General features: G+C 63.3%; 52 protein-coding genes and 1 tRNA gene (1 of these 53 running past the window's edge). 37 read left to right on the top strand and 16 right to left on the bottom strand.

The genetic code is table 11. The features are described 5' to 3' along the window. Together WH303_RS10105 and pbpC are read left to right on the top strand one after the other, a co-directional pair. Positions 1–2548, top strand: the 3' portion of a protein-coding gene (locus WH303_RS10105; protein WP_339518287.1) for an alpha-2-macroglobulin family protein. Its footprint begins 3422 nt before the window's first position; the window shows 2548 of its 5970 coding nt (coding positions 3423–5970); its start codon lies off the left edge, out of view; the stop codon is at positions 2546–2548. Continuing rightward, positions 2545–4812: a penicillin-binding protein 1C gene (gene pbpC / locus WH303_RS10100; protein ID WP_339518285.1), complete on the top strand. Its 2268-nt coding sequence runs from the start codon at positions 2545–2547 to the stop codon at positions 4810–4812. The genes WH303_RS10105 and pbpC overlap by 4 nt, the downstream gene beginning before the upstream one ends. A gap of 50 nt (positions 4813–4862) precedes the next feature. Here the strand turns inward: pbpC and WH303_RS10095 are convergent, their stop codons facing one another. Then, positions 4863–5183, bottom strand: coding sequence for a heavy metal-binding domain-containing protein (locus WH303_RS10095; protein ID WP_182343220.1), 321 nt, complete (start codon positions 5181–5183; stop codon positions 4863–4865). Between the two features lie 18 nt (positions 5184–5201). Continuing rightward, positions 5202–6476, bottom strand: coding sequence for a lytic murein transglycosylase (locus WH303_RS10090; protein WP_339518282.1), 1275 nt, complete (start codon positions 6474–6476; stop codon positions 5202–5204). 197 nt (positions 6477–6673) lie between these two features. Here WH303_RS10090 and xdhA point away from each other — a divergent pair, with 197 nt between their 5' ends. The 4 genes from xdhA (at position 6674) to WH303_RS10070 (ending at position 13028) form a co-directional block, all read left to right on the top strand. Then, positions 6674–8275, top strand: a complete 1602-nt coding sequence (gene xdhA, locus WH303_RS10085; protein ID WP_339518281.1) for a xanthine dehydrogenase small subunit — start codon at positions 6674–6676, stop codon at positions 8273–8275. Position 8276: 1 nt separating this feature from the next. Then, positions 8277–10700 carry a xanthine dehydrogenase molybdopterin binding subunit gene (gene xdhB / locus WH303_RS10080; RefSeq protein WP_339518280.1) on the top strand — a complete coding sequence of 808 codons (2424 nt, stop codon included), beginning with the start codon at positions 8277–8279 and terminating at the stop codon, positions 10698–10700. Between the two features lie 97 nt (positions 10701–10797). Next, positions 10798–12099: an NCS2 family permease gene (locus tag WH303_RS10075; protein ID WP_021027580.1), complete on the top strand. Its 1302-nt coding sequence runs from the start codon at positions 10798–10800 to the stop codon at positions 12097–12099. A 293-nt stretch (positions 12100–12392) separates the two neighbouring features. Next, positions 12393–13028: a YbhB/YbcL family Raf kinase inhibitor-like protein gene (locus tag WH303_RS10070; RefSeq protein WP_339518279.1), complete on the top strand. Its 636-nt coding sequence runs from the start codon at positions 12393–12395 to the stop codon at positions 13026–13028. A gap of 46 nt (positions 13029–13074) precedes the next feature. On the opposite strand, the gene WH303_RS10065 is transcribed toward WH303_RS10070, so the two are convergent. Beyond that, positions 13075–14736, bottom strand: coding sequence for an L-lactate permease (locus WH303_RS10065; RefSeq protein WP_339518278.1), 1662 nt, complete (start codon positions 14734–14736; stop codon positions 13075–13077). 262 nt (positions 14737–14998) lie between these two features. On the opposite strand from WH303_RS10065, the gene WH303_RS10060 reads away from it, so the two are divergent. From WH303_RS10060 to WH303_RS10045, 4 genes are all read left to right on the top strand, one after another. Beyond that, positions 14999–16168, top strand: coding sequence for an alpha-hydroxy acid oxidase (locus tag WH303_RS10060; protein WP_339518276.1), 1170 nt, complete (start codon positions 14999–15001; stop codon positions 16166–16168). Between the two features lie 143 nt (positions 16169–16311). Further along, positions 16312–17223, top strand: coding sequence for a DMT family transporter (locus WH303_RS10055; RefSeq protein WP_339518275.1), 912 nt, complete (start codon positions 16312–16314; stop codon positions 17221–17223). A 103-nt stretch (positions 17224–17326) separates the two neighbouring features. Beyond that, complete coding sequence (locus WH303_RS10050; RefSeq protein WP_339518274.1) at positions 17327–18670, top strand: MFS family transporter; 1344 nt, start codon at positions 17327–17329, stop codon at positions 18668–18670. A 156-nt stretch (positions 18671–18826) separates the two neighbouring features. Further along, on the top strand, positions 18827–20056 hold the full coding sequence (locus WH303_RS10045; RefSeq protein WP_339518471.1) for a Y-family DNA polymerase: 1230 nt from the start codon (positions 18827–18829) through the stop codon (positions 20054–20056). On the opposite strand, the gene queF is transcribed toward WH303_RS10045, so the two are convergent. The 4 genes from queF to WH303_RS10025 all read right to left on the bottom strand — a co-directional run bounded on the left by queF (position 20057) and on the right by WH303_RS10025 (position 25789). Beyond that, positions 20057–20914: an NADPH-dependent 7-cyano-7-deazaguanine reductase QueF gene (gene queF, locus WH303_RS10040; protein ID WP_339518273.1), complete on the bottom strand. Its 858-nt coding sequence runs from the start codon at positions 20912–20914 to the stop codon at positions 20057–20059. It abuts the gene before it with no gap. Between the two features lie 54 nt (positions 20915–20968). Next, complete coding sequence (locus WH303_RS10035; RefSeq protein ID WP_021027588.1) at positions 20969–21847, bottom strand: 2-oxoglutarate-dependent dioxygenase; 879 nt, start codon at positions 21845–21847, stop codon at positions 20969–20971. A gap of 38 nt (positions 21848–21885) precedes the next feature. Further along, entirely contained in the window at positions 21886–22662 is a 777-nt protein-coding gene (gene yaaA / locus WH303_RS10030; protein ID WP_339518272.1) for a peroxide stress protein YaaA, read from the bottom strand. 64 nt (positions 22663–22726) lie between these two features. Beyond that, positions 22727–25789, bottom strand: coding sequence for an Rne/Rng family ribonuclease (locus tag WH303_RS10025; RefSeq protein ID WP_339518270.1), 3063 nt, complete (start codon positions 25787–25789; stop codon positions 22727–22729). Between the two features lie 588 nt (positions 25790–26377). On the opposite strand from WH303_RS10025, the gene WH303_RS10020 reads away from it, so the two are divergent. The 4 genes from WH303_RS10020 to WH303_RS10005 are packed head-to-tail and all read left to right on the top strand — an operon-like array spanning position 26378 to position 29561. Continuing rightward, the gene (locus WH303_RS10020) at positions 26378–27397 is read left to right on the top strand and encodes an RluA family pseudouridine synthase (protein WP_339518268.1); all 1020 of its coding nucleotides are present in this window, start codon (positions 26378–26380) and stop codon (positions 27395–27397) included. A gap of 33 nt (positions 27398–27430) precedes the next feature. Further along, positions 27431–28087: an HAD-IA family hydrolase gene (locus WH303_RS10015; protein WP_339518266.1), complete on the top strand. Its 657-nt coding sequence runs from the start codon at positions 27431–27433 to the stop codon at positions 28085–28087. Between the two features lie 60 nt (positions 28088–28147). Further along, the gene (locus WH303_RS10010; RefSeq protein WP_021027944.1) at positions 28148–28525 is read left to right on the top strand and encodes a Rieske (2Fe-2S) protein; all 378 of its coding nucleotides are present in this window, start codon (positions 28148–28150) and stop codon (positions 28523–28525) included. Between the two features lies 1 nt (position 28526). After that, positions 28527–29561: a S49 family peptidase gene (locus WH303_RS10005; RefSeq protein ID WP_339518265.1), complete on the top strand. Its 1035-nt coding sequence runs from the start codon at positions 28527–28529 to the stop codon at positions 29559–29561. An 87-nt stretch (positions 29562–29648) separates the two neighbouring features. Here WH303_RS10005 and WH303_RS10000 read toward each other — a convergent pair whose 3' ends face one another. After that, positions 29649–30431, bottom strand: coding sequence for an SAM-dependent methyltransferase (locus tag WH303_RS10000; protein ID WP_339518263.1), 783 nt, complete (start codon positions 30429–30431; stop codon positions 29649–29651). Continuing rightward, a complete protein-coding gene (locus WH303_RS09995) occupies positions 30428–31024 on the bottom strand; it encodes a Maf family nucleotide pyrophosphatase (RefSeq protein ID WP_339518261.1) in 597 nt (198 codons plus the stop codon). The genes WH303_RS10000 and WH303_RS09995 overlap by 4 nt, the downstream gene beginning before the upstream one ends. Positions 31025–31050: 26 nt before the next feature. Between WH303_RS09995 and WH303_RS09990 the strand changes: the two genes are divergently transcribed. From WH303_RS09990 to WH303_RS09935, 12 genes are all read left to right on the top strand, one after another. Next, the gene (locus WH303_RS09990; protein ID WP_339518259.1) at positions 31051–31608 is read left to right on the top strand and encodes a YceD family protein; all 558 of its coding nucleotides are present in this window, start codon (positions 31051–31053) and stop codon (positions 31606–31608) included. 155 nt (positions 31609–31763) lie between these two features. Next, entirely contained in the window at positions 31764–31946 is a 183-nt protein-coding gene (gene rpmF, locus WH303_RS09985; RefSeq protein ID WP_021027949.1) for a 50S ribosomal protein L32, read from the top strand. A gap of 129 nt (positions 31947–32075) precedes the next feature. Beyond that, positions 32076–33128, top strand: coding sequence for a phosphate acyltransferase PlsX (plsX, locus tag WH303_RS09980; RefSeq protein ID WP_021027950.1), 1053 nt, complete (start codon positions 32076–32078; stop codon positions 33126–33128). A gap of 5 nt (positions 33129–33133) precedes the next feature. Then, the gene (locus tag WH303_RS09975) at positions 33134–34114 is read left to right on the top strand and encodes a beta-ketoacyl-ACP synthase III (protein WP_312988766.1); all 981 of its coding nucleotides are present in this window, start codon (positions 33134–33136) and stop codon (positions 34112–34114) included. Between the two features lie 65 nt (positions 34115–34179). After that, positions 34180–35124 (top strand): ACP S-malonyltransferase, encoded by a 945-nt coding sequence (fabD, locus tag WH303_RS09970; protein WP_339518257.1) that lies wholly within the window; start codon positions 34180–34182, stop codon positions 35122–35124. After that, complete coding sequence (gene fabG / locus WH303_RS09965; protein WP_021027953.1) at positions 35121–35867, top strand: 3-oxoacyl-ACP reductase FabG; 747 nt, start codon at positions 35121–35123, stop codon at positions 35865–35867. Before fabD ends, fabG begins: the two co-directional genes overlap by 4 nt. Before the next feature lie 105 nt (positions 35868–35972). Beyond that, positions 35973–36212: an acyl carrier protein gene (gene acpP / locus WH303_RS09960; RefSeq protein ID WP_021027954.1), complete on the top strand. Its 240-nt coding sequence runs from the start codon at positions 35973–35975 to the stop codon at positions 36210–36212. A gap of 84 nt (positions 36213–36296) precedes the next feature. Continuing rightward, complete coding sequence (fabF, locus tag WH303_RS09955) at positions 36297–37541, top strand: beta-ketoacyl-ACP synthase II (protein WP_021027955.1); 1245 nt, start codon at positions 36297–36299, stop codon at positions 37539–37541. A 188-nt stretch (positions 37542–37729) separates the two neighbouring features. Then, positions 37730–38215, top strand: coding sequence for a hypothetical protein (locus WH303_RS09950; RefSeq protein WP_339518253.1), 486 nt, complete (start codon positions 37730–37732; stop codon positions 38213–38215). A 61-nt stretch (positions 38216–38276) separates the two neighbouring features. Beyond that, positions 38277–38912, top strand: coding sequence for an RNA polymerase sigma factor RpoE (rpoE, locus tag WH303_RS09945; protein WP_182343191.1), 636 nt, complete (start codon positions 38277–38279; stop codon positions 38910–38912). 56 nt (positions 38913–38968) lie between these two features. Continuing rightward, positions 38969–39742: a sigma-E factor negative regulatory protein gene (locus tag WH303_RS09940; protein ID WP_339518251.1), complete on the top strand. Its 774-nt coding sequence runs from the start codon at positions 38969–38971 to the stop codon at positions 39740–39742. A gap of 219 nt (positions 39743–39961) precedes the next feature. Further along, entirely contained in the window at positions 39962–41434 is a 1473-nt protein-coding gene (locus WH303_RS09935) for a DegQ family serine endoprotease (RefSeq protein WP_043341130.1), read from the top strand. Positions 41435–41598: 164 nt separating this feature from the next. Here WH303_RS09935 and WH303_RS09930 read toward each other — a convergent pair. Continuing rightward, positions 41599–41675 (bottom strand) — tRNA-Arg (locus WH303_RS09930). A 325-nt stretch (positions 41676–42000) separates the two neighbouring features. On the opposite strand from WH303_RS09930, the gene WH303_RS09925 reads away from it, so the two are divergent. Both WH303_RS09925 and WH303_RS09920 read left to right on the top strand, forming a co-directional pair. Beyond that, on the top strand, positions 42001–42351 hold the full coding sequence (locus WH303_RS09925; protein WP_339518250.1) for a hypothetical protein: 351 nt from the start codon (positions 42001–42003) through the stop codon (positions 42349–42351). A gap of 140 nt (positions 42352–42491) precedes the next feature. Continuing rightward, complete coding sequence (locus tag WH303_RS09920) at positions 42492–43679, top strand: hypothetical protein (RefSeq protein ID WP_339518248.1); 1188 nt, start codon at positions 42492–42494, stop codon at positions 43677–43679. On the opposite strand, the gene WH303_RS09915 is transcribed toward WH303_RS09920, so the two are convergent. Together WH303_RS09915 and WH303_RS09910 are read right to left on the bottom strand one after the other, a co-directional pair. After that, the gene (locus WH303_RS09915) at positions 43617–44093 is read right to left on the bottom strand and encodes a hypothetical protein (RefSeq protein ID WP_339518247.1); all 477 of its coding nucleotides are present in this window, start codon (positions 44091–44093) and stop codon (positions 43617–43619) included. The genes WH303_RS09920 and WH303_RS09915 overlap by 63 nt on opposite strands. Before the next feature lie 192 nt (positions 44094–44285). After that, a complete protein-coding gene (locus tag WH303_RS09910) occupies positions 44286–44627 on the bottom strand; it encodes a hypothetical protein (RefSeq protein WP_339518246.1) in 342 nt (113 codons plus the stop codon). Positions 44628–45067: 440 nt separating this feature from the next. On the opposite strand from WH303_RS09910, the gene WH303_RS09905 reads away from it, so the two are divergent. The 4 genes from WH303_RS09905 to WH303_RS09890 are packed head-to-tail and all read left to right on the top strand — an operon-like array spanning position 45068 to position 47405. Beyond that, the gene (locus tag WH303_RS09905) at positions 45068–45970 is read left to right on the top strand and encodes a CsgG/HfaB family protein (protein ID WP_339518468.1); all 903 of its coding nucleotides are present in this window, start codon (positions 45068–45070) and stop codon (positions 45968–45970) included. A 2-nt stretch (positions 45971–45972) separates the two neighbouring features. Continuing rightward, positions 45973–46311, top strand: coding sequence for a hypothetical protein (locus WH303_RS09900; protein WP_339518245.1), 339 nt, complete (start codon positions 45973–45975; stop codon positions 46309–46311). A 12-nt stretch (positions 46312–46323) separates the two neighbouring features. Further along, a complete protein-coding gene (locus WH303_RS09895) occupies positions 46324–46758 on the top strand; it encodes a DUF4810 domain-containing protein (protein ID WP_339518243.1) in 435 nt (144 codons plus the stop codon). Further along, the gene (locus WH303_RS09890) at positions 46755–47405 is read left to right on the top strand and encodes a DUF799 domain-containing protein (protein ID WP_339518241.1); all 651 of its coding nucleotides are present in this window, start codon (positions 46755–46757) and stop codon (positions 47403–47405) included. Before WH303_RS09895 ends, WH303_RS09890 begins: the two co-directional genes overlap by 4 nt. A gap of 273 nt (positions 47406–47678) precedes the next feature. On the opposite strand, the gene WH303_RS09885 is transcribed toward WH303_RS09890, so the two are convergent. Further along, the gene (locus tag WH303_RS09885) at positions 47679–48605 is read right to left on the bottom strand and encodes a hypothetical protein (protein ID WP_339518240.1); all 927 of its coding nucleotides are present in this window, start codon (positions 48603–48605) and stop codon (positions 47679–47681) included. Positions 48606–48869: 264 nt separating this feature from the next. Further along, positions 48870–49388 (bottom strand): MarR family winged helix-turn-helix transcriptional regulator, encoded by a 519-nt coding sequence (locus WH303_RS09880; protein ID WP_312988412.1) that lies wholly within the window; start codon positions 49386–49388, stop codon positions 48870–48872. A gap of 81 nt (positions 49389–49469) precedes the next feature. Between WH303_RS09880 and WH303_RS09875 the strand changes: the two genes are divergently transcribed. From WH303_RS09875 to aliA, 4 genes are all read left to right on the top strand, one after another. Further along, positions 49470–50234: an SDR family oxidoreductase gene (locus tag WH303_RS09875; RefSeq protein WP_339518237.1), complete on the top strand. Its 765-nt coding sequence runs from the start codon at positions 49470–49472 to the stop codon at positions 50232–50234. 29 nt (positions 50235–50263) lie between these two features. Further along, complete coding sequence (badI, locus tag WH303_RS09870; protein WP_339518235.1) at positions 50264–51046, top strand: 2-ketocyclohexanecarboxyl-CoA hydrolase; 783 nt, start codon at positions 50264–50266, stop codon at positions 51044–51046. Between the two features lie 24 nt (positions 51047–51070). Beyond that, positions 51071–52222, top strand: a complete 1152-nt coding sequence (gene aliB / locus WH303_RS09865; protein ID WP_339518233.1) for a cyclohexanecarboxyl-CoA dehydrogenase — start codon at positions 51071–51073, stop codon at positions 52220–52222. A 62-nt stretch (positions 52223–52284) separates the two neighbouring features. Next, complete coding sequence (aliA, locus tag WH303_RS09860; protein ID WP_339518232.1) at positions 52285–53919, top strand: cyclohexanecarboxylate-CoA ligase; 1635 nt, start codon at positions 52285–52287, stop codon at positions 53917–53919. Here the strand turns inward: aliA and WH303_RS09855 are convergent. Beyond that, complete coding sequence (locus tag WH303_RS09855; RefSeq protein ID WP_021027972.1) at positions 53916–54413, bottom strand: DUF421 domain-containing protein; 498 nt, start codon at positions 54411–54413, stop codon at positions 53916–53918. The two genes, aliA and WH303_RS09855, sit on opposite strands and share 4 nt — an antisense overlap. Before the next feature lie 252 nt (positions 54414–54665). Continuing rightward, a complete protein-coding gene (locus tag WH303_RS09850) occupies positions 54666–55925 on the bottom strand; it encodes a glutamate carboxypeptidase (RefSeq protein ID WP_339518231.1) in 1260 nt (419 codons plus the stop codon). Positions 55926–56169: 244 nt separating this feature from the next. On the opposite strand from WH303_RS09850, the gene WH303_RS09845 reads away from it, so the two are divergent. Then, on the top strand, positions 56170–56843 hold a 674-nt coding region (locus WH303_RS09845; RefSeq protein WP_339518230.1), incomplete at its 3' end, for a hypothetical protein.

Below are 56843 nucleotides of genomic sequence, written 5' to 3'. Positions count from 1 at the left end.
GGAGTATGTGGCGCCCACCGCGCTGGTGGACCTGTCCAAGCCCGCCTATCGCCTGGGCGCGGCCGAGATTCGCGTCGGCATTGCCGACCGCCAGCTGGCCGTGACCGTCAAGAGCGACAAGGAAAGCTACCGCATCCGCAACACCGCCAAGGTCACGATCGAAGCCAAGCTGCCCAATGGCAAGCCGGCTGCGGGCGCGGCTGTGTCGTTGGCGGCCGTGGACCAGGCCTTGCTGGAGCTCAAGAGCAATGACACCTGGGCGCTGCTCGAAGCCATGTACCAAAAGCGTTCCTGGGGCGTGGAGACCTCCACCGCCCAGATGGAAATCATTGGCCGGCGCCACTACGGCCGCAAGGCCGTGGCAGCGGGCGGCGGCGGTGGCAATGGCCAGACCCGCGAGCTGCTCGACACCCTGCTGCTGTGGCAGCCCAATGTGGTGCTGGATGCGAATGGCCGTGCCGAGGTCGATGTGCCGCTCAACGATGCGCTGACCAGCTTCAAGATCGTGGCCGTGGCCGAGAGCGGGCTGGAGCTGTTTGGCACCGGCACCACCCAGATCCGCACCACGCAGGAGCTGCAGATCATCAGCGGCCTGCCGCCTTTGGTGCGCGATGGCGACCGCTATGACGCCCAGGTCACCCTGCGCAACACCACCAGCAAGCCCATGCAGGTGCTGGTGACCCCCAAGGCGACCTTGCTGCAGCTCGAGCCGCAGACAGTGGAAGTGGCGGCCAACGAGGCCCGCACCGTGAGCTGGAGCGTGACGGCGCCGCCCGATATGTCGCAAAGCCGCCAGGGCGAGCTGCTCTGGGAGATCAGCGCCAAGGACAAGCAGGGCGATGCGGCCGATGCACTCAAGGTCAGCCAGCGTGTGGTGCCCGCCGTGGCGGTGGAGACCCTGCAGGCCACCCTGGTGCAGCTCGATGGCAGCCTGGATATGCCGGTGAGCGCACCGGCCGATGCCTTGCCCGGCCGTGGTGGCCTGAAGCTGTCGCTGGTGCCGCGCCTGGCAGAAGGCCTGCCCGGTGTGCGTGACTGGTGGCGTGCCTACCCTTACGCCTGCCTGGAGCAGACCACGAGCAAATCCATCGGCATGCAGGATGCAGCGCTGTGGAAGAGCACGATGGAACGCCTGCCCACCTACCTCGATGGCGACGGCCTGGCCAACTACTTCCCGCCGCAAGCGGGAAGCAGCAACACCGGCAGCGATGCGCTGACCGCCCACCTGCTGCAGGCCGCTTTCGAGATGAAGCGCATCGACCCCGCCTTTGCTATTCCCCCTGCGCCGCTGGGCCGCATGCAGGACGCGCTGGCCCGCTTCATCGATGGCCGCATCGAGCGCAAGTTCTGGAGCCCACGCTCCGACCTGGAAGTGCGCAAGCTCGCCGCCATCAATGCGTTGGCGCTGTATGGCAAGGCCCAGCCGCGCATGCTGACCAGCATCCAGATTGCGCCCAATGACTGGCCCACCCAGACCGTGGTGGACTGGCTGTCGATTCTGGGCCATATGAAGGATGTGCCCAACCGCAGCAAGCTGCTCGAAGAGGCCAACCAGATCCTGCGTGCGCGCCTGAGCTACCAGGGCACCAAGGTGTTGTTTGCCAACGAGAACAACGACTACTGGTGGTGGCTGATGCAAAACGGCGATACCACCCTGGCGCGCTTCCTGCTGGTGGTGATGGATGACCCGGCCTGGAAGGACGACATGCCGCGCCTGGCCAGCAGCTTCATCAGCCGCCAAAAGAGCGGTGCCTGGACGACGACCACGGCCAACCTCTGGGGCGCGCTGGCGCTGGAGCGCTTCTCGCGCACCTATGAGTCCACACCCGTGACCGGCACCACCGAGGCCAGCATGGCCGGCAAGTCCGGCACCGTGGACTGGAGCCGCGTGACCAAGGCGCAGGATGCGATTGAGCTGCTGGCCCAAGGCGGCAAGCGCACGCCCGGCCCGACCGAGCAGGTCGCGCAGTGGCTGAACAACACCATTGACCTGCCTTGGGCCGCTGGCAACCAGAGCCTCAAGGTGCAGCAAAAGGGCAGCGGCAAGCCCTGGCTGACGGTGCAGTCGCAGGCGGCCGTGCCGCTCAAGCAGCCGCTGTCGGCCGGCTACACCATCAGCAAGACCGTGGTGGCGGTGGAGCAGGCCAACAAGAACCTGCCCGCCGGCCAGTACACCCGGGGCGATGTGCTGCGCGTGACCCTGGAGGTCAACGCCAGCGCCAACATGACCTGGGTGGCGATCACCGATCCGATCCCGGGCGGCGCCACCATCCTGGGCAGCGGCCTGGGCCGGGACTCGGCACTGTCCACCGCTGGCGAGAAATCGACCGGCTGGGGCTGGAAGGCCTTTGAGGAACGGTCGTTCGAGAGCTACCGCGCCTACTATGGCTACCTGCCACAGGGCAAGCTCAGCCTGCAGTACAGCTACCGCGTCAACAACACCGGTGAGTTTGCGCTGCCATCGACCCGCGTCGAGGCGCTGTATGCGCCCGAGATGTTTGGCATGGCGCCCAACCCCAAGGTGACGGTTGTGCCCGTGGCGCCATGAGGCTGCGCGCTTTAACCCGCTGGCGGCTGCTGGCGCTGGCCTGCCTGGTGCATGCACCACTGGCCCAGGCCGTGCCCAGCTTTGGCGAGGTGCGCCAGGACTTCAGCTCGTCGGAGACGCGGGTGCTGTCGCGCGAAGGCGAGCTGCTGCAGCGCGTGCGCACCGACAGCACGGTGCGCCGGGGCGACTGGGTGGCGCTGGGCGATGTGTCGGCTGCGCTGCGCACCGCCATGCTGCTGAGCGAGGACAAGCGCTTTTACGAGCACAGTGGTGTGGACTGGGCGGCCGTCACATCGGCTGCCTGGGGCAACCTCTGGAACCAGCGCACACGCGGGGCCAGCACCATCAGCATGCAGCTGGCCGGCTTGCTTGACGGCGACTGGCGGCGCAGCAGCGGTGGCCGCTCGGTGGTGCAAAAGGTGGGCCAGACGGTGGCCGCCCAGGTGCTGGATAGGCGCTGGCAGAAGACCCAGATCCTGGAGGCCTACCTGAACCTGGTGCCATTCCGGGGCGAGCTGGTGGGCATTGATGCGCTGTCGCGCACCCTGTTTGACAAGGCCCCCCATGGCCTCGATGACCGCGAGGCGGCGGTGGCCGCTGCGCTGGTGCGCGCGCCCAATGCGCGGCCCGGCCAGGTGGGCCAGCGCGCCTGCGGTGTGCTCAAGGAGATGCGGCGCGATCCCAAGCTGGACTGCGAAGCGATTGTGTTCTTCACCGAGATCGCGCTGAAAAAGCGCGCCTTTGATGCCAGCGAAGGCATTGCGCCGCACTTCAGCCGCATTGCGCTGCGCGAGGCACGGCAAGGCGCGGATGGCAAAACCCAGCAGGCGGCCATGGCCAGCCTGCGCACCACCTTGAGCGCGCCGCTGCAGCGCTATGCGGTCGATATGCTGGGCCAGCACCTGCAGGCCTTGCAGGACAGCAATGTGCAGGACGGCGCGGTGCTGGTGCTGGACAACGCCAGCGGCGAGGTGCTGGCCTGGGTGGGGTCCTCCGGCGCACTGAGCCAGGCCCATGCGGTCGATGCGGTGCTGGCGCCGCGCCAGCCGGGCTCTACCCTCAAGCCCTTTCTCTATGGCCAGGCCATTGCCGAGCACAAGCTGACGGCTGCGTCCTTGATCGAGGATTCGCCCGCGCGCATTCCGACGGCCAGCGGCCTCTATATTCCGCAGAACTACGACCGCAGCTTCAAGGGCTGGGTGTCGGTGCGCACGGCGCTGGGCGCATCGCTCAATGTGCCGGCGGTGCGCACCCTGGTGATGGTGGGTGTGGACGATTTCTTTGACCAGCTGGTGCGCCTGGGCATGCCGATGCGCGAGAGCGGCAGCTATTTTGGCTACAGCCTGGCGCTGGGCAGCCCTGATATTCCGCTGGTGCAGCTGACCAATGCCTATCGCGCACTGGCCAATGGCGGGCGCTACAGCCCGGTGGCCTATGCGCGCGGCGGCAAGCCGCAGTTCCGCCAGGCCATGGATGCGGGTGCCGCTTATGTGGTGGGCGATATGCTGGCCGATGGCAATGCCCGCGTGCGCACCTTTGGGATGGACAGCGTGCTGGGCACGCGCAGCTGGGCGGCGGTGAAAACCGGCACCAGCAAGGACATGCGCGACAACTGGGCGGTCGGCTGGTCTGACCGCTACACGGTGGGCGTCTGGGTCGGCAATGCCAGCGGCGAGGCCATGCATTCGGTCAGCGGCACCAGCGGTGCGGCGCCGGTCTGGGCCAGCATCATGGCCTTTTTGCACCAGGGCCAGCCCAGCCGCGCACCCAAGCCGCCACCGGGCTTGCGCGAGCAATGGGTGGACTATGGCCCCGCGCCTGCGGGCCAATCAGGCGCCGGATTCGCGCTGGAGGCGCGGCGTGAGGAGTGGTTCCTGGCCGGCACCGAGCAGCCCCGCTTTGCGCTGGATGGCCAGGCGACTGGGGTCGATGAGATGGTGGGCGGCCGCAGCTTTGCCGGGCGATCGGCCGACGGCACTGGCTCGGCAGCACCGCCTGCGGTGCGCATTCTCGCCCCCGCCAATGGCACGATTGTCGCGGTGGACCCGGACATTCCACCCGAGCGCCAGCGCCTGCAGTTTGTCGCCGATTCGGCCGCTGCGCGCTGGCGCATCGATGGCAAGGATGTTGCGCGCGGCGCGCGCTGGGCCTGGCAGCCCTGGCCGGGCCGCCACCAGGTGGAGCTGGTCAATGCGCAGGGCGAGGTGCTGGACAGCATCCGCCTGGAAGTGCGCGGCGCAGGCGTCAAACAGGCCAAGCGCTAAAAGATGCGGCAGCCCCCGCAAGGGGACTGCCGCAACACGGACAGAGGCGCTTAGTCGACGACGACGGCCGTGCCGCTGGCCGACACCATCAGCATGCCGTTGTCCTTGCCCAGCACTTCGTAGTCCAGATCGATGCCGACGACGGCATTGGCGCCCAGCGCCTTGGCGCGCTCCTGCAGCTCATTGAGTGCAATGTCTCTGGCCTTTTGCAGCTCTTTCTCGTAGGTGCCCGAGCGGCCGCCGACGATATCGCGGATGCCGGCAAACCAGTCCTTGAAAAAGTTGGCGCCCAAAATGGCCTCGCCGTTGACGATGCCGCAGTAGCGGCTGATGCGCTTGCCTTCAATGCTGGGGGTGGTGGTAACAATCATGGTGTGGCTCCAGCGGTATCAGTTGGCGAGCGCGCGCAGCAGCTTTTGGCCCGCGCGGCCATCGGTCTTCATGCCCAGGCGGTTTTGCTCGGCTTTGATGGCCTCGCGCGTCTTGGCGCCAATCATTCCATCGGGCTCGCCAATCGCATAACCCCGGGTCAGCAGCGCCTGCTGCAGCTCCTTGTTCTGCGCGCGCGACAGGCCCAGGTCGTCGGTGGGCCAGGGGGTGACAAAGCTGATCTGGCTCTGCTGGCTGTCGGCCACCAAGTTGGACAGCTGCGCAATGGCCAGGCCATAGTTTTCCGAGGCGTTGTAGCTGTAGAGCGCATCAAAATTGCGTCCTACCAGAAAGGCGGGGCCGCCGGCGGCGGGAATCATCAGGCCGGCCGATGGCAGCGAATCGGGCAGCGGATCGCCATTGGCCAGGGTGACGCCGGCCGAGCGCCAGAAATCCAGCGGCTTCTTGTTCTTGCGGCCGGCATCGGCGGTGCTGAAACCGCTGGGCAGCTTGACCTCAAAGCCCCAGGGTTGGCCCGGGCGGTAGCCGGCGTTCTTCAGGAACATGGCGGTGGAGGCCAGGGCATCGGGCACGCTGTCGACGATGTCGCGGCGGCCATCGCCGTCAAAGTCCACGGCGCTGCGGAAAAAGGTCGAGGGCATGAACTGGGTCTGGCCAAAGGCGCCCGCCCAGGAGCCTACCAGCTTGGACTCGGCAATATGGCCTTCTTGCAGAATGCGCAGCGCGCTGGCGAACTCGCCCCGGAAATAGGCCTGGCGGCGGCCAAAGCAGGACAGGGTGCCCAGCGACTGCACCAGCGAGCGCCCGCCCAGGTTCTGGCCGAAGTTGCTCTCCACGCCCCAGACGCCGATGACGATCTGCGGGGCAACGCCCGTGCTCTGCTCGATCTTGTCCAGCGTGTCCTTCCACTTGGCATAGGCGGCGCGGCCTTCGGCCACGCGCTGCTCGTCGACCAGCACGGCGATGTAGTCCCAGACGGGCATCGTGAACTCGGGCTGGCGGTTGAGGAGCGGCAGCACCGTGGCATCGGGCTGGAGCTGGGCGGTGTACTGGTGGAAGGTGGCCGGCGTGATCGCGGCAAAGGCCTTGCTGCTGCGCAGCTCGCTCAAGCAGGACTGGAACTCGGCCTGGCTCAGATTCGGCGGCTCTTGCGGTGCGCTGGTCTGGGCAAATACGGCGCAGGCGGCAAGGCCCAGGCTGACGGCGGTGGCGAGCTGGCGCATCGCAGGGTGGGGGCGGCGGAACATCATCCAGGCAATATACCTGCTTGCCATGGCCGCAGCCCTGGTAAACCCGCAAGGCGCGACCATTGCTTACGTTTTTGCGGGCCAGAAAGATGCGGGTTAACCCAAAAATATATGCGCTGCACCATAGCGCCTATCGCTGGCTTGTTATGGCTGGCGCCGCGCGGCACACTACGCTTGTACACAGTTTTGCAGACCGGCGCGGCAATGCGCGACCGAGCCCCACCATGAGCCCCATGACCGCCCCACAAGCCATCCGTTTCTACCACCAAGGCCGTATCACCGAAGTTGAAGGCCTGGCCCCCACGCGCAGTGTGCTGGACTGGCTGCGCGAGGACGCGCGCTGCACCGGCACCAAGGAGGGCTGCAACGAAGGCGATTGCGGCGCCTGCACGGTGATGCTCGCTGAGCTGGCCGAGCCGGGTGATCCGCAGGCCGTGCAAGGCCTCAAGCTGCAGACCGTCAATGCCTGCATCCAGCTGCTGCCCAGCCTGCATGGCAAGGCGCTGTTCACGGTTGAAGACATGAAGACCAGCTGCCGCCCCAAGGAGGCTGGCGAGGCTTGCAGCGGACTGCACCCGGTGCAGCAGGCCATGGTGGACTGCCATGGCTCGCAATGCGGCTTTTGCACGCCCGGTTTTGTCATGTCGCTGTGGTCCGTGTATGAGCGGCAGCAAGCCAGCCAGGGCGCGGCGCCCACGCGCCAGCAGCTGGCCGATGCGCTCTCTGGCAACCTCTGCCGCTGCACCGGCTACCGGCCCATTCTGGATGCCGGCCAGCAGATGCTGGACCTGCCCGCCCGCCAGCTGGATGCGGCGCCCGTGGTGACGGCCCTGCAGGCGCTGCGCAGCGATGCCGACTGGAGCTATGCCTACCGCCCCAGTGGCGGCCAGCCCCAGCATTTCCACGCGCCGGCCAGCGTTGAGAGCCTGGCCCAGCTGCGCGCCGCGCTGCCCGATGCCCGCATGATCGGCGGCACCACCGATGTGGCCTTGTGGATCAACAAGCAGTTCCGGCCGCTGGGCGATTTGATTGCCGTGGGGCGCGTGGCGGAGCTGCGCCGCATCGAAGAGCGCGATGGCATGCTTTGCATTGGTGCCGGCGCTTCGCTCGAATCTGCCTGGGCCGCGCTGGCCCAGCGCTTTCCGACGCTCACCGAGGTCTGGCTGCGCTTTGCATCGCCGCCCGTGCGCCATGCCGGCACCATGGGCGGCAATGTGGCCAATGGCTCGCCGATTGGCGATGCCCCGCCGGTGCTGATGGCGCTGGATGCCGAGATCGAGCTGCGCCTGGGCGAGCGCCTGCGGCGCATGCCGCTGACCGATTTTTATGTGGACTACATGAAGAACCAGCTGGAACCCGGCGAGTGGGTGCAGGGCCTGCGCCTGCCGCTGGCGGTGCAGGCACGCCAGGTGCGGGCCTACAAGATCAGCAAGCGCTTTGACTGCGACATCTCGGCACTGTGCGCGGGCTTTTCGCTGCAGCTCGATGCCCAGGGCCAGGTGGAGACCGTGCGCCTGGCCTTTGGCGGCATGGCGGCCACGGTGCGGCGCGCCGCCAAGGCAGAAGCTGCGCTGCTGGGCCAGGCCTGGACGGCCCAGGCCGTGCAGCGCGCCCAGGCCGCGCTGACCGAGGATTTTCAACCAATGACCGATATGCGGGCGAGCGCCGCCTACCGCCTCAAGGTGGCGCAGAACCTGCTGCAGCGCCTGTGGCTGGAGACCCGGGCCGATGCCCCCTTGCCAGCCGATGCCACCACTGTCTGGGCCACGATGCCGCACATGGTCCGCAGCGCCCAGGCCCCGCAGGCCGCAGCCACCGGAGCCTGATATGAACACCTCGATCCCCAAGCATGTGCTGGCCGGCGCCGAAGCCTTTGCCGATTACCGCGACAACCAAAAGGCGCGCATCGATGTGGCGCAGGAAGCGCGGGCCCGCCAGCAGGGCCACCAGGTTGGCATCAGCCGCAGCCACGAGTCTGCCGCCTGGCATGTGGCCGGTGAGGCCGCCTATATCGACGATATGCCCGAGCTGGCTGGCAGCCTGCATTGCGCGCTGGGCCTGTCTCCGGTGGCCCATGGCCGCCTGCTGTCCATGGATCTGGACGCGCTGCGCGCCCAGCCCGGTGTGGTGGCGGTGCTGACGGCGGCCGATATTCCCGGCGTCAATGACTGCGGCTCCATCATCCATGACGACCCCATCCTCTGCGATGGCGAGATCCGTTACCTGGGCCAGCCGATGTTTGCGGTGCTGGCCCGCGACCGGCAAACCGCGCGGCGCGTGGCCGCGATGGCGCGCAAGCTGGTCACGGTAGAGGAGGCCGAACCGGTGCTGACGCCGCAGCAGGCCCATGCGCTGGGCCAGTATGTGATGCCGCCGATGCAACTGGTGCGCGAGACCGATGCCGGCGGCGCCCCCCAGGCCATTGCCCAGGCCCCGCACCGCCTGCAGGGCAGCTGGGAGGTGGGCGGCCAGGAGCAGTTCTACCTCGAAGGCCAGATCAGCTACGCCATCCCCAAGGAGGGCGGCGCGATGCATGTGTTCTGCTCCACCCAGCACCCCAGCGAGATGCAGCACCTGGTGGCGCATGCGCTGGGCGTGCAGTCGCATGCGGTGCATGTGGAATGCCGGCGCATGGGTGGCGGCTTTGGTGGCAAGGAATCGCAATCGGCGCTGTTTGCCTGCGTGGCAGCGGTGGCGGCGCGCAAGCTGGGCCGGCCCGTCAAGCTGCGGCTGGACCGCGACGATGACTTCATGATCACCGGCCGGCGCCATTGCTTCTGGTACGAGTACGACATTGGCTATGACGATGCCGGCCGCATTCTGGGCGCCGAGGTGACCATGGTCTCGCGGGCCGGGCATTCGGCCGATCTGTCGGCGCCGGTGATGACCCGTGCGCTCTGCCATTTCGACAATGCCTACTGGCTGCCCAATGTGCGCATGCGCGGCTTCATGGGCAAGACCAATACCCAGAGCAATACCGCGTTTCGCGGCTTTGGCGGGCCGCAGGGCGCGATCGTGATGGAGAACATCATGGACTCGATCGCGCGGCAGCTGGGCAAGGATGCGCTCGATGTGCGGCGCGCGAACTTCTATGCCAAGGACAGCGGCCAGTGCACGCCCTATGGCCAGGAGGTGGACGACAACATCATCGACGAGCTGGTGGCGCAGCTGGAGGCGCGCAGCGACTACCGGGCGCGGCGCGCGCAGGTCGAGGCCTTCAATGCCATGAGCCCCGTGCTCAAGCGCGGCCTGGCGCTGACGCCGGTCAAGTTCGGCATCTCCTTCAACGTCAAGCACTTCAACCAAGCCGGCGCCCTGGTCCATGTCTACAACGATGGCTCCATCCTCGTCAACCACGGTGGCACCGAGATGGGCCAGGGTCTGAACACCAAGGTGGCCCAGGTGGTGGCGCATGAGCTGGGCGTGGCCTTTGAGCGCGTGCGGGTGACGGCCACTGACACGACCAAGGTGGCCAACACCTCGGCGACAGCGGCATCGACCGGCACCGACCTGAACGGCAAGGCCGCGCAGGATGCGGCGCGCCAGATCCGCGAGCGCCTGGCCGCCTGCCTGGCAGCCCAGCATGGGGCCGATCCGGCCGCGGTGCGCTTTGTCAATGACGAGGTGCACTGCGCGGGCCAGAGCCTGCGTTTTGAGGCCCTGGTCAAACAGGCCTATCTGGAGCGGGTGCAGCTGTGGTCCGATGGCTTTTATGCGACGCCTGGCCTGTCTTGGGATGCGGCAGCGATGCGCGGCCGGCCCTTCTTCTACTTTGCCTACGGCGCGGCCGTCAGCGAGGTGGTGGTGGACACCTTGACCGGCGAGAGCAAGCTGCTGCGCGCCGATGTGATCCATGATGTGGGCCAGTCGCTGAACCCGGCCGTGGACATTGGCCAGGTCGAGGGCGCGTTTATCCAGGGCATGGGCTGGCTCACGATGGAGCAGCTGGTCTGGCACCCCAAGACCGGCGCCTTGATGACCCATGCCCCCAGCACCTACAAGATCCCGACCGCCAACGACTGCCCGCCCGTGCTGAATGTGCAGCTGTTTGACGGCGCCAACCCGCACGAGACCATCCACCGCAGCAAGGCGGTGGGCGAGCCGCCGCTGCTGCTGCCGTTCTCGGTGCTGTTTGCGATACGCGATGCGGTGGCCGCCACCGGCGCGCCCGGTTGCTGCCCGCCGCTGCGGGCACCGGCCACGGCCGAGGCGGTGCTCGACGCCATCGCGGCCGTGCAGACAGGGCTTTGACGCTGCGAGCCGGCAGCCTGCGCGGGCAGCTGCGATACTCGCCGCCTTCGATAGAAATCAGCTTCCCATTAACGATGCATAACCACGAGGAGCAGCCATGAGCGCGCTGGACAAATATTTCAAGCTGGGAGAGCACGGCACAACGGTGCGGACCGAGGTGCTGGCGGGGATCACCACCTTTTTGACGATGGCCTACATCATGTTCGTCAACCCCTCCATTCTGGGGGATGCGGGCATGCCCAAGGGCTCGGTGTTTGTCGCCACCTGCCTGATTGCGGCGCTGGGCTCGGTGCTGATGGGCCTGTATGCGAACTACCCGATTGCGATTGCGCCGGGCATGGGGCTGAACGCCTACTTTGCCTATGTGGTGGTGCTGGGCATGGGCTACACCTGGCAGGCGGCGCTGGGGGCGGTCTTTGTCTCGGGGTGCCTGTTCTTGCTGGTGACCATCTTTCGCATACGCGACCAGATCATTAATGGCATACCGGCTTCGATCCGCGTGGCCATCACCGTCGGTATCGGGCTCTTTCTGGCGCTGATTGCGCTCAAGAGTGCCGGCGTGGTGGTCGAATCCAAGGCCACCTTGGTAACCTTGGGTGATCTGCATTCGCCATCGGTGATCCTGTTCACGCTGGGCTTTTTCCTGATCGTGGTGCTCGACCGCCTGCGTGTGCCCGGCGCCATCCTGATCGGCATTCTGGCCGTCACCGTGGCCTCCTTCATCTTTGGCGGCAACCAATTCCAGGGTGTGTTCTCGGCGCCGCCGTCGATTGCGCCGACCTTCCTGCAGCTCGATATCAAGACCGCGCTGTCCAGTGGTTTTCTGAATGTGGTGCTGGTGTTCTTTCTGGTCGAGCTGTTTGATGCCACCGGCACCCTGATGGGTGTGGCCAAGCGCGCCGGCCTCCTGGTGCCCGGCAAGATGGAGCGCTTCCACCGCTCGCTGCTGGCCGACAGCGGCGCGATCTTTGCCGGCTCGCTGCTGGGTACGTCCAGCGCCACCGCCTATGTCGAGAGCGCCTCGGGCGTGCAGGCCGGTGGCCGCACGGGCCTGACGGCCGTCACGGTGGCGGTGCTTTTCCTGGCCTGCCTGTTCATTGCGCCTTTGGCCGGCTCGGTGCCCGCTTACGCCACCGCACCCGCGCTGCTGTTTGTAGCCTGTCTGATGCTCAAGGAGCTGACCGAGGTGGACTGGGCCGATACCACCGAGGCCATTCCTGCCGCCATCACCGCCGTGATGATGCCCTTTACCTACTCGATCGCCAACGGCCTGGCCTTTGGCTTTATCTCCTACGCGGCCATCAAGCTGTTCACCGGCCGCGCCCGTGAGGTGCACTGGATGGTCTGGATCATTGCGGGGCTGTTCCTGTTCAAGTTCGCCTATATCGGCGGGCATTGAGGCCTGGCCCTACCGTTTTGCGGGTGGGGGATGACTGACAGCTGCGCAGCAGCCCGCGGGGATCCTCTGCAAAACTCCCTGCCGTGGTCTGAACGCGGTCTCGGGCGATCCGCTGCGTTGTCTTCCTTGTCAATAGCTACGGCTATTGACTGCAAAAGACGCCTTGCGTCTCATCCCGATCCGCATCCATCCCGCTTGGCGAGGGTTTTACAGAAGATCCCTAGAATTTGCCAAAGTGCCCCGACCCCGGTCGAGGCCCTTTGGCTTTTTCATACCCGCAAAGGATTTATCAGATGCAGCTCAGCAGCCACAGCTTTCAAGACGGCCAGGCCATTCCTGGCGAGTTCGCTTTTGCCGTGCCCGATGCGACAGCCCATGTCTTGCTGTCGTCCAACCGCAATCCGCACCTGGCCTGGCGCGATGTGCCCGCCGGCACCCAGTCCTTTGTCATCGTCTGCCATGACCCCGATGTGCCCAGTCGGGGCGACGATGTGAACCAGGAAGGCCGCACGGTGCCAGCCGATCTGCCGCGCGTCGATTTCTACCACTGGCTGCTGCTGGACATTCCAGTGGGCACCACCGAGATCGCCGCCGGTGCACAGTCGGACGGCATCACCGCCCATGGCAAGCCCGGCCCGGCTGCGCCCCAGGGCCTGCGCCATGGCATCAACGACTACACCGGCTGGTTTGCCGCCGATGCGCAGATGCAAGGCGAGTACTACGGCTACGACGGCCCCTGCCCACCCTGGAACGACAGCCTGGTGCACCACTATGTGTTCACGGTCTATGCGCTAGCCACGCCCAGCTTGGCAGTCGAGGGTGCACTGACGGGGGCCAATGTGCGCGCCGCGCTGGCCAAGGCACCCGTGCTGGGCCAGGCCAGTATCACCGGCTTGTACAGCCTGAACCCTGCGGTCCCTGCTGTTTAACAACTGGGATGCGATGAAAGGGGCTCCTCTGGGAGCCCCGTGGTACTTACTTCACCACCATCAAGGTGAAGGGGTAGACATAGGCCTGCAAGGTGACAAAGATGCCCACCAAGGTGGCGAGCGCCACCGAGTGGAAGAACACGTAGCGCAGAATGTCGCCCTCATGGTTGAACCAGCGCGTGGCGGTAGAGGCCACGACGATGGACTGGGCATCGATCATCTTGCCCATCACGCCGCCCGAGCTGTTGGCCGCGCCCATCAGGTTGGGCGACAGGCCCAGCTGCTCGGCAGCGACCTTCTGCATGCCCCCAAACAGCACGTTGGATGCCGTGTCCGAGCCCGTCAGCGCCACGCCCAGCCAGCCCATCATCGTGCCAAAGAAGGGGTAGAACACGCCGGTGTTGGCAAAGGCCAGGCCCAGGGTGGTGTCGGTGCCGGAGTAGCGGGTGAGGGTGCCCAGCGCCAGCATCAGCACAATGGTCAGCAGTGAAAAACGCACCAGCCAGATCGTCTTGAAGAACTGCTTGAAGAGGGCCAGTGGGCTGTACTTCATCACCAGGCCGCCGACGATGGCTGACAGCAGAATGCCAGTGCCGGTGGCCGACAGCAGGTTGAGCACATAGACCGCACCCTCCTTGGTGGGCTGGGGCACCACGGGCGGCACCTTCTCGATCATGTTGTGCAGCCCCGTCATCGGGAAGGACGGCGCAAACAGGCCGTTGAGCGCGGCCTTGACCGAAGGCAGGCCCCAGATGAACACAAACACGGTCAGGATGGCCCAAGGCGTCCAGGCGCGGATCACATCAGCACGGGCATGGGCCACCACGGCGCGGGGCTTGGCCGTGGTGTCTTCGCTGGTGTCGCGGCCCTTGAGCGAGGTGCTGCGCCAGATGGTCTTGGGCTGCCACACGCGCAGAAAGCCGATCAGGCAGCCCATGGAGACGATGGCGGCAATGATGTCGACCAGCTCCGGGCCGATGAAGTTGGACACCAGGTACTGTGGGATCGCAAAAGACAGGCCGGTGACCAGGATGGCCGGCCAGATCTCCACCATCGCCTTGCGGCCGGCAAAGGCCCAGATCAGCCAGAACGGAACCAGTACCGAGAAGAAGGGCAGCTGGCGGCCCACCATTGCGGTGACCTCCATCACGTCATAGCCATGGACCTTGGCCAGGGTGATCACCGGCGTGCCCAGCGCGCCAAAGGCGACGGGCGCGGTATTGGCAATCAGCGACAGGCCCGAGGCAGCCAAAGGTGAGAATCCCAGGCCGATCAGGATCGCCGCCGTGACCGCCACCGGCGTGCCAAAGCCCGCCGCCCCTTCAAAAAAGGCGCCAAAGGCAAAGGCGATCAGCAGCAGCTGGATGCGCCGGTCCTCGGTGATGCCGGCAATCGAGTCCTGCAGGATCTTGAAGCTGCCGTTGTGCTCTGTGAGCTGGTGCAAAAAGATGATGTTCAGCACGATCCAGCCAATGGGCAGCAGGCCCGTGAGCCCCCCAAAGACCGCTGCGCGGCCCGCCATATCGGCCGGCATGCCATAGACCACGATCGCGATGAGCAGGGCGCAGACCAGGCCGGCGCCGGCCGCAATATGGGCCTTGAGGTGGAGAAAACCCAGCCCGACGAGCATGACGACCACCGGCAGCGCCGCCAGCAGGGTGGAGAGCACCATATTGCCCACTGGGTTGTAGATCTGTTGCCAAACCATGCCTGACTCCTCGTTGTAGCGCAGCGCAAGCGCGCGGCCGGGGGGCCGGGCATGGGCCGCTGTTATTACAAAAACACCTGGATGGATAGAACATCGACATAATGTCGGCCTAACTGGCTGCCTGCAGTCCTGTAAAACCCCTAGCTCTTGTAACGAAGCTGTGGGGTTTGCCGCCTGCGTGACAAGGACGCTGAGCACAGCGGGTTACACAGAGGGCCTGGCCACCAGCGCCGCTGCAGTGGCTTGATAACAAGGAAGATTTGTGGCTGATTTATCCAAGATCACATGTATTGAAGATTTGCGCGTCCTGGCCGAAAAGCGCGTGCCTCGGATGTTTTACGACTATGCGGACTCGGGCTCCTACACCCAGGGTACCTACCGCGACAACGAAGCGGCCTTCCACAAGATCAAGTTGCGCCAGCGTGTGGCGGTCAATATGGAAGGGCGCAGCACGCGCAGCACGATGGTGGGGCAAGAGGTCAGCATGCCCGTGGCCATTGCGCCCACGGGCCTCACGGGCATGCAGCATGCCGATGGCGAAATCCTGGCGGCCCGCGCGGCCAAGGCCTTTGGCATTCCGTTCACACTCTCGACGATGAGCATCTGCTCGCTCGAAGATGTGGCCGAGCACACGGACCGCCACCCCTTCTGGTTCCAGCTCTATGTGATGCGTGACCGGGGCTTTATGGAGCGACTGATCGACCGGGCCAAGGCGGCCAACTGCTCGGCGCTGCAGCTCACGCTGGATCTGCAGATCCTGGGCCAGCGCCACAAGGACATCAAGAACGGCCTGTCCACACCGCCCAAGCCGACGATCAAGAACCTCATCAACCTGGCGACCAAGCCGCGCTGGTGCATGGGCATGCTGGGCACCAAGCGCCGCACCTTTGGCAATATCGTCGGCCATGTCGATGGCGTGGGCGATGTGAGCTCGCTGTCGTCCTGGACGGCCGACCAGTTCGACCCCTGCCTGAACTGGGGCGATGTGGAGTGGATCAAGAAGCGCTGGGGTGGCAAGCTGATCCTCAAGGGCATCATGGAGGCCGAGGATGCGCGGCTGGCGGCGGAGACGGGTGCGGACGCGCTGATCGTCAGCAACCACGGCGGCCGCCAGCTCGATGGCGCGCCCGCGACCATTGATGCGTTGCCGTCGATCGTGCAGGCTGCCGGCAAGGACATTGAGGTCTGGCTGGACAGCGGCATCCGCAGTGGCCAGGATGTCCTCAAGGCCCGCGCACTGGGCGCCCAGGGCACCTTGATCGGCCGCAGCTTTCTGTACGGCCTGGGTGCCTATGGCCAGGAGGGCGTGACGCGCGCGCTGCAGATCATCCACAAGGAGCTCGATGTGTCGATGGCCTTTTGCGGCCATACCAATATCAACAATGTGGACCAGCGCATTCTGGTGCCCGGCACCTATCCCCAGCCTTATTGAGCGGGGCAGGGGGCAGGCCGCGTGCTGGCCCCTCTTGATGCCGCAGGCTCGCATCGCCAAATGCAGGCGCACAAGGGGCAGTGATCGCCTACCATCGGGGCCCTAGTGATGAAGTGGATGCGGTAATGGCTGACGGAGCGGGAATGCAATGGGGTGGTTGGTGGATGGGGCTGGTGGTGTTTGCCGCCATCGCGCAGACGGCGCGCAATGCGGCGCAGCGCTCGCTGACCCGCGACCTGGGCACCTGGCCCGCCACCTTGGTGCGCTTTCTCTATGGCCTGCCGCTGGCTGGGCTGGCGCTGGTGCTGCTCTACACCTTGCCCGCCAAGGCGCCTGAGATCGCGCATTGGACGGGCGCCTATTTTGGCTGGCTGGCGCTGGGCGCGTTCTTCCAGATCGCAGCGACTGGCGCCTTGCTGCTGGCCATGCAGCAGCGCAACTTTGCCGTGGCGGTGACCCTGTCCAAAACCGAGGTGCTGCAGGTGGCGCTGTTTGGTGCGGTCTTTCTGGGCGAGCTGCCCACCTACTGGGCGCTGGCTGCGATGGCCATTGCCACCATTGGCGTGGCGCTGCTGTCCTTGCCGCCGCGCCAGATCGGCGCCAAGCTCGAATGGCGCAGCAAGGCCGCGATGTATGGCCTCATTTGCGGCGCCTGCTTTGCGATTGCGACGGTGGGCTTTCGCGGTGCGGCGCTGGCGCTCAATGCGCCGAGCGCGCTGCTGTCGGGCGCCTGGGGCGTGTTCATTGCGCAGTGCATGCAGACCTTGGCGATGGGGGCCTGGTTTGTCTGGCGTGACCGCAGCGTGCTGCTGCGCATTGCCAAGGCCTGGCGCGTGTCGCTGCTGGCGGGCTGCATGGGCAGTGCAGCGTCGCTCGCCTGGTTCAGCGCCTATGCGCTGCAAAGCGCCGCATCGGTGCGTACCCTGGGCATGGTCGAGGTGGTGTTCAGCTACCTGGTCTCGCGCCGGGTGCTCAAGGAGCAGTTGCGCCGCAACGAGAAATGGGGCATTGCGCTGATGCTGGTCGGCATTGTGGTGATCTGCACCCAGCTCTAGCCCATGGGGTGGGCGCGGGCGGTGGAAATTCAGCGCCCGTCTGACATCAGAGGGTCTCGCAGGCGGCGCATCATGGTCTGCATTGCTACACGGGACCATTCCAATGACAACACCCTCCGTGCCAGGATCTGGGCCATCGGCCGCCCAGACTTCGGCCAACACCCCTCCCCATTACAGCCCTGAAGAAAAGCGCCACCGCATCTTCTCCATCATGGCGGCCTCGTCGGGCAACCTGGTCGAATGGTTTGACTTCTATGTCTATGCCTTCTCGGCCATCTACTTTGCCGCCGCCTTTTTCCCCAAGGGGGATCCCACCGTACAGCTGCTCAACACCGCCGGGGTGTTTGCCGCCGGCTTTTTGATGCGCCCCATCGGCGGCTGGCTGTTTGGCCGCATTGCCGACAAGTACGGCCGCAAGAAGTCGATGCTGATCTCGGTGACCATGATGTGCGCGGGATCCCTGGTGATTGCCTGCCTGCCCACCTATGCGCAGATTGGGGCCTGGGCGCCGTTTTTGCTGCTGATGTGCCGCTTGTTCCAGGGCCTGTCGGTGGGCGGTGAATATGGCACCACGGCCACCTATATGAGCGAAGTGGCCCTCAAGGGCCAGCGCGGCTTTTTCTCTTCGTTCCAGTATGTGACCCTGATCGGCGGCCAGTTGTTGGCCGTGCTGCTGATCGTGATTCTGGAAGCCGTGCTGACGGACGCCGAGCTGCGTGCCTGGGGCTGGCGCATACCGTTTGTCGTGGGCGCTGCGGCCGCTGTTGTGGCCATGCTGCTGCGCCGGACTCTGCATGAGACCCAGTCTACCGAGGCGATGCAGAACAAGGACACCGGCACCCTGGCCAACCTGTTCAAGCACCACTGGCGCGCCTTTGTCACCGTGCTGGGCTATACGGCCGGCGGCTCGCTGATCTTCTACACCTTCACCACCTATATGCTGAAGTACCTGGTCAACAGCGTGGGCCTGCCGATCAAGACGGCCAGCTATGTGATGACCGTGTGCCTCTTTGTGTACATGTGCATGCAGCCGCTATTTGGAGCGCTGTCCGACCGCATTGGCCGGCGCACCAGCATGATGCTGTTTGGTGCGCTGGGCGCGCTGGGCACGGTGCCGATTCTGACGACCATGCACCAGGCCTCGTCGCCAGTGACGGCCGGCCTGCTGATCCTGGTCGCGCTGGCGATTGTGAGCTTCTACACCTCGATCTCGGGCATCGTCAAAGCGGAGATGTTCCCGCCCGAAGTGCGCGCGCTGGGCGTGGGCCTGGCCTATGCGGTGGCCAATGCCATTTTTGGTGGCTCGGCCGAGTTTGTGGCGCTGGCACTGAAGAACGCCGGCCATGAAAACGCCTTCTTCTGGTATGTGTCGGTGATGATGGTGATTGCCTTTTTATTCAGCCTGCGCCTGCCCAAGCAGGCCGCCTATCTGCACCACGACCACTGATCGCCCGCAGCAGCCGGCTCGGCAGCCTCCGCTGCTGGTTTTGCGCCGCTGGCCGCTGCAAGCCGCGCCGCGCTGGGGGACAATAGCCGGGTGTGCTCCGCCCCCTCGCCATCGCCTGTTGTTCTGCCGCCGCGCCGCCGCATTGCGCATCTGGACATGGATGCCTTCTATGCCTCGGCCGAGCTGCTGCGCTATCCGCAGCTCAAGGGGCTGCCCGTCATCATTGGCGGGGGCCGCCGGGCAGAAGATGAGGCGCTCAAAGCCCGCTATGGCGATCGCCTGGACGAGATCCCGCCCGAGGCCTTTCCCCAGCTCAAGGACTATGTGGGCCGGGGCGTGATCACGACGGCCACCTACCCGGCGCGCGCCTTTGGCGTGGGCTCGGCCATGGGCATGATGAAGGCGGCCAAGCTCTGCCCGCAGGCCATTCTGCTGCCGGTGGACTTTGCGCGCTACCGGCATTTCTCACGCCAATTCAAGGCCATCATCACCGCGATGGCGCCGCAGATGGAGGACCGGGGCGTGGACGAGGTCTATATCGACTTCACCCATGTCGAAGGCGGCCAGGAGGACCATGGCCGCAGCCTGGCGCTGCGGATGCAGCAGGCCATCCATGCGGCCACGGGGCTGACCTGCTCGGTCGGGGTGGCCCCCAACAAGCAGCTGGCCAAGATGGCCAGCGAGTTCAACAAGCCCAATGGCGTGTCCATCGTGCTCGAGAGCGATCTGCAAACGATGATCTGGCCGCTGGCCTGCCGCAAGATCAATGGCGTGGGACCCAAGGCCGATGCCAAGCTGCAGGCGCTGGGAATCAGCACCTTGGGCGATCTGGCCGCCAAGGACCTGCCCTGGTTGGTGGAACACTTTGGCCGCAGCTACGGCGCCTGGCTGCATGCATCGAGCTGGGGGCGGGACAACCGGCCCGTGGTGACCGAGAGCGAGCCGGTATCGATGAGCCGCGAGACCACGTTTGACCGCGACCTGCATGCGGTGCGCGACAAGGCCGAGCTGGGCGCGATCTTTACCGAGCTGTGCCAGATGGTGGCAGCTGACCTGCAGCGCAAGGGCTATGTGGGGCGCACGATTGGCATCAAGCTGCGCTACCCGGACTTTCGCATCGCCACGCGCGACCATAGCCTGCCGCTCTATACCCAGGATGCCGCTGCCATCCGGCATGCGGCCGGCCAGTGCTTGAAGCGCGCGCCTTTGGACCAGCGCCTGCGGCTTTTGGGGGTGCGGGTGGGTGGGCTGCTGCCTTTGGAGCAGGCCTTGGCGCAAGGCCTGGTGGGCGACTGGCAGGCCATGCGCCAGGCCCAGAGCCGCCCGGCCATTGCCGAGCACAAGGCCGACCCCTACACCTTGCCGCTGTTCGGCGATCTGGACTGATTACTGGCGTGCGGTGCGGATATTGGCCGGCAGGGCCATCGGCTGGCTGGTGCGCAGCGGGTTGATGTCTAGGCCCCCCCGGCGTGTGTAGCGGGCATAGACCGTCAGGCGGATCGGCTTGCAGTGCTGCCAGATATCGACAAACATGCGCTCGACGCACTGCTCATGGAACTCGTTGTGGTTGCGAAAGCTCACGATGTACTGCAGCAGGCGTTCCTGGTCGATCGCCGGGCCGGTGTAGCTGATGCGCACGCTGCCCCAGTCGGGCTGGCCGGTGACCAGGCAGTTGCTCTTGAGCAGGCGGCTGCTGAGGGTCTCGGTCACCGGCGCCTCGTCAAAGGCGGCGCGCAGCAGCTGGGGTTGGGGCTGGTAGTGTTCGCAGTCGATGTCCAGCCGGTCCAGGTTCAGGCCGTCGAGCTCTTGCAGTGGCAAGGTGTCGAACAGCTCGGGGTCGATCATCTGCACGCCGACCGAGGCCTGGTAGGGCGCGCCGCGCCATACGGCTTCGCTGATATCGGCGAGCAGCTTGGCGCGTACCTCATCGACTGAGCCAAAGCGGCTGTTGTTGAAGCTGTTGAGGTAGAGCTTGAAGGACTTGCTCTCGACGATGTTGGGCGTCTCGCAAGGGATGGTGAAGCTCACCAGCGCCACCTGGGGCTTGCCGCGCAGGTTGAGCCAGGAGACCTCATAGGCCGTCCACAGGTCGGCGCCAAAAAAGGGCAGCTTGTCGGCTTGCAGGCCGATCTCGTCGCGCTTGGCCTGGCGCGGCAGTGGAAAGAGCAGGGTGGGGTCGTACTGGTCGATGTACGCGGAGCGCTGGCCCAGGGGCGATTGCTCGGGCGAAGGAGAGACGGTCATGCTGTGGAACAAAAAGCGGCCGCTGCCGGCGCGGGGCCCGGCGGCGGCTGCGGTTTACTTGAATTCGCCCTCGCGCAACCACTTGGTGGCGATCCATTTCTCGCCGGCAATCACCGGTGAGCCGCCATGCAGGCTCTTGGTTGCGGGGTCGGGCGCAGGGTAGCTGAAGAACACCGCATTGCCGCGGCGCGGCGCGACTTCCAGCCCCACATCGGGGAAGCTGGTGCCGCCGCCAGCTTGCGGGTTGTTCAGGTAGATCACCAAGGTGGCCAGGCGCTGGCCGCCACGCTTCAAAATCGTCGGCGTGCCGGGCTGGGTCGGGTCGAAGTAGTCGTAGTGCGGCTTGTACTCGGCGCCAGGCCGGTAGTGCAGCACCTGCAGGCCTTCGCCATGGTTTTCCGGCCAGTTGACCAGCTTGGCGATGCGGCGCTCCAGCGCGGCGACGGCGGGCGTTTCCTCGCGCTGGAAGAACATGCCGTCGCTGGTGCGGTCGGCATTGACTTCTTCGCCGCCAGTCTTGGTCTCGACGGTCAGCGAGCGCTGCATGCGCGGCTCGGCCGCCGCAATGATGGCGTCGCACTCCTCGTCGGACAGCAGGTTGCCGAACACGACGACGCGCGGGTGCTGCAGGGCCAGCAGCACGCTGACCTCGCGGTCACCGACATCGATGCTGGAGGGCGATTGGCCCAGGCTGGGCTCGGGCAGGGGACGGGATAGGGCAGCTGGCTGGGAGGCCGCCGCAGCGGTCCCCTGGCTCGCCTGCAACTGCGCGAGGTGCTCGGTCAGCACCGATTCCATCGCGGACTCGGCGACATCGGCGTTCCAGCCGGCATCGCACATCGCTTTGAAGACGCGGTCGGCGCTGACGCCGGCGCTGGCCTGATCAATGATCCAGGCGCGCAGTTCCGGGGTGAGGGGTTGCGAGGCTGTCATCAGATTCCTTTCGCGGCCCATTGTGCATCAAAGTCGCATCAATCGACTTTGCGCCTGAACACGAAATGGTCTTCGCTCGATGCCTCGGGCGTGAAGGCATAGCCCGCGGTGCTGAACTTCTTCAAGGCCGCCGGCGTCTTGGTCTGGTGCTCGATGGCGTAGCGCGCCATCATGCCGCGTGCCTTCTTGGCAAAGAAGCTGATGATCTTGTACTGGCCGTTCTTGTAGTCTTCAAAGCTGCAGTCGATGACGCGGGCGCGCAGCACCTTGCGGTCGACCGATTTGAAGTACTCCTGCGAGGCCAGGTTGACGACGACGGGCTTGTCTTCGTCCGCCTGCTGCGCATTGAGGTAGTCGGCGATCTGCGTGCCCCAGAAGTGGTAGAGGTTGCTGCCCTGGTCGGTTGCCAGGCGCGTGCCCATCTCCAGCCGGTAGGGCTGCATCAGGTCGAGCGGGCGCAGCACGCCGTAGAGGCCGCTGAGCATGCACAGGTGGGACTGCGCCCAGTCGAGCTGCTTGGCGCTCAAGCTGGGGGCCTGCAGGCCGTCGTAGACATCGCCGTTGAAGGCCATGATGGCCTGGCGCGCGTTCTTGCTGCTGAACTTGGGCGACCAGGCCTCATAGCGGGCCACATTCAGCGCAGCGAGCTTGTCGCTGATGTCCATCAGGCTGGCAATCTGCTGGGGCGACTGCGTGCGCAGCACTGCAATCAAGGCCTTGGACTGGGGAATGAACTGGGGCTGTGTGCTGGCCAGGCCGGCGGGCAGCGGGGTTTCATAGTCCAGAGATTTGGCAGGCGAGAGCAGAAACAGCATCAGGGGCTCCATCAATGAAACAGGCCGGATCGCTCCGGCCTGAGGGTTGCGGGGTCAGCAGTTTTTAAGCGGATTCGCGCTCAAAAGGCAGCACCAGGTTGGTCAGATCCTTGCGCGTTTCGACAAGGATCAGCGGGCCCTGGTCGATCTGCACCACGGGCTGGCGCTCACGCGGCACATGCACGGGCTTGGGCTCGGCCGCAATGGCCGCTTGCACCGCGGCAATCTTGTCGGCATCGGAGTTGATCCATTGCAGACCTGCGGTGCTGGCGATCTGGTGCAGGGCATCCAGTGGCAGGCTGTAGCTGGCAATCGCTGGCAGGCCGGCCTTGGCAGGCTCGGCGGCGACGGGCGCAGGGGCAGCAACCGGTGCTGCTGCGACAGGCGCTGCAGGCACGACAGGGGCCACAGCGGCGACAACGGCCACGGGTGCTGCTTCCGGAGCGGCAACCGCTGCCTCGGCTTGCGCCACAGGGGCGGGAGCCGCTGCAGCATCGGCCACATCAGCCACGGCGGGCGATGGGGCTTCTACTGGTGCGGCAGCTGGCGCTGCGTTGAAGTAGCTGCGGCGGGGTGCCTCGTCGCCATCTTGCGGCACGGTGGAGGCGGCAGGGGCGGCATCGGCGCCAAAGCCCGAGTCAGCGGCGGCATTGTCGCCTTCGGCTTGCTCGTCACGGCCATTGCGCTCGCGCTCACCACGGTTGCGGCGGTCGCGGCCATAGCGGTCACGCGAGCGGCGCTCACGGCGCTCTGGCGTTGCGCCATCTGCATCAGCGGCTGGGGCCGGCTGGTTACCGGTCTCCAGGTCCAGCGATGGCAGGGAGGCGATCACCGCATCGGCGTTGATGGGTGCCGGTGCCACGGCGTTGAGGGGCTGGGCCGCCTCGTCACCGTTGTTGCGGCGGTCCTGGCGCTCACCACGTTCAGCACCACGGTCGCGGCGGCCTTCACGCGGCTCGCGGGGAGCGCGCTCGGGGCGGGGTGCGCGTTCCTGGCGCTCGCCATTGGCGGCGGCGTTGTCGCCGGCTTGTGGGTTCAGCGGGGCGTCGTCACGGCGGTTGCGCTCCTGGCGGTCACCGCGCTCACCACGGCGGTTGCGGCCTTCCTGGTCGCCACTACGGGGGCTGCGGCTGCCGTCGGCTGCGCCGTTGTTGCCACGGCCATTGCGCTCACCGCGTTCACCTTCGGCGCGCTCGCCACGGGCTGGGCGGTTGCCATCCTTGCGCTCACCCCGGTCGCCGCGCTCTGCACGGTCACCTCGGCCGCCACGGTTGTTGGCGTTGCGGCCATCGCGGTTTTCACGGCGGGCCTCGCCAGCAGGTGCTGCTGCAGGTGCAGGCACGGGCGCTGGTGCGGGTTCAGGGGCCATGCCGAAGAAGCGCTTGAGCCAGGCGAAGAAGCCCTTTTGCGGGGCAGCCACCGGTGCGGCAGCAGGCGCTGCGGCGGGGGTGCCAGCGGGCTTGCCGTTTTGCGGGCTGGCCGTACGGGCAGCGGGCGCTGGGCGTGGCTCGGCAATCGGTGCCGGTGCATCGGGCAGCACGCCCTTGATGACGGGGGTCTGCTTGTTGGTCGGCTCTTGCGAGCGGCGGGTAAAGCCCAGGCTTTCCTCTTCGGGGTCGGCCAGCTTGTAGCTCGCTTCCATCGAGTCCAGACGCGGGTCGTCGTGCTTCATGCGCTCGAGCTTGTAGTGCGGGGTCTCCAGCGCCTTGTTGGGCACCATGGTGACGGACACGCGCTGCTTGAGCTCGATCTTCTGGATTTCGGTGCGCTTTTCGTTGAGCAGGAAGGAGGCAACTTCGACAGGCACCTGGCAGTTCACCGCTGCCGTGTTGTCCTTCATCGACTCTTCCTGGATGATGCGCAGGATCTGCAGCGCGGAGCTTTCCGCATCGCGGATGTGGCCGGAGCCGCCGCAGCGTGGGCAGTTGATGTGGGCGCCCTCGCTCAGCGCCGGCTTGAGGCGCTGGCGGCTCATCTCCATCAGGCCGAACTTGCTGATGGTGCCGAACTGCACGCGGGCACGGTCCTGGCGCAGCGCGTCACGCAGGCGGCTTTCCACATCGCGGCGGTTCTTCGACTCTTCCATGTCGATGAAGTCGATCACGATCAGGCCGCCCAGGTCGCGCAGGCGCATCTGGCGGGCCACTTCGTCAGCGGCTTCCAGGTTGGTGCGGGTGGCGGTTTCCTCGATGTCGCCGCCCTTGATGGCACGGGCCGAGTTCACGTCGATGGAGACCAGCGCTTCGGTGTGGTCGATCACGATGGCGCCGCCCGATGGCAGCGTCACGGTGCGCGAGTAGGCCGACTCGATCTGGTGCTCGATCTGGAAGCGGCTGAACAGCGGCGCATCATCGCGGTAGCGCTTGACGCGGGCAGCATGCTCAGGCATCACATGGGCCATGAACTGCTGGGCTTGTTCATAAATGTCATCGGTGTCGATCAGGATGTCGCCGATGTCATTGTGGAAATAGTCGCGGATCGCGCGGATCACCAGGCTCGATTCCTGGTAGATCAGGAAGGCGCCCTTGCCCGACTTGGCAGCGCCGTCGATGGCACCCCAGAGCTTGAGCAGGTAGTTCAGGTCCCATTGCAGCTCAGGCGCGCTGCGGCCAATGCCGGCCGTGCGCGCGATGATGGACATGCCCTTGGGGTACTCGAGCTGGTCCATGGCCTCCTTGAGCTCGGCGCGCTCGTCGCCTTCGATGCGGCGCGAGACACCACCACCCCGGGGGTTGTTGGGCATCAGCACCACATAGCGGCCTGCCAGCGAGATGAAGGTGGTCAGGGCCGCGCCCTTGTTGCCACGCTCTTCCTTCTCGACCTGGACGATCAGCTCCTGGCCTTCCTTGATCACATCATTGATGCGGGCCTGGCTGGGGGAGACGCCTTCGGCGAAATACTGTTTGGAGATTTCCTTGAAGGGCAGAAAGCCGTGGCGGTCTTCGCCGTAGTCGACAAAACAGGCTTCCAGAGAGGGCTCGACCCGGGTAACAACGGCTTTGTAGATATTGCCTTTGCGTTGTTCGCGGCCTTCGATTTCAATTTCGTAGTCCAGCAGCTTTTGGCCATCAACAATGGCGAGGCGGCGCTCTTCAGCTTGCGTGGCGTTGATCAGCATCCGTTTCATGATGCGCGTCCTTCGTAATGCGGGACAGGCTGCCTTTGTCAGTCAGGCACCTGTCTCCAATCCCAACAATAAACAGGCTCTTACTGGAGCCACAGATGCCGGGACAGACGCAGAGAAACGAAAGAATTCACAGAGCGTGTCATGTTTGCTGGTAATACTTATGTCAGCACAGGGGATCTAGGCACGCGGGAGAGGGCATGTAAATAAGCAGCCAGCCAGCGCTGGGCTGCCTCCGGCTGGAATATTTGCCCTGAGAACATGCGCACAGCGGGCACAGCAAGACGCACTGGCGCACAGCTGCTGCTGTGCCAGAGAGTTGCCATCCAAGCCCACAAAATCAACATGTTTGGTGTGAAGACGATCAGCTGGGCGGGGCCTGGTTGCAGGCCTTTGCGACAGCTGTCGCCAAAAATCTGTTTTTTCGTTGTTTCAATGTGTCTGTCCGCCTGATTCACTTGGCGTCCCCTGCGCAATCTTTTGGTATGCAGGTGGGGCGGCAAGGCGATCAGCCAGACATCGACCGGCCTGTGCGGGTACTGGTGGGTGAATTAAACTGCTCACCGGTAAACCAATAACTCTATCGCGCAGGTGAAACATATTATAGGGGGCAAACCGGGCGAGCCCCGTAGTCCACAAGCACCCCCAGTGGCTGTAAGGCTGGTCGAGGTCCATCCCGACGACGCAGGCCAGCGCCTGGACAATTTTCTGATGCGCCACCTCAAGGGCGTACCCAAGACCCATGTCTACCGCATCATCCGCCAGGGTGAAGTCCGTATCAACAAGGGCCGCGCGACAGCGGACACTCGCGTCCAGCCCGGCGATGTGGTGCGGATTCCGCCGGTGCGCGTCGCAGCAAAACCTGAAGAAGCGGAGCGCGCGGTGCCAGCTAGGGAGTTTCCCTTGTTGCTCGATGACGATGTCATGCTGGCGATCAACAAACCCGCTGGTGTGGCCGTGCATGGCGGCTCGGGCGTCAGCTTTGGCGTGATCGAGCAGCTGCGCCGCGCCCACCCCGATGCCCGCTTTCTGGAGCTGGTGCACCGGCTCGACCGCGAAACCTCAGGCATCCTGCTGGTGGCCAAGAAGCGCTCGGCGCTGACCCATCTGCAGGACCAGTTCCGCGAGCGGGAGACGGGCAAGACCTACCTGGCGCTGGTCATCGGCGAATGGCCGGCCAACAAGAAGGTGATCGACACCCCCTTGCGCAAATACCTGCTGCCCGATGGCGAGCGCCGCGTGCGCGCCACCACGGCCGACGACCCCGAGGGCATGCGCTCGGTCTCGCTGGTCAAGGTGCAACAGGTGTTTGCGGCCCGGCACCTGCTGGGCCTGCCAGCGATGAGCCTGCTGGAGGTGACGATCAAGACCGGCCGCACCCACCAGATCCGGGTGCACCTGGCCAGCAGCGGCCATGCAATTGCCGGCGATGAGAAATATGGCGACTTCGATCTGAACAAGCGCCTGGCCAAGCACGGCCTCAAGCGCATGTTCCTGCACGCCTGGCGCCTGCAGTTCAACCACCCGCAGACGGCAGAGCGTGTGCAACTGGGTGCCGAGCTGCCGCCGGAGCTGGCAGACTTTGTGGCGGCGGCCTTCGCGGCCGATTGATGAATTTTGTGACAGCTAGAGAAAGAGCACCCGATGGCCCGCCAATTTGACCTGATTGCCTTTGACTGGGATGGCACCTTGTTTGACTCGACGGCGGCCATTGCGCTGTCGATCCAGGATGCGGTGCGGGATGTGGGGGGGACGGTGCCCAGCCTGGCGGATGCCAAGTATGTGATCGGCATGAGCCTGCAAAGCGCGCTGCGCCATGCCGCGCCCGATGTTCCGGAGGACCAGATGGTGGCGCTGACCAACCGCTACCGCCTGCACTTCCTCAAGCGCCAGGAGCAGGTGACCTTGTTTGACGGCGTGCTGGAGCTGCTGGACCAACTGACCGCCAGCGGCCACCTGCTGGCCATTGCCACCGGCAAGAACCGCCGGGGACTGGATCGGGTGCTGGATACGACCTTGCTCAAGGGGCGCTTCCATGCGACGCGCACCTCGGACGAGACGGCTGGCAAGCCCCATCCGCTGATGCTGCAGGAGCTGATGGCCGAGCTGGATGTGGCGCCCGAGCGGCTGCTGATGGTGGGGGACACCACGCATGACCTGCAAATGGCCGTCAATGCTGGCTGCGCCAGCGTGGGGGTGAGCTATGGCGCCCACCACCATGCGGGTTTTGAGGCCTTCAAGCCCTTGTATATCGCCCATACCGTTGCTGAACTGCAACAGTGGATGGCGGATCATGCCTAGCTATGGTGCAATTACTGTCTGTATGTACAGTCAGATGAACCTCGGTGAACAGGTGCGGTGATGGCGGAAGTACCGGCGCAGATGATTGCCTTGTGCCAGAGCGATGCGCTGCTGCACGGTGGGCGCGCGGTGGCCTTTGATGTGGTCTATGCCGGGCAGACCTGCCAGGCCTTTGCCATCCGCTACCACGCGGGAGTCCACGCCTATCTGAACCGCTGCACCCATGTGGCGATGGAGATGGACTACCAGCCGGGGCGTTTTTTCGACGACACAGGTAATTGGTTGCTCTGCGCCACCCACGGCGCCGCCTATGTGCCCGATACTGGAGCCTGTGCCGGCGGTCCCTGTCGTGGCGGTTTGGTCAAGGTTGCGCTGAGTGAGAGTGATGGCGTGGTCTATTGGCACACGGATAACCGTCTCCAACCTCTTGATTTTTAAGATGAACCCCATGGACAACAACCCTCAGCACAATCCGCCGCCGGCGCCCGACCTGTGGGGGCAGACGGCCGCTGCGGCGTCTGCCGCTGCCGCAGCACCCAGCCCGGGCTGGGAGCGCTCGGTGCTGGAGCGCCTGGCCTTTGACACGCTCAAGGAGCAGCGCGCAGCGCGCCGCTGGAAGATTTTCTTCCGCCTGGTCTGGCTGGGTCTGGTGGTTGCGTTTGTCAGCTACCTGTTTGGCTCGGACGGATCGGCCGCCAAGACCTCGACCGAGCACACGGCTGTTGTCGAGCTCAAGGGGGAGATCGCCTCCGGCGCGGACGCCAGTGCCGAATTTGTGATTGCAGCCCTGCGCACCGCTTTTGAAGATGACGGCGCCAAGGCCGTGGTGCTGCTGATCAACTCGCCCGGCGGCAGTCCTGTGCAGGCGGGCATGATCAATGACGAGATCGTGCGCCTCAAGGCCCAGTACAAGAAGCCGATGTATGCGGTGGTCGAGGAGTCCTGCGCCTCTGCTGCGTATTACATTGCCTCTGCGGCTGACAGCATCTATGTCGACAAGGCCAGCATCGTGGGCAGCATTGGCGTGCTGATGGATGGCTTTGGTTTTACCGGCACGATGGACAAGCTGGGGGTGGAGCGCCGCTTGCTCACCGCTGGCGCCAACAAGGGCATGCTCGATCCATTCAGCCCCATGAACGACAAGCAAAAGGCCTATGCGCAGCAGATGCTGAGCCAGATCCACCAGCAGTTCATCCAGGTGGTGCGCCAGGGCCGGGGTGACCGTTTGAAGGAAACCGAGGACACGTTCAGCGGCCTGTTCTGGACGGGCCAGGAGGCCGTAAAGCTGGGCCTGGCCGATGGCCTGGGCAGCCTCGACCAGGTGGCCCGCGATGTCGTGGGTGCCGAAGAGGTGGTGGATTACACCCGCCGCGACAATGTGGCCGAGCGCTTTGCCAAGCGTTTTGGTGCCTCGGTCGGCGCGGGCGCGGTCGGCACCCTGCGCTCGATGTCGCTGCTGCCCAGCGTGCGCTGACAGCCTTCAAGGCTTGAATGACAAAGCGGTGCCGAGGCACCGCTTTTTTCATGGGCGTGCCGCAACGGCTGCAGCCATTAACAAGCCTTAGCGGCCAATGGCAAACACCATGGGGGTGCGGTTGTCCAGGTGGGTGTTGAGCGGCTTCCACTGCTTGACCAGGCGGCTTTGCGTGTTGGCACTCTCCAGGGTCAATCCGCTGGAGATGGACAGGCGTGTGTTGGGCTGCAGGGTCTGCAGCAAGGCGCCCAGCAGCGCCTGGTTGCGGTAGGGCGTCTCGATGAAGATCTGGGTCTGGCCCTGGCGCAGCGCCAGTTGCTCGAGCTCGCGCAGGCGGGTGCTGCGATCGGAGGCATCGCTGGGCACATAGCCGACGAATGCAAAGTTCTGGCCGTTGAGTCCGCTGGCGGCCAGTGCCAACAGCAGCGAGGTGGGACCAACCAGCGGCACCACGTCGATGCCCGCGTCATGGGCGGCGCGCACCACCGAGCTGCCGGGGTCGGCAATCGCGGGCATGCCCGCTTCGCTCACCAGGCCCACATCATGGCCTAGCAGCGCAGCGGCAATCAGGCTGCTGCTGTCGCTGCCAGTGCTGGTCTGCGGGAGGTGGTCGCCTTTTTTATGGGCTTCGCGCGGCAGCTCGGCAATATCTTGCTGCTGCAGCGGCAGGGCCAGGGGGGCCACGGCATCCACCCGCTTGAGAAAGGCGCGGCAGCTTTTGGCGTTCTCGCAGACCCAGTGGGTGATGCGGGCGGCGGCTTGCACGGTGTGCAGCGGCAGCACATCGGTCAGCGGCGCCTCGGTGGCGCAGCCAAAATCGAGCGGGGTGGGCACCAGGAACAGGCGGCCTTTGGTGGTTTGTTGGTTCATGGCAACACCAATCCGGCAGCGCGCAGCAAACGGGCTGTGCGTATCAAGGGCAGGCCGATCAAGGCGGTGGGGTCGTCGCTCTCGATGGCGTCGAGCAGGGTGATGCCCAGGCCTTCGCTCTTGGCGCTGCCCGCGCAGTCATAGGGCGTTTCTGCCAGCAGATAACGCTCGATCTCAGCGTCTTCGAGCGGGCGGAACACCGTGCGCACCACAGCGGTATCGGCCTGCGCAAAGCCAGTGGCCTGGCAGACCACGGCCACGGCGGTGTGGAACTGCATGCTTTGCCCGCTCATCGCACGCAGCTGCGCCACGGCCTTGTCATGCACCATCGGCTTGCCCAGCGGCTGGCCGTGCAGGTCGGCGACCTGGTCTGAGCCGATCACGATGGCATCGGGGTACTGGGCGGCCACCGCATGGGCCTTGGCCAGCGCCAGGCGCAGCGCCAGCGCGGCCGGGCTTTCGCCGGGCTGTGGGGTTTCATCCACATCGGGCGAGGCGGTCTCGAACGGCAGGCGAAAGCGCGACAGGAGCTCCCGCCGGTAGCGGGAGGTGGAGCCCAGTACAAGGGCGCGGGGCATCAGGGATTCAGACATGCCCAGATTCTCTTACACTGGCGCGCATGACAAAGGAATTTTCAGTCAATCGCCTTGAGATCAAGGCTTTTGCCCACCAAAACGCTTCGCTGGAAGGTGAGTTGCCCCTGGGGCAGCTGGCCCGCTTGCTGGCCGAAGACCAGCGCGGCGAGGCCGCTGCGGCCGAGCCCGTGCGCTGGGTGCTCGATGGTGAATGGGTGGAATCGACCGGCGGCCCCGGCCAGGCCTGGCTGCACCTGCATGCCGAAACCCAGGTGCAGCTGCAGTGCCAGCGCTGCATGCGCCCGGTGGATGTGGCGGTGGAAAGCAGCCGCTCCTTCCGCTTTGTGAAGGACGAGGCCACGGCGGCAGCGCTCGATGACGAGAGCGAAGAAGATGTGCTGGTGCTGGCGCCCCAGATCGATGCGCTGGAGCTGATCGAGGATGAGTTGCTGATGGCACTGCCTATGGTGCCGATGCACGAGGTCTGCCCGGTGGATGTGAAGCTGGAGTCCGCCACCCAGGATTTTGACGACCGCCCTGCGGAAAAAGCCAATCCCTTCGCGGCGCTGGCATCGCTGCGCATCGATAAAAACCAATCCTAGTTCGGGTGGCTTGAAGCCTGCTTGCGATCTTTGCTATAATTTGAGGCTTCGCGCGAATCCCTCGTGTCTTTAATGGGCTAGTCGCGTAAATTTCGGGCATGCGTTTGTGATTGCGCAGGCCATGTCACCAACCCTTTCAAGACTCAGGAGCCATCATGGCTGTTCAACAAAACAAGAAATCCCCTTCCAAGCGCGGCATGCACCGTTCGCACAACGCACTGAACGTGCCTGGCATCGCTGTGGAACCCACCACCGGTGAAACCCACATGCGCCACCACATCAGCCCCAACGGTTTCTACCGTGGCCGCCAAGTGCTGAAGAACAAGTCGGAAGCCTAAGCCATAGCTGTATAAAAAAGGCCCGCAGCTACATAGTAGCGCGGGCCTTTTTTATTTCTTGCCAGTTTGCGGCGCGCTGCGCGCCGAGCTGGAACTCGGTGCGAACAACGTCAAAGAATTACCGAACGAATGATCACACTGGCCGTGGATTGCATGGGTGGGGACGCAGGTATCCGTGTCACGCTACCCGCATGCAAGAAGTTTTTGGATAGCCACCCTGATGCCCATCTGTTGATGGTCGGGCAGGCTGAGGCATTGCAGTCTTTTCAGCACGAGCGTGCCACCATCGTGCCTGCAAGCGAAGTGGTCACTATGGATGACCCGGTGGAAGTGGCCCTGCGCAAGAAGAAGGATTCTTCGATGCGGGTGGCCATCAGCCAGGTGAAGACAGGCGCCGCACTGGCGGCCGTGTCGGCGGGCAATACCGGGGCGCTGATGGCCATTGCCCGTTATGTGCTCAAGACGCTGGAGGGCATCGACCGCCCAGCTATCGCCACCCAACTTCCCCACGCCAAGGGCGGCGCCACCACGGTGCTGGACCTGGGCGCCAATGTGGATTGCAGTGCAGAGCATCTGCTGCAGTTCGCCGTCATGGGCTCGGCCTTGGTCAGCGCCCTGGAAAACAAAGAAAACCCCACCGTCGGCCTGCTCAATATTGGTGAAGAAGCCATCAAGGGCAGCGAGGTCATTAAGCGCGCCGGCGAGCTGCTGCGCACCGCTGGCCAGTCGGGTTACCTCAATTTTTACGGCAATGTCGAAGGCAATGACATCTTCAAGGGCACGGTCGATATCGTGACCTGTGATGGATTTGTCGGCAATGTCGCGCTCAAGGCCAGCGAAGGCGTTGCCAGCATGATCAGCAACGGGCTCAAACAAGAGTTCAAGCGCAACCTGCTCACGAAGATCGCCGCAGTGATCGCTTACCCGGTGCTGGCGCGCTTGATGAAGCGGGTGGACCACCGCCGCTACAATGGGGCTGCATTGCTCGGATTGCGCGGCCTGGTTTTCAAAAGCCATGGCTCGGCCGACGCGGTGGCGTATGAGCATGCCTTGCGGCGCGCCTATGATGCCGCCCGCAATGATTTGCTGGGGCGTGTGCAAACCAAGATTCAGACGGCAGCGCCCCTGCTGATGTCGGCAGACAGCAATGCTGCTGCCAAAACCGTGACGTCTCCTACCTGAATTCGATGAGTATTTATTCCCGCATTATCGGCACTGGCAGCTACTTGCCGCCACGTCGTGTCACCAATGATGAGTTGGCCGCTGAGATGGCCACGCGCGGTCTGGAAACCTCCGACGAGTGGATTGTGGAGCGCACCGGTATCAAGGCGCGCCATTTTGCAGCGCCTGATGTCGTAGCCAGCGATCTGGCGCTGGAGGCCTCGAAGAACGCGCTCCAGGCCGCCAATATCCAGGCCAGCGATATCGACCTGATCATCGTCGCAACCTCGACGCCGGACATGGTCTTCCCCTCGACCGCCGCGATCCTGCAGCACAAGCTGGGCATTGCCAATGGCTGCCCGGTGTTTGACATGCAGGCGGTGTGCAGCGGTTTTGTCTACGCACTGACGGTGGCGGACTCGATGATCAAGTCCGGCAGCGCCAAGCGCGTGCTGGTGGTGGGTGCCGAGGTATTCAGCCGCATTCTGGACTTCAATGACCGCACCACCTGCGTGCTGTTTGGCGATGGCGCCGGCGCTGTGGTGCTGGAGGCGTCTGACAAGCCCGGCATCCTGGCCACCGAGTTGCATGCCGATGGCAGCCATGTCGACATTCTGTGCGTGCCGGGCAATGTCTCGGGTGGCCAGGTGATTGGCTCGCCGCTGCTGCGCATGGATGGCCAGGCGGTGTTCAAGCTCGCCGTCGGTGTGCTGGACAAGGCCGCACGCGCCGCGCTGGAAAAGGCGAACATGCAGGAAGCCGATATCGATTGGCTGATTCCGCACCAGGCCAACCTGCGCATCATGATGAGCACGGCGCGCAAGCTCAAACTCGCGCCGGAGAAGGTCGTCGTCACCGTCGACCAGCATGGCAATACTTCGGCGGCCTCGATCCCGTTGGCGCTGGACCACGCCGTGCGCAGCGGCCAGGTCAAGCCCGGGCAGAATGTGATGCTCGAAGGCGTGGGCGGTGGCTTCACCTGGGGTGCGGTGCTGCTGACGATGTAGCAAGTCTCGGCGTTGCCGAGACCGCTGTCATCCGCTGATTGATAAAAAACTGATTGAACCGAGACATGAGCGCTTTTGCATTTGTATTTCCGGGCCAAGGCTCGCAGTCTGTGGGCATGCTCGATGCCTGGGGTGGCCACCCCGCCGTTGTCCAGGCGCTGCAGGAAGCCTCTGATGCGCTGGGCGAAGACCTGGGCGCGCTGATCCAGAACGGCCCCAAAGAAACGCTGGCGCTGACCGCCAACACCCAGCCCGTGATGCTGGTCGCTGGTGTGGCGGCATGGCGTGTCTGGCAAGCCGAAGGCGGCCCCATGCCGATAGCGGTTGCTGGCCACTCGCTGGGCGAGTATTCCGCCCTGGTGGCTGCCGGTGTGCTGACCCTGAGCCAGGCCGCGCCGCTGGTGCGCCTGCGGGGCGCTGCCATGCAAGAGGCCGTGCCTGTGGGTGCTGGCGCCATGGCGGCAGTGCTGGGCCTGGATGCCGACAAGGTCAAGGCCGTGTGCGCCCAGGTGACGGCCCAACTGGGCGGCACTGAGGTGGTCGAGGCGGTGAACTTCAACGACCCTGGCCAGACGGTCATCGCCGGCTCCAAGGCTGCGGTGGAAGCGGCCAGCCTGGCCGTGAAGGAAGCCGGTGCCAAGCGCGCGCTGCCGCTGCCCGTGTCTGCGCCTTTCCATTCCAGCCTGATGAAGCCCGCCGCTGAAAAGCTCAAGCTGGCGCTAGCAGAGCTGCAACTGGCTGCGCCCCAGATTCCGGTGCTCAACAACATCGATGTGGCGCTGCCTACCGATGCCGATGCCATCCGTGATGCGCTCTACCGCCAGGCCTTTGGCCCTGTGCGCTGGGTTGAGTGCGTGCAGCGCCTGCGTGCGCTGGGCGCCACCCACCTGGTCGAATGCGGCCCGGGCAAGGTGCTCACCGGCATGACCAAGCGCATCGACCCCGAACTCGTCGGTGTGGCCCTGTATGATCCCGCCACTTTGCAAGAAACCAAAGGAGCCATTGCATGACGGAAACCACCTCAACCGCCAAAGTTGCCCTCGTTACTGGCGCATCGCGCGGCATTGGCGCCGCCATTGCCCAGGCACTCGGCGCTGCCGGCTACCAGGTGATCGGCACGGCAACCACCGAAGACGGCGCTGCCAAGATCTCGCAAGCGCTGTCGGCCTTTGCCGGCTCGCGTGGCGTGGCACTGGATGTGAACGATGGCGCTGCCGTTGACGCGCTGATTGACAGTCTGGTCAAGACCCAGGGCGGTCTGCATGTGCTGGTCAACAACGCCGGTATCACCCGCGACACCTTGGCCATGCGCATGAAGGACGAGGACTGGGATGCCGTGCTGGGCACCAATCTGAAGGCCGTGTTCGGTGCCAGCCGCGCCGCCATCCGTCCGATGATGAAGCAGCGTTTTGGCCGTATCATCAGCATCACCAGTGTGGTGGGTGCATCGGGCAATGCCGGTCAGGCCAACTACGCGGCCGCCAAGGCGGGTGTGGCAGGTATGACGCGCTCGCTGGCCAAGGAGCTGGGCAGCCGTGGCATCACGGTCAACTGCGTGGCGCCTGGTTTCATCGAGACCGATATGACGGCCCAGTTGCCCGAAGAGCAGAAGAAAGCACTTCAGTCGCAGATTGCCTTGGGCAAGCTGGGACAGCCGCAAGACATTGCCAACGCTGTGGTCTATTTGGCCTCAGATGGCGCCGGTTATGTGACCGGGCAGGAGTTGCATGTCAATGGCGGCATGTATATGTAGATTTGACGAAAGTTGAATGCCGTTTCCTCGCGACGGCAAGTTGCACTCAGGTATTGCTGAAGCAGCTAGAATCGCGGGTTCATTCACAACCCCCAGAGGGAAACCATGAGCGATATCGAAGCACGTGTCAAGAAAATCATCGCCGAGCAACTCGGCGTGGAAGAGTCTCAAGTAACGAACGAAAAGGCTTTTGTAGCCGACCTGGGCGCTGACTCGCTGGACACCGTGGAACTGGTGATGGCTTTGGAAGATGAGTTCGAGATCGAGATCCCTGACGAAGACGCAGAGAAGATCACGACGGTGCAGAACGCCATCGACTACGCCAACAGCCACCAAAAGGCTTAATTGATTGCGCATGCACTTGGCGCCCTTGTGGCGCAAGTGTCTTGCTGCCAATCTTCCGAGAGATCAACAAGAAAGTTGTAACGCATGAGTCGCCGTCGCGTCGTCGTGACTGGTCTGGGTTGCATCAGCCCCGTGGGTAACACGGTTGCTGAAGCCTGGTCCAACATTTTGGCCGGTCAATCCGGCATTGACCTCATTACCAAGTTCGACACCACCGATTTCAGCTGCAAGATTGCAGGTGAGGTCAAAGGTTTCGATCTTGAGTCCTATATGAGTGCCAAGGAAGCACGCACGATGGACTCCTTCATTCATTACGGCATTGCCGCTGCCCAAGAGGCAGTGAAAGACGCCGGCCTGCCTTTGGGCGAGGCACTGGATGAAGAGCTCGCAACTCGTATTGGCTGTGTGATTGGTTCTGGTATTGGTGGCCTGCCACTGATCGAGAACACGCACGGTGAGTATGAGCGCCGTGGTGCGCGTCGCATCACGCCTTTCTTTGTTCCCGCGTCCATTATCAATATGGTCGCAGGTCATGTATCGATGCGTTTTGGCTTCAAGGGCCCGAACCTGTCGGTGGTGACTGCTTGCACGACAGGTTTGCACTGCATTGGTGAAGCCGGTCGCATGATTGAGTACGGCGATGCCGACGTCATGATTGCAGGTGGTACCGAAGCAACTGTTTCTCCATTGGGTGTGGGGGGGTTCGCAGCCATGCGCGCGCTGTCCACACGCAATGACGATCCCAAGGCGGCATCGCGCCCCTGGGACAAGGGCCGTGATGGCTTTGTGCTGGGTGAGGGTGCCGGTATCGTCGTGCTCGAAGAGTACGAACATGCCAAGGCCCGTGGTGCCAAGATCTATGCCGAGTTGCTGGGTTATGGCATGAGCGCTGACGCCGGTCACATGACCGCGCCCAATATGGACGGCCCGCGCCGCGCCATGCTGGCCGCTCTGCGCAATGCAGGTGTCAACGCCGACCAGGTGGACTACCTCAATGCCCACGGCACCTCCACGCCGCTGGGAGACCTCAATGAGACCAATGCCATCAAGGCCGCCATGGGCGAGCACGCCAAGAAACTGGTGGTCAGCTCGACCAAGTCCATGACCGGCCATTTGCTCGGTGGTGCTGGCGGTCTGGAAAGCGTCTTTACCGTGATGGCCTTGAAGGACCAGAAGATTCCCCCGACCATCAACCTGGTGGACCAGGATCCGGAATGCGACCTGGACTACTGCGCGAACACCGCGCGCGACGCCAAGCTGGACATCGCCGTCAAGAACAACTTTGGTTTTGGCGGCACCAACGGCACCTTGGTGTTCAAGCGGGTTTGATGCGGGTTGGCGCCTGGTGCGCCGCCCCAGTCACGCTTCGATAAGGCCTCTGTGACAGAGGCCTTTGTTGTTTTTGCGCTGCCCCGGTCAACACGGTGTTGGAGCTGCTACACGGGGGTTTGCCCTGCGGGATCGCTGATGGGTGCATTGCAAAATGGGGTGATGCCTCTGTCAATAGCCGCCCAGCCATGCTCCAGCATCGCCCACTTGCCTTGATGGCACTGCAGTCCTTTGCGCTGGTGAGCCCAAGCCGCATCCGCCTGCTTTTGGCCGGCTGGGTGTGCCTGGTCACGGTGCTGTGCCTGGTCTGGATGCATGCAGCAGCTCCTTCGGCGCTGCCGCGCGCCTTGGCGGTGGCCGTGCTGGCACTGGCGACCGGGCTGGTCTGGCGCATGCCGCTGTGGCCGCGGGGAACTTGTTTGTGCTGGACCGGCTCTCAGTGGTGCCTTGGGCAGGGCCCGCTGGCGCTCGAGCAGCGCCAGGCGCTTGCGCAACTGGCTGTGCTGATGGATGGGCAATCCTGGATATTGCTGCAGGCCCAGGGGCTGCCAAGCCGGGGTCCCGGTCAGTGGCTGCTTGTGGCGAAAGCCGCTAATCCAGAGCGCTGGCCGGATATTCGTCGGGTTTTATACTCGTCGCTTGCCGCTGAACCGCAGAACATCCATCAGGTGTAAGCCTACAGCTGAACAACCACAACAATAGCTGCAAGCTTGTAGCGCCAAGAGGGCCTCTTTTATGACGGGAACGCCAACGGCCAGTACCCCGAATGCAAATGACAGCGATCTGCACCTGGTGCAGCGCACGGTGGCAGGAGATCAAAAAGCCTATGGCCTGCTGGTGCTCAAGTACCAGCGCCGCATCGAGCGCCTGATCGGGCGCATGGTGCGCGATGTGGATCTGGTGCCCGATCTGGCCCAGGAGACCTTTTTGCGTGCCTACCGCGCGCTGCCGCAGTTTCGGGGTGACGCGCAGTTCTACACTTGGCTGTACCGGATTGCCGTCAATACCGCCAAGAAGGCGATGGTCGAGCTCAGCCGCAATCCGGTGATGACCGAGAGTGCGCTGCGCGGAAAAGACGATGACGATGAAACTTATGTGCCCGGGCGTGAACTAACGACCGATGAGACGCCGGAAACGGTGATTGCCGCCCAGGAAATTGCCCAGGCGGTGAATACGGCGATGGACGCGCTGCCCGAGGACCTGCGACAGGCTATCGTGCTGCGTGAGATTGAAGGCATGTCTTATGAAGACATTGCCGCTGCGATGGATTGCCCCATCGGTACGGTACGGTCGCGTATTTTCCGCGCCCGCGAGGCGATTTCCGCCAAGGTAAAACCCATGCTTGAACGCCAGTCTGGCAAGCGTTGGTAGCTGATATGAGTGTGATGACTGGCTGCAAGGGCCTGGGGCCCGCTAGGAATATGGCTATGAATCTCGAAAACCAAGCATCGAACAAGAGCACGCAGGCAGCCTGTGAGCAGCTGTCCGCCTGGGTCGATGGTGAGCTGGACGACCAGGCGCTCAGCCAGCTGCTGGCCGAGCTGCCGGAGTTGGCCCAGGACGAGGCCTGCTACGCCTCGGTGCAGTCCTACCAGGTCATTGGCGATCTGATGCGCTCGGCGCATGCGCCGTGCTCCGACAGCCTGGCATTTCTGGATGCGCTCAATGCCAAGCTGGCGCTGGAGCCGCCGTTGGTGGCCCAGGGCCAGCCCGCGCCAGGCGCGGTCGCCGTGCCGGCCGTGGCCGCAGCCGCAGCCGCTGTGCAGGCCGTCAAGCCGGCTGCTGCCGTACAGGATGCCGCCAACCACTCGGTCTTCCGCTGGAAGATGGTGGCCGGCTTTGCCACCGTGGCCGCTGTGGCGATGGTGGGCTGGAACAGTATCGGCTTGCTCTCGGGTGGCGCCGGCCAAGAGGCACGCCAGCAGATGGCAGGGGCTGCTGCGCCGCAGGTGGTTGCATCGGCTGCATCGCCAAGGCCGGCGGCGTCCAATGCCCAAGGCCTGGTGCAGCAGCAAGTGACGGTGGGCCAGAACTCCAGCATCATGCTGCGTGATCCGCGCCTGGATGAATTGCTGGCGGCACGCGGCCAGATTGGCGGCACCGCCAATCTGCAGATGCCAGCGGGCTTCTTGCGCAATGCCACTTTCAATGCCGAAAAGCGCAGCGATGGCTGCGCCGACAAGGCATCGCGCCTGTGCTGATGATGCGCTGAACCCTTTGAAAAACACCTGCCTGGCAGGTGTTTTTTTATGCCTTTCGCGCACCGAGGCTTGAAACCTGTGGTTTACCGCCTATCTGATGGTGATGCACGCTTGGAACCTTGAGGCCTATTGCCCCTCCAATTGCGGCACGGCACCATGGGCAAAGCGTTTGAACCGCTGCGCATGCGCTGCCGCCATATTGTCAAATTGAGGAGTGATATGTCTCTAAAGCGTTGGAAGCCTTTTCAGATCAGTGCGCTGGCGGCCATCCTGTCCGTCAGCAGCGCAATGATGCTGCCGGCAGCAGCCCAGACCCCCGCACCTGCCGTGGTGCGTGGCCTGCCTGATTTCACCGACCTGGTCGACCAGGTGGGCCCATCGGTGGTCAATATCCGCACGATGGAGAAGGTGTCCAACCGCCAAAGCCAAAGCGGCCTCGACCCCGAGATGCTGGAGTTCTTCAAGCGCTTTGGTCTGCCGGTGCCCAGCATTCCCAAGCAGCAACGCCCCCAGCGACCTGGCGCCGATGGCGATGAGGTGCCCAGTGGCCTGGGCTCGGGCTTTATCCTGACGGCTGACGGCTATGTGATGACCAATGCGCATGTGGTCGATGGCGCCGATGAAGTGATCGTGACGCTGACCGACAAGCGCGAGTTCAAGGCCAAGATCGTGGGCGCCGATAAGCGCACCGATGTGGCCGTCGTGAAGATCGACGCCACCGGCCTGCCCGCCGTCAAGATTGGCGATGTGAACCGCCTGCGCGTGGGTGAATGGGTGATGGCCATTGGCTCGCCCTTTGGGCTGGAAAACTCGGTGACCGCAGGCATTGTGTCGGCCAAGCAGCGCGACACCGGTGATTACCTGCCCTTTATCCAGACCGACGTGGCCATCAACCCCGGCAACTCCGGCGGCCCGCTGCTGAACATGCGTGGAGAGGTCGTGGGTATCAACAGCCAGATCTATTCGCGCTCGGGCGGCTTCATGGGTATCTCGTTCTCGATCCCGATCGATGAAGCGGTGCGCGTGAGCGACCAGCTGCGCGCGACCGGCCGCGTGGTGCGCGGCAAGATCGGTGTGCAAATCTCCACCGTGAGCAAGGATGTGGCTGAATCCATCGGTCTGGGCAAGGCCCAGGGCGCGATGGTGACGGGTGTGGAAAGCGGCTCGCCTGCCGAGAAGGCCGGCGTGGAAGCGGGCGACATCATCACCAAGTTCGATGGCAAGCCGCTGGAGAAGCTCGCGGATCTGCCGCGCTGGGTGGGCAATACCAAGCCAGGCTCGAAGAGCACCGTCACGGTGTTCCGCCGTGGCAAGACCTTGGACCTGCCGATCACCATCATCGAGATTCCGTCGGATGCCGCTGCAGATGCTGCTGCCACCAGCAAGGAGCCAGAGAAGTCCAAGCCTTCCACCGCTGCCCAGCAGCTGGGCCTGGTCGTCACGGATCTGACCGATGCACAGCGCAAGTCCATGCACCTCAAGGGGGGCGTGCAGATTGTGTCGGCCGATGAGGCTGCTGCCCGTGCTGGTCTCAAGCAAGGCGATGTGATCCTGGGAATTGCCAATACCGAGATCAATGACGTCAAGCAGTTTGACGCCGCCGTGGCCAAGGCCGACAAGTCCAAGCCCGTCAACGTGCTGTTCCGCCGGGGTGAGTGGACGCAGTATGTGCTGATTCGCCCAAGCAAATAAGCACTCAGCGCGTAGGCGCTGTGCTGACCGCAAGCCGGTTTCCGCGATGGAAATCGGCTTTTTTCATGGATGGGTGTGAAAGAGCCAGGCACTACCCAATATTCAATACCCAGTACCCAGCAACGAAAAAGCCTCAGAGCATTGCTACTCTGAGGCTTTACGTTTGGTGCGGCTGGCAGGAATCGAACCCACGACCCCTTGGTTCGTAGCCAAGTACTCTATCCAGCTGAGCTACAGCCGCTAAGCCGTCAATTATAGCACGCAATTTTTAGATGGTGCTGGTATTTTGATCTGATGGGATCGCTGAGAAGGCCGGGAAGCGTTTGCGGCATCCAAATCGGGCGGTCTTACCGCGTGACTGGAGACGCAGACGGGCACCAGCACCAGCCTGCAACGCGCAGGACAGCCGTAGTACATATTCACTAATTTTGGGGATTGACCGTGAGCGGGCCCGGTCCGATAGTTAGCAACATTGTTAATTTCTGTATATGGCTGCTGAAATGAGGTTGTGCAGGCGTTTGATCCTGGGGTGGTGGATGGCATCGGGCTGCTTGCTCGCGCATGCCGTGCCCACTGCTGTCTCGTCCCGAGACATGTCGGCGGACTTCAACCTGGTGTCGCAGCACACGGCGGCAGAGAGCCAAGGGGCCTACGCAGGACGGCTGGCCAGCGCATGGGCGCAAGGGGTGGCCTTGCCCGGTCCGGACATACATGCGGCAGCCAGTACGCGAGTGCAAGACGATGAGACGGTATACCACCGCGTGCGACACAGCATGGAGGCCGTGACCGAGCAAGCGTCTGGCGTCCTGTCCAGACCCGCTCCCAAGCTGGGCGGGCTGGTGCTGGTGCTGCTGACGGTCTTTGCGCTGGTGCTGGGCTTTTTGAGCCTGCGCTGGCATCGTGAAACAGCGGAATGACCGCAGCTCTGGTGCTGACACCGTTGCTGCTGGCACCCCCACACATCCCCAAAAAACATCAGTGCGATAGAAATAAATAATAAAACGCTGGACTTGTTTACATCTAGAAACAACAATGCGTTCCAACGTTTGGAGTGACTATGAAGCTGTTGTTTCGCATCTGTTCAGTGGGCGCGGTCTGGTTTTGGGCATGCTTATGGGCACAGGGCGCGAGCGCTGCCGTGGTGGCTGCAGCGGATGTGGTGCCGGAGGCGACATTCCAATGGGGCAGCAGTGGCCCCAACCAGTGGGGGCAGGTGGGACTGACAGGCGCGGGCCTGGCGCAGGTCACTACCGATTTCCCGAACAGCGGCAATGGCTCACTGCGCCTTGACTTGCCCGTCACCTCGTCCAAGGCGGGACTGGCTTACTACCCTGCGGCGACCTTTGGCAAGCTGTCGGAGCTGACCACCGTCTCCTACCAATGGCTGGTGCACAGCACCGATGTGGTGGACCAGGCGCCCGTGCTGCGGCTGTACCTGCGCAATGCGCAAGGGGTGCATACGCAGACCCTGGTCTACACCCCGGACATCGCCGGCGTGCACGGTGTGGGACTGGGCCAATGGACCACCGCCGATATGCTCCACGGCATCGTTTGGCAAGGGCGCAGTGCGGCGCAAGGTGGCTTTGATCCCAACATCCGACGGCCATTTTCGGACTTCCAGGCCGACCCGCGCTTTGCCGACATGGTGGTCTTTGCAGTCGAGGGTGGCGCCGGCAATGGCTCCAGCGGCTTTGTGGGCGCCATCGACAATATCGAAGTGGTCGGACCACTGGCCTCGGTATCGGCCAACTTCGAAGTGGTGCCGCCCACGGCCTCCATCCAGTGCGATAAGGCGCAGCTGTTGGATTCCGAGGGACAGACTGCTAGCTGCACCCTGAGTTTGAGCCGGCCTGCAGAGACTGCGCTGACCGTGGAGCTGAGCACCTCCGGGGACACGGCGCGCTACAGTGGTTGCGCCGGTCCGCTGGAGATTGCAGTGGGCGCCAGCACGGCGAGCTGCACGGTCACGGCCACCGCCAATACCGTGAGAGGCGATGGCCAGGTCACCGTGTCGGTTGCCATCGCGCCAGCGGCCAACCCTGGCGACTACAGCTTGCTGGCGGGCACATCGGTGGCTTCCATTCAGATTGCCGATGACGACGGGGAGGCTGCTGCGCCTGTGGTTATTCCTCCTTCTGTGGCCGTTCCCGTTCCTGGGCTGTCAGAGGGAATGTTGGTGCTGTTATCGATGGGGCTGCTGGGCTGCGCTGCCTTTACCAGCCGGCGCATCACCCCTAGGACCTGAGGCATGGGGAGTGGGCCGATCTTGCGGTTTGGATAGGGGCAACCAGAGAGCCCATGTACAGGCCACCACGGTCGGCAGAAATGATGCACCCGCGAAATAGTGAAACGGGTACCACCAATACACCACCAACGCCAGGGCATACATGGCGGCTACCCCAACCAGAATACGACTCGCGATGCGCCATCCGATGTGATGCCTGGGCAGGACGATGCCCAGGCTTGACCAGAGCAAGAGATGCAGCGAATTAAGAAAGTTGTTGGCTATGGGAATCATGATGGCGTCGGCCTCGACGGGGTAGAGCATCGCATCCAGGTTGCTGATCAGCACCCATGTGGTCAGGATGTTGGCTAGAGCCAGTGCGCCGATGATGAGGCCAGCTGCTTGACCTCGGGAGGAAGGCTTTGGAAGTTTCATTCCTCCATACTAAAAATCCCCTGTGTGGCGACGTTGAGCCCAGGGTGAGGCGGGAGTGAAGTCGGCGTATTTCTTCTTTGACTGCGACCACAGGAAAATTGAGCCGGCGCATAAGAAATACGGCGCTTGAATCCAAGAGGCGCGCTGAGCAAGCGCCTTGCCATTCTGGCCACCATGCATACCCCCTGTTGCTTAACTGGACAGTACACCTCCCATGGCAAAAATCGCTATCCCTACGTACCAAGCTGCCAGAAAGCGCTTTCCTGTCGGTGTTTTTTGAGCACAGACAACGATATAAAACGGGACCAATAAGCAGAGCAGAAATTTTAAGGGCTGAGATCTGAACACAAAAATAGCCATTCCAAGCTGGGCCAGTATTGCCAAGGCAATGCCTGAAATCAGCAGGCTGTGTCCAAGTAATGGGTGCATAGGTACAGAGATTTTTGAAGTCGTCCAATAGAGAGTAGTTTGCCGCTGCAGTTCAGTGGCAGTGTTGTGCAGGTGGAACGGCTTGGCCAGAGTGTGGTTGTTCAATTCTTAAAATTTGTCAACTCCGGTCTTGCAGCGTCTTCATATTTCTATGATGCATGGCGACGGATCGGGTCTCAGCCTCCGCTGCTACACATGGGGTGACCGAGCGAATTCCAGTCCCCATCGAGCGATGGCGACTGGGCATTCACGGTTTTCTCCATGGAGTGGGATGCAGCCGCGTAGGTCATACAATTACTGCCTGTCACAAAAGCAATAAAACTTAACCTATAGTTGGGCACTCGCTCCAGGGATTTATCTTCGGCAGGACAAAGGTCTGGCATCTCTATGCGCAAGGACAGTCGTCCGGATTCTGACACCAAAGCTGATTTATGGGATTGAACGCAAAAGGAAGAGAAATGCGATTTGCATTAAAAGCGGGTACTTCAGGTGCACTAGTGGCGGTATTGCTGAGCTTGGGAGGGTGCGCCACGCAGTAAGCGCCGATCGAGACCAAGCAGGCGCCACAATCGCAGACTGAGCAAAAAGCAGCGCAAGCCAGCACCCTTGCGCAGGCAACGGCCACCCCAACGCTCAAGCGCAAGGTCGCCTTGGGACGTTTGTCCAATGAAACGGCCTATGGGCAGTCCCTGTTGCGCGACAAGGATGGAGATCCACTGGGCAAGCAGGTGACGGATCTGTTCAGCAAGGCGTTGACGGAATCGGGTGCATATCTGGTGTTTGAACGCCCAGACATCAGCAAGGTCCAGGCAGAAAGCCAGTTGGCCCAACAAAAGCTCGACCTGATTGGCGTTGATGCTCTGATTGTCGGCTCGCTTTCCGAGTTCGGGCGCAAGACGGTTGGCAGTTCTGGCTTTGCATCGGCTTCGAAAAAGCAGGTGGCATTTGCCAAGGTCGATATCCGTTTGGTGGATACGCGCACGGGCCATGTATTTTTTGCCACATCCGGTGCTGGCGAAGCATCCAATGAGGTGTCGTCCACTTTTGGTTTTGGCTCGCGGGCTGGCTATGACGGCACGCTCAATGATGCTGCCATCCGTCAGGCTGTATCCGAAGCGGTGAGCAAGCTCTCCACTGAAATGAATCGCCGCCCCTGGTCGACTGCAATTCTCAAAGTGGAAGGCGGCCGCATCTACATCAGCGGTGGCAAGAGCCAGGGGCTGCAACCGGGCATGACGCTGGCGGTGCAGACGGCTGGTGAGCAGATCAAGTCGCCGCAGACTGGTGCCATCATCACCTTGCCAGGTCAGAAGATTGCACAGCTGCGTGTGGATGCGCTGTTTGGTGACAACGAACTCAACGAAGGTGCCGTCACCAGTGTGGTCTCGGGCGATCTGGGCAAGCACCCAGCCCATTCGCTGGTCGTGTTGCATGAGGGAGGAAAGTGAAAATGATGTTCAAGGGATTGCGTGGAGCCGCGCTGGTGCTAGGTGCACTGATTGCAGGCGCAAGCCTCACCGCCTGTGTTCAGATGCCCACCGAAAAACAGGGTGTGGTGTCCCTCAAGCCACAGATCACTTTCCGTCTGGCCCATGAAAGCTTGGGCAATGCAGCCGTGGTGCTGGACGGTCTGCAGGTCGGAACGGCAGGTCAGTTCCAGGCAGGGCAAGCGGCCCTGCAAGTAGAGCCCGGAACGCATCAGCTCGTGGTGCAAGGCAGTGGCAACACGTTCATCAACGAGAAGTTCTACGTGGGTGACGGTGTGACCAAGACGTTCGACATTCGCTAAGAGTCAGTACACATGAAGTATTTCGACAAGCATGTTCAAGGGCTGCGATCCGCTGCCCGGTATGCGGCTGCGGGAGCGGCGCTCGCGTTGATGACGGGTTGCGCAACCAATCAGAATCTGTACGAGTGGGGTGGCTACGATGCAGCGCTCTACAGCACCTACAAGAGCCCAGAGACGGTGGTAGAGCTGCAAACCAAGCTGGAAACCCATATCGCTGCGATGACGCAGGCCAAGCAAAAGGTGGCACCAGGTCTGTATGCCGAGTTGGGATCGCTCTACCTGCAGGCAGGCAAGACCGATGAGGCCATCGCGCAGTACAACAAGGAGCGCGAACTCTGGCCGGAAAGCCGCACGCTGATGGATTCGATGATCAAGACGCTGGAGAGCCGCTCCAAAGCGACCCCGGCGACCAGCGACAAAAAGGCGAACGGAGAAGTCACGTCATGAAGGGTTTCATCTCTCGAATCTCCACCTTGCTGCTGATTGCAAGCAGCGCTTTGTTGGTAGGCTGCCAAACCACAGCGCCCAAGCGCGATCTGGCCGCTTATGAAGCCGCCAACCCGCGCTCGATCGTCGTCGTGCCGATCGTCAACAAGTCGCTGGATGTGGATGCACCCAACTATGTGCTGAGCGCATTGCCCGTGCCGATTGCGGAAAAAGGCTACTACGTCTTCCCGGTGAACACGACCAAGATGGTGCTGGAGCAGGAGGGCTTCTACGAGCCTGAGCGCGTGCATGAGCAACCGCCCGAGACCATCGCCAAGATGTTTGGGGCCGATGCGGTGCTGTTTGTGACCATCAACCAGTGGGATGCGCAGTACATCATTCTGTCGACGACAGTGACGGTGGACTTTGAGTACCGGCTTGTCAGTAAAACCGGTGAAGAGCTCTGGAAAAACACGCAGCGCATGCAATATTCCCCGAACAACTCCAACGGTGGCTTGATCGGGATGTTGGTCAGCGCAGCGATTGCCCGTGCCGCGCCCAACTACATGCCGCTGACAATACAGGCCAATAGCATGGCGCTGCGGACCGGGCAGAATGCACTGCTTGATGGCCCCTATCTGAAAGAAAAGCTACCGCAGCAAAAGTAAGAAAGCGCGTCAAGCGCCTTCCGTGCGCATGCTTAAAAAGGCTCGATGGTATCGAGCCTTTTTGTATTGCTCGTTATCTCCGGGCCGCAGCAACCCTGCGCTTGGACGGCGCACCGGAGTCTCCGCCATGTACTCCTTTTCGGTACCCGGAGTGGCAGTTCTCCCACCCAATTACGGTCGCCAGAAAAAAGGAGAGCTTGCGCTCTCCTGGATTCTTCCGTCTCAGTGTGCGCCGGTTGACGGGTGGTCGCTGGCGGACAATGGCGTTTTAGTCTAGGACGAGCGCTGAGCCAGTGCCTTACCGTCCTGCGACATGGTGCGCAGATGACGTTCCACGCGCAGGAAGACCACGATCATCATCAAGAACACGAACGACCACAGCAGCACGGTGAACACCAGCAGATTGCTGGGCTCGATCAGGCGCTCCAGCCAGCTGGGCTTGGCTGTTGACATCTCGCTCTCACCCGCCTTGGCGCTGAACACAATGCCATAGTTGAGCAGCAGATTCGTCACCACCATCGACGTGGTTTGCTTGTTGATTCCCTTTTGCACTTGCGGGTCGGCCAGTAGGGCTTTGAGCGCCTGTGGTGCGCCCAGCGTGAACGAGCGGCCTGCCTCATAGCCATAGCTGCTGATAATGCTGCGTGTTTGCTGCAGCAGCACCTCGCCGATGCTGGTGGGCTGGGGTTTCCAGCCTTCGCTGTCGGCCGCATCCGAGGCCGCTGCAGTGGCTGCCGCCGCCGCGTCTACCGCGTCCATCTCCTGGCTGGCCCGCTCTTTGGCCTGCATGGTTTCCACCAGCGCGGGCAGTGCCTGCACGGGTGCCAGGCCTGGCTCGTCGTTATCACGCTCCAGCTTTTTACGCTGCGCAGGGTCGCGCTCGATCGCGGCGCGCAATACCGCGTCTACCTCGGCAAAGGCCGCTACTACCGCAGGGTCGGCGGCCAGTTTGGCATCGCTCAAGGTCTGGTTGGTATCGTCATAGCCAAAGTCAGAATAGGTAATCTTCTTGAGTTCTTCTTCGCTGATTTTGAGTGCAGCCCAGTCACGGTTTTGGTGGGTTTCTTCGATGGCTCCAGAGGAGGGTTTGTGCGCAGCCCCCCAACTCCACAGCGCAAAGTTGAACAAGGTGAACAACACCAGTACCACCATCACCAGGCGCATCAGGTACAGCAGCGCACTTTCTATTTTTCCGAGCATGTATTCCATCCCTCATGGATTTTGACAACCCGCGAGTGTGGCATGTGGCTATGGCGAGATGGCAGTTATTGTTCATTGCGATGGTTACTGATTGTTGATTTATCAATCACCCAGGCAGAGCGTTATCGAATTGGGTATTGGAGTGAGGGCACTGTCAGCGGTACTGGTTATTGAAAATCAGGCTAGTGCCATGCGGTCGAGCTGTTTTGTACGGCATAGGCGGCCTCGGTGTTTGAAGCTGCGCGGGTTCGGGTATTTCGGCGCTCAGCTCTCTTCCTTACCCGCATTCTGCTGCGCATCGATCGCCTTCATGTTGTCCAGCAGCTTGAGCAGGTAGTGCAGGGTGTGCACCATGTCATTGCTCGAGAAGCCCTCCAGCGCCTGCTCGTAATAGCGGCCAATCGACTCAGCCGCATCGTGCTGCCACACCTGCTGCCCGGCTGGCGTCAATTGCACAAGGCGGGAGCGTTTGTCTGCCGGGTCGGGCACGCTGTGCACATAGCCGGCGGCCTCCATGCGTGACAGCAGGCCGGTCAGGTTCTGGCGGCTCACCAACAGGTAGCGGGCCAGGTCGCCCATGCCCATGCCCTGCGCGGATTCGGGCCGCGACAGCGCGCCCATCACCGCCCACTGTTGTGTGGTCAGGCCCTGGGCCTCGACCGCCTTGGTGCCTGTTTTATGCAACATGTTGGCGCATTGGTAGAGCTTGAAGTACAGCCGATTGGCCAGATCGGTGCGCAGCTGATTCGGGTTTTCTCTAGGTGTTTTGGCGGTTTTGCTCATGATCGGAATATTGCCATGGCACGGCATTTGTGTAAATATATTGTCTAATTAAACGATGCAATGCGCAAGAAAGGTGGAATCATGGCACGTTTTGATGGGCAACATGTTGTAGTAACAGGTGGCGGTGGCGGCATTGGCGGGGCCACCTGCAAACGCTTTGCGGGCGAAGGCGCCCGGGTGACGGTGCTCGACAAGCAGCTGGGCGCCGCGCAGGCGGTGGCCGATGCGATTGCGGCGGCCGGCGGCCTGGCGCAGGCGCTGGCCTGCGACATCACCGACCGGGCGAGTGTCGATGCCGCCGTGCAGCAGGCCGAGCAATGGGCTGCGATTGATGTGCTCGTCAACAACGCTGGCTGGGATGTGTTCAAGCCCTTCACCAAGACCAACGAACTGGAATGGCAGCAGCTGATTGCCATCAACCTGGTAGGCGCCTTGCACATGCACCATGCGGTGCTGCCGCGCATGGCAGAGCGCAAGGCGGGGCGCATCGTCAATATCGCGTCTGACGCGGCGCGCGTGGGCTCCTCGGGCGAGGCGGTGTATGCCGCCTGCAAGGGCGGGCTGGTGGCGCTGTCCAAAACCCTGGCACGCGAGCATGCCCGTCACAACATCACCGTGAACGTGGTCTGCCCCGGCCCCACCGATACCGCCTTGTTCGCCAGCTACAAGGAGGGCGCGGGCAACCCCGACAAGCTGCTCGAGGCCTTTACCCGCGCGATCCCGCTGGGCCGCATCGGCCAGCCCGAGGACTTGCCCGGCGCCATCCTGTTCTTTGCCTCCGCCGATGCCGCTTATGTGACCGGCCAGGTCATCAGCGTATCGGGCGGCCTGACGATGGCCGGCTGAAGGCCCCCAAAAATCACAAGGAGACTGACATGGAATTCGAAGACATCCTCTACGACGTGCGCAACCATGTGGCCTGGATCACCATCAACCGGCCCGAGAAGATGAATGCCTTTCGCGGCACCACCTGCGACGAGCTGATCCGCGCGCTGAACAAGGCGGGCTATGACAAAAGCGTGGGTTGCATCGTGCTGGCCGGCGCGGGCGACAAGGCTTTTTGTACCGGTGGCGACCAGTCGGCCCACGATGGCAACTACGATGGCCGTGGCACCATCGGCCTGCCGATGGAAGAGCTGCACGACGCCATCCGCAATGTGCCCAAGCCCGTAATCGCTCGCGTCCAGGGCTATGCGATTGGCGGCGGCAATGTGCTGTGCACCATCTGTGATCTGACGATCTGCTCGGACAAGGCCGTCTTTGGCCAGGTGGGCCCCAAGATGGGTTCGGTGGACCCGGGCTATGGCACGGCGTTCCTGGCGCGCGTGGTGGGCGAGAAAAAGGCGCGCGAGATCTGGTACCTGAACAAGCGCTACTCGGGCGAAGAGGCGGTCGCCATGGGCCTGGCCAATCTCTGCGTGGCGCCAGAGCAGCTCGATGCCACCGTGCAGGAATGGGCCGAGACCATCTGCGAGCGCAGCCCCACCGCGATTGCGATTGCCAAGCGCAGCTTCAACATGGACACCGCGCACCAGGCGGGCATTGCCGGCATGGGCATGTATGCGCTCAAGCTGTATTACGACACCGATGAGTCGCGCGAAGGCGTGGCGGCGCTCAAGGAGAAGCGCAAGCCCGATTTCCGCAAACACGCCAAGTAACGCAGCCTGCCGCAAGAGGTGCCCATGAATCCGTACCTGAACGATGACTTGATGACCCTGGCGGCATCGGTGCGCCGGTTTGCTGATGCGCGCGTGGCGCCGGGCTTTCTGGAGCGCGACCGGACCCGCGTGCTGGACCGTGCGCTGATGCGCGAGATGGGCGCCATGGGCCTGATTGCCCCTGAGCTGCCCGAGCAGCTGGGCGGCCAGGGCCTGGGCTGCCTGGCCGCTGGCGTGGTGCATGAGGAGCTGGCACGCGCCGATCTGAGCATGTCCTATGTGCCGCTGCTGGCATCGCTCAATGCGCAGATCCTGGCCGCCCATGGCCAGCCGGAGGTGACTGGGCCCTGGTTGCAAAAAATGGTGGCAGGCGAGGCGCTGTGCGCGATTGCGCTGACCGAGCCCCGGGGCGGCTCGGACGCGGCCAACCTGCGTCTGCGCGTTGAGCGCGATGCAGAAGGCTACGTGATCAACGGCGAGAAGACCTCGATCTCTGCCGCAGACCAGTGCGATATCGCCGTGGTATTTGGCCGCACCGGCACGGTGGAATCGGGCGCGCATGGCGTGACGGCGTTGCTGGTGCCCATGGATGCACCTGGCATCACGCGCAGACGCTTTGATTGCCATGGCCAGCGCGCCATTGGCCGAGGCTCGCTGTTCTTTGACAACGTGCGTGTACCGCTCTCGCACCGCCTGGGTGATGAGAACCAGGGCTTTGTGCAGGTGATGCAGGGCTTTGACTATTCGCGCGCGCTGATCGGCCTGCAGGTGCTGGCCGTGGCGCGTGCGGCGCTCGACGATGCCTGGCAGTACGTCACCCAGCGCCAGGCCTTTGGCAAGCCCCTGTCGGCGTTTCAGGGGGTGTCGCACCCGCTGGCGGATTTGGATACGCAGGTCAGCGCCGCGCGCCTTTTGTGCCTGCAGGCGCTGTGGCTCAAGGACCAGGGCAAGCCCCACAGCGCCGAGGCGGCCATGTGCAAATGGTGGGCCCCCAAGCTGGCCTATGACTGCATCCACCAGTGCCTCCTGATGTTGGGCCATGGCGGCTACGACCGGGGCGTGATGGAGCAGCGCCTGCGCGATGTGCTGGGCTTTCAGATCGGTGATGGCACGGCCCAGATCATGAAGACCATCATTGCCCGCGACCGGGCGGGCAGGCAGGCCGTGCCGGCATAGCCTCGTGATTCGCTCCCAAGCGCAGCCAACAAGCGCGGAGCCCCAACCCACAGGAGACAAGCATGCAATTTGATGCCGTATTGCTGGCGCCGCGCCGTGCGCAAATGCGCAGCCAGGGCTGGTGGCGCGACACCACCATCAACGATGCGCTGGACCAGGCCGCGCAGCTGTGGCCCGACCGGCTCGCGCTAGTGGCGCAGCGCAGGGGCGAGGGCGCTGCGCAGTCCTTCAACTACGTGCAGCTGGCGCACATGGCCGACCGGGTGGCCATTGGTTTGTGGCAGCTGGGTGTGCGGCCTGCCGATGTGGTGGCCTGCCAGTTGCCCAATGTCTGGCAGTTCACGGTGCTGTACCTGGCATGCGCGCGCATCGGCGCGGTGCTCAACCCCTTGATGCCCATCTTTCGGGAGCGTGAGCTGCTGTTCATGCTGGGCCACGGGGAGGCCAAGCTGATTGTGGTGCTCAAGGATTTTCGCAACCTGAACTACGAGGCGATGCTCAAAGGCATTCAGCCGCAGTTACCGCAGCTTCAGCACGTGGTCGCCATCGGTGGTGCCGGCGCGGACAGTTTTGAGGCGTTGCTGACCCAGCCCGCCTGGGAGCGCGATGCCGATGCCGCGCAGATCCTGGGGCGCCACCGGGCCCCGCCCGATGCCATCACCCAGCTCATCTACACCAGTGGCACCACAGGCGAGCCCAAGGGCGTGATGCACTCCTCCAATACCTTGATGGCCAATATCCACGCCTATGCCGAGCGCCTGGCGCTGGGGCGTGACGATGTGGTGCTGATGGCATCGCCCATGGCGCACCAGACCGGCTTCATGTATGGGCTGATGATGCCGGTGATGCTGGGTGCCACGGCGGTGCTGCTGGACGTATGGAACGCTGCTACAGCCGCCCAGCTGATCCGGCAATGGCGCTGTACGTTCACGATGGCATCGACGCCGTTTCTGGCCGATCTGTCACGCGAAGTGGCTGCCAGCGGGGCGGTGCCCAGCCTGCGCACATTCTTGTGTGCCGGTGCGCCCATCCCCGGCCCCTTGGTGGAGCAGGCGCAAGCCGCCTTGGGCGCGCAGATCATCTCGGCCTGGGGCATGTCGGAGAATGGCGCCGTCACCACCACCTTGCCCGGCGATGGCGCGCTGCGCGCGGTGGAGACCGATGGCCTGCCCTTGCCCGGCGCCGAGGTCAAGGTGCTGGACGACCTGGGCCAGGAGCGTCCACGCGGCGAGATCGGCCAGTTGTGGGTGCGGGCCAATTCCAACTTTGGTGGTTATCTGAAACGCCCGCATCTCAATGCCACTACTGCTGATGGCTGGTTCGACACCGGCGACCAGGCGCGCATGGATGCGCGGGGCTATATCCGCATCACCGGCCGCAGCAAGGATGTGATCATCCGCGGCGGTGAGAATATTCCGGTGGTGGAGGTGGAGGCACTGCTCTACAAGCACCCGGCCGTAGCACAGGCTGCGATGGTGGCCTATGCGGACGAGCGCCTGGGCGAGCGGGCTTGCGCGGTGATTGTGCCCAAGCCTGGCGCAGTCGAGCCGGCGCTGGCTGACCTGACCGACTTCTTGCGGACGCAGAAGCTGGCGCCCCACTACCTGCCCGAACGCCTGGTGGTGTTGCCAGAAATGCCGGCCACGCCGTCGGGCAAGATCCAGAAGTTCAAACTGCGCGAACAGCTCAAGGCCTAGACTGCATCCGACGCTCCCGAGGAGCTGTCGCGGTTGCGCAGCACAATCGTTATCTGCCCATTGGTCTCAATCGTCGCCTGCTCCACCTCGTAGGTGTGCAGGCAGCCTGCGCCGCGCAGCGCCGCTTTCAGGTCATCGCTGGTGATGAGCTCGGCATCCATCACCTGGCGGTTGACCTGGCCGTTGGAGATCAAGCGCTTGGGGATCCCATCAACCCAGCGCGACACCCGCCTGCTGCGGTAGCTCAGTTGCGCGACGATGGAGTGGCAGGCGATCAGGGTCGTGGCCGATATCAGCCCGCCGATCAGCGAGTTGTCGCCCGCGTTCATCGAGTTCTGCACCGCGTTCGACAGGATCAGCAGCAAGATCAGATCGAAAGGATCGTATTGGCCAATCTGGCGCCGGCCCGTGAGCCGCAAAAACACCAGCAGGAACGCGTAAACGACAAAGCCGCGAACCACAAACTCCCACCACGGAACACTCATAGAGAACATGGCATGACTCCTCTGAAGCTCGGGGCGGGCAGCGCCTGCATGCATGCCGAGGCTGCCCGCTGACTTGGCAATGATAGTCCGCAGTGGCTGCCTGGCACGCTGTTACCGCGTACGCGGGCAGGCACCGGCGGCGTCGTCTTTTTTCGCCAGTGCTGGCGCTGCATCCAAAGGGTGGTTGCTCGCAATGGATGCCACAAATAAAAAGGCGCCAGTGTTGGCTGGCGCCTGGAGAGCAGAGGCGGGCTGGGCTGCTTAGATGCCCTGGCCCAGATCGGAGATCAGCTGTGCCGACAGGTAGAGGCGCCGTGCGATGGGCTCGGTCAGCACATACTCGGCCAGGTTGGAGTGGTAGTTGGCGCCAGGCAGGCCCAGGCCTTCAATGACTGGCTTGCCCGACAGCGCGGCATAGGCGGCATCCGATCCACCACCACCGCGCGTGGTGTACATCTCGGATTTGCCACCCACATCGGCATAGATGGTGATGGCCTTCTGGATCAGCTTGACGCCATCGTCGGTGGCGTTGAACGCGGGGCGGCCCCGGGTCAGGTTGATGTCGATGGTGGCCCCATGCACATGCGGCAGCGATGCGGCCTTGTCCAGCATGCCCTTCATCAGATCCAGATCTTCATTCTTGCCATAGCGCACATCGGCGTTGACCACGGCCTTGTCCGGGATGATGTTGGTGGCGCTGCCGCCAGCGGTCATCGTGGTCCAGTTGAAGCCGCGTTCCTTGGCCTTGTCCTGGATGTCCTGCGTGCGCAGCACCAGGGCCGAGGCCTCGGTCAGCGCATTGATGCCCGCCTCGGGCGCCACGCCTGCATGCGATGCCTTGCCATGCACCACCGCCTGCACATAGGCAATGCCCGAGGTGGCGGTGCCAAAGCCTTCTTCCAGGCCCGAAGGCTCGTAGGACAGCACATAATCATGCGACGCTGCCAACTGCTGGATCAGATCGCGCGAGCCGAAGGAGCCTTTTTCTTCATCGGTGTTGAACATCACCGTGATGGTCTTGAACTTGCTGAAGTTCTGCGCCTTCAGTAAACCCAGGCTGTGCAGAATCACGGCGATGCCGCCCTTGGCATCGGCAATGCCTGCGCCATAGGCCTTGTCGCCCTCCACCTTGAAGGGGGCCGTGGCCAGAATGCCCCGGGTGTAGACGGTGTCCATGTGCGCCATCAGCAGCAGGCTCTTGGTGCCGCTGCCCTGGAAGCTGCCGACAATGTTGTCGCCCACGACACCCGCTTCCGCCTTGTGGCGCACCACATTGGCGCCCAGCGCCTGCAGGCGCGCTTCCAGGTAGTTGCCCATCTGCGGAATGCCGATGGCGTCATTGGTACCCGTCTCGATATTGACCAGTTCCTGCAGCGTCTGCAGCACTGCTGCTTTCTCGGCCTGCGAAGCCTGGTCGAGCGTGGCGTTGTAGCGCAGCGAGGATGCGCTGCTGTCGGAGCAGCCCGATACGGACAGGGAAAGGGCCGCAGCAGCGGCAACGGCCAACAAGGTTTTTTTCATAGTAATCATTGGGTGGGGGCTGAGCCTCTTGAAAGCGTCACGGAATTGTCATGTGACGGATGCAAGCATAAGAACGGGACCCCACCCAGGCGGTCACTGCTGGGACAGATGTGCAGTCATCCTCAGGTTTCGTTAAGGTTTGCTCGGTCTTGATGACCTGATCACCACAGACCTTGAGCAGTGGGTAAAGTCTGACGAAGATCAGCACCGCAGCTGACTGGCGCCGACGCACACTCCGAATGGCATGGATGCGCTTGATGCAGGGTATGCGTCCCTTCATGTTTCGTTAACCGCGTGCGGAGTCTTTAGCCAACTCGGTTTAATTCAAACTTTCATCACTGATAATTTTCGTCATCGCTTATTTAACGTAACCACCATGGTCTCGACCCAGCTATACGGATTGCTTCAGGAACGGGGAATCGATCCAACTGCCCAACCAGTCACCTTAATGAGGCACAAGACCGGGAAGTATCCCTTGCAAAAATTTCTGGGAACTCGGGCTTTGACCTTGTACCAAGCCATGCAGCTTAGGCCACATAAACAAGGCGGCCTCATCATTGGCTTTTATGGGCACCAGCCGGGGCAGGGCGTGCTGTTGGGTCTGTGGCGGATCACCGATGTGATGCCGGGGCAGGAGGCTTTTGACAGAGGACTGTTAAAAGAAAGTTTGGAGCCTTTTGAGGAGCAGACAGGTGGCTTCTACCATGAGCTTGAGGAGCTTGAACAGTTGGCTGACTTGCGAATGAAGTTGGAGATCACCTGGACAGGCAAAGAAGTGGGCTGGCGACGGGTCCTTCAGAAAGCCAATAACTACCCCGTCCGTCTACGGCCAGAACCTGCAGTCCGAGGGTGTGCAGAATTTTGTGTAAACGGCCAATTCACTGCAGGCGACAGCCTGCTTGTCCGTAAACACAATGA

It is taken from the genome of Comamonas sp. MYb69 (genome assembly GCF_037479315.1).
Classification (GTDB): Bacteria; Pseudomonadota; Gammaproteobacteria; order Burkholderiales; family Burkholderiaceae_C; genus Comamonas.
The sequence above is the reverse complement of the archived record's forward strand: the minus strand, read 5'-3'. Positions and strand labels throughout refer to the sequence as shown.

Excerpts from the sequence above, each read along its gene's own strand:
- WH303_RS10005 (WP_339518265.1), top strand. The coding sequence starts at position 28,527 with ATGAACCCCATGGACAACAACCCTCAGCACAATCCGCCGCCGGCGCCC.
- badI (WP_339518235.1), top strand. The coding sequence starts at position 50,264 with ATGGAATTCGAAGACATCCTCTACGACGTGCGCAACCATGTGGCCTGG.
- xdhA (WP_339518281.1), top strand. The coding sequence starts at position 6,674 with ATGAGCCCCATGACCGCCCCACAAGCCATCCGTTTCTACCACCAAGGC.
- WH303_RS10045 (WP_339518471.1), top strand. The coding sequence starts at position 18,827 with ATGGATGCCTTCTATGCCTCGGCCGAGCTGCTGCGCTATCCGCAGCTC.
- yaaA (WP_339518272.1), bottom strand. The coding sequence starts at position 22,662 with ATGCTGTTTCTGCTCTCGCCTGCCAAATCTCTGGACTATGAAACCCCG.
- WH303_RS09855 (WP_021027972.1), bottom strand. The coding sequence starts at position 54,413 with ATGTTCTCTATGAGTGTTCCGTGGTGGGAGTTTGTGGTTCGCGGCTTT.
- WH303_RS10035 (WP_021027588.1), bottom strand. The coding sequence starts at position 21,847 with ATGACAGCCTCGCAACCCCTCACCCCGGAACTGCGCGCCTGGATCATT.
- acpP (WP_021027954.1), top strand. The coding sequence starts at position 35,973 with ATGAGCGATATCGAAGCACGTGTCAAGAAAATCATCGCCGAGCAACTC.
- WH303_RS10015 (WP_339518266.1), top strand. The coding sequence starts at position 27,431 with ATGGCCCGCCAATTTGACCTGATTGCCTTTGACTGGGATGGCACCTTG.
- WH303_RS09850 (WP_339518231.1), bottom strand. The coding sequence starts at position 55,925 with ATGAAAAAAACCTTGTTGGCCGTTGCCGCTGCTGCGGCCCTTTCCCTG.
- queF (WP_339518273.1), bottom strand. The coding sequence starts at position 20,914 with ATGACCGTCTCTCCTTCGCCCGAGCAATCGCCCCTGGGCCAGCGCTCC.
- WH303_RS10075 (WP_021027580.1), top strand. The coding sequence starts at position 10,798 with ATGAGCGCGCTGGACAAATATTTCAAGCTGGGAGAGCACGGCACAACG.
- WH303_RS09880 (WP_312988412.1), bottom strand. The coding sequence starts at position 49,388 with ATGAGCAAAACCGCCAAAACACCTAGAGAAAACCCGAATCAGCTGCGC.
- WH303_RS09940 (WP_339518251.1), top strand. The coding sequence starts at position 38,969 with ATGAATCTCGAAAACCAAGCATCGAACAAGAGCACGCAGGCAGCCTGT.
- plsX (WP_021027950.1), top strand. The coding sequence starts at position 32,076 with ATGATCACACTGGCCGTGGATTGCATGGGTGGGGACGCAGGTATCCGT.
- WH303_RS09995 (WP_339518261.1), bottom strand. The coding sequence starts at position 31,024 with ATGTCTGAATCCCTGATGCCCCGCGCCCTTGTACTGGGCTCCACCTCC.
- WH303_RS09875 (WP_339518237.1), top strand. The coding sequence starts at position 49,470 with ATGGCACGTTTTGATGGGCAACATGTTGTAGTAACAGGTGGCGGTGGC.
- rpoE (WP_182343191.1), top strand. The coding sequence starts at position 38,277 with ATGACGGGAACGCCAACGGCCAGTACCCCGAATGCAAATGACAGCGAT.
- rpmF (WP_021027949.1), top strand. The coding sequence starts at position 31,764 with ATGGCTGTTCAACAAAACAAGAAATCCCCTTCCAAGCGCGGCATGCAC.
- aliB (WP_339518233.1), top strand. The coding sequence starts at position 51,071 with ATGAATCCGTACCTGAACGATGACTTGATGACCCTGGCGGCATCGGTG.
- WH303_RS09895 (WP_339518243.1), top strand. The coding sequence starts at position 46,324 with ATGAAGTATTTCGACAAGCATGTTCAAGGGCTGCGATCCGCTGCCCGG.
- WH303_RS10055 (WP_339518275.1), top strand. The coding sequence starts at position 16,312 with ATGCAATGGGGTGGTTGGTGGATGGGGCTGGTGGTGTTTGCCGCCATC.
- WH303_RS09935 (WP_043341130.1), top strand. The coding sequence starts at position 39,962 with ATGTCTCTAAAGCGTTGGAAGCCTTTTCAGATCAGTGCGCTGGCGGCC.
- WH303_RS10095 (WP_182343220.1), bottom strand. The coding sequence starts at position 5,183 with ATGATTGTTACCACCACCCCCAGCATTGAAGGCAAGCGCATCAGCCGC.
- WH303_RS10010 (WP_021027944.1), top strand. The coding sequence starts at position 28,148 with ATGGCGGAAGTACCGGCGCAGATGATTGCCTTGTGCCAGAGCGATGCG.
- fabG (WP_021027953.1), top strand. The coding sequence starts at position 35,121 with ATGACGGAAACCACCTCAACCGCCAAAGTTGCCCTCGTTACTGGCGCA.
- WH303_RS09915 (WP_339518247.1), bottom strand. The coding sequence starts at position 44,093 with ATGAAACTTCCAAAGCCTTCCTCCCGAGGTCAAGCAGCTGGCCTCATC.
- WH303_RS09885 (WP_339518240.1), bottom strand. The coding sequence starts at position 48,605 with ATGCTCGGAAAAATAGAAAGTGCGCTGCTGTACCTGATGCGCCTGGTG.
- WH303_RS09890 (WP_339518241.1), top strand. The coding sequence starts at position 46,755 with ATGAAGGGTTTCATCTCTCGAATCTCCACCTTGCTGCTGATTGCAAGC.
- WH303_RS10090 (WP_339518282.1), bottom strand. The coding sequence starts at position 6,476 with ATGGCAAGCAGGTATATTGCCTGGATGATGTTCCGCCGCCCCCACCCT.
- WH303_RS09920 (WP_339518248.1), top strand. The coding sequence starts at position 42,492 with ATGAAGCTGTTGTTTCGCATCTGTTCAGTGGGCGCGGTCTGGTTTTGG.
- WH303_RS09900 (WP_339518245.1), top strand. The coding sequence starts at position 45,973 with ATGATGTTCAAGGGATTGCGTGGAGCCGCGCTGGTGCTAGGTGCACTG.
- xdhB (WP_339518280.1), top strand. The coding sequence starts at position 8,277 with ATGAACACCTCGATCCCCAAGCATGTGCTGGCCGGCGCCGAAGCCTTT.
- WH303_RS09975 (WP_312988766.1), top strand. The coding sequence starts at position 33,134 with ATGAGTATTTATTCCCGCATTATCGGCACTGGCAGCTACTTGCCGCCA.
- WH303_RS10070 (WP_339518279.1), top strand. The coding sequence starts at position 12,393 with ATGCAGCTCAGCAGCCACAGCTTTCAAGACGGCCAGGCCATTCCTGGC.
- WH303_RS10025 (WP_339518270.1), bottom strand. The coding sequence starts at position 25,789 with ATGAAACGGATGCTGATCAACGCCACGCAAGCTGAAGAGCGCCGCCTC.
- pbpC (WP_339518285.1), top strand. The coding sequence starts at position 2,545 with ATGAGGCTGCGCGCTTTAACCCGCTGGCGGCTGCTGGCGCTGGCCTGC.
- WH303_RS10000 (WP_339518263.1), bottom strand. The coding sequence starts at position 30,431 with ATGAACCAACAAACCACCAAAGGCCGCCTGTTCCTGGTGCCCACCCCG.
- fabF (WP_021027955.1), top strand. The coding sequence starts at position 36,297 with ATGAGTCGCCGTCGCGTCGTCGTGACTGGTCTGGGTTGCATCAGCCCC.
- WH303_RS10065 (WP_339518278.1), bottom strand. The coding sequence starts at position 14,736 with ATGGTTTGGCAACAGATCTACAACCCAGTGGGCAATATGGTGCTCTCC.
- WH303_RS10050 (WP_339518274.1), top strand. The coding sequence starts at position 17,327 with ATGACAACACCCTCCGTGCCAGGATCTGGGCCATCGGCCGCCCAGACT.
- WH303_RS09950 (WP_339518253.1), top strand. The coding sequence starts at position 37,730 with ATGCTCCAGCATCGCCCACTTGCCTTGATGGCACTGCAGTCCTTTGCG.
- fabD (WP_339518257.1), top strand. The coding sequence starts at position 34,180 with ATGAGCGCTTTTGCATTTGTATTTCCGGGCCAAGGCTCGCAGTCTGTG.
- aliA (WP_339518232.1), top strand. The coding sequence starts at position 52,285 with ATGCAATTTGATGCCGTATTGCTGGCGCCGCGCCGTGCGCAAATGCGC.
- WH303_RS09990 (WP_339518259.1), top strand. The coding sequence starts at position 31,051 with ATGACAAAGGAATTTTCAGTCAATCGCCTTGAGATCAAGGCTTTTGCC.